At 38.0% G+C, this 43,931-nt stretch carries 33 protein-coding genes (1 of these 33 only partly in view); 11 read left to right on the top strand and 22 right to left on the bottom strand.

Annotation, left to right across the window (positions count from 1 at the left end; translation table 11 throughout):
- Nucleotides 1-491 precede the first annotated feature (491 nt).
- The 3 genes from H6G74_RS17190 to H6G74_RS17180 all read right to left on the bottom strand — a co-directional run bounded on the left by H6G74_RS17190 (nucleotide 492) and on the right by H6G74_RS17180 (nucleotide 2,304).
- Nucleotides 492-638, bottom strand: coding sequence for a hypothetical protein (locus H6G74_RS17190; protein WP_206756991.1), 147 nt, complete (start codon nucleotides 636-638; stop codon nucleotides 492-494).
- 168 nt (nucleotides 639-806) lie between these two features.
- Nucleotides 807-1,235: a hypothetical protein gene (locus tag H6G74_RS17185; RefSeq protein WP_190968816.1), complete on the bottom strand. Its 429-nt coding sequence runs from the start codon at nucleotides 1,233-1,235 to the stop codon at nucleotides 807-809.
- Between the two features lie 823 nt (nucleotides 1,236-2,058).
- Complete coding sequence (locus tag H6G74_RS17180; RefSeq protein ID WP_190968815.1) at nucleotides 2,059-2,304, bottom strand: hypothetical protein; 246 nt, start codon at nucleotides 2,302-2,304, stop codon at nucleotides 2,059-2,061.
- Nucleotides 2,305-2,791: 487 nt separating this feature from the next.
- On the opposite strand from H6G74_RS17180, the gene H6G74_RS17175 reads away from it, so the two are divergent.
- From H6G74_RS17175 to H6G74_RS17165, 3 genes are all read left to right on the top strand, one after another.
- The gene (locus H6G74_RS17175) at nucleotides 2,792-2,956 is read left to right on the top strand and encodes a hypothetical protein (RefSeq protein WP_190968814.1); all 165 of its coding nucleotides are present in this window, start codon (nucleotides 2,792-2,794) and stop codon (nucleotides 2,954-2,956) included.
- Between the two features lie 84 nt (nucleotides 2,957-3,040).
- The gene (locus tag H6G74_RS17170) at nucleotides 3,041-3,337 is read left to right on the top strand and encodes a DUF2958 domain-containing protein (RefSeq protein WP_190968813.1); all 297 of its coding nucleotides are present in this window, start codon (nucleotides 3,041-3,043) and stop codon (nucleotides 3,335-3,337) included.
- An 85-nt stretch (nucleotides 3,338-3,422) separates the two neighbouring features.
- Nucleotides 3,423-4,163, top strand: coding sequence for an antirestriction protein ArdA (locus H6G74_RS17165; RefSeq protein WP_190968812.1), 741 nt, complete (start codon nucleotides 3,423-3,425; stop codon nucleotides 4,161-4,163).
- A gap of 47 nt (nucleotides 4,164-4,210) precedes the next feature.
- On the opposite strand, the gene H6G74_RS17160 is transcribed toward H6G74_RS17165, so the two are convergent.
- From H6G74_RS17160 to H6G74_RS17145, 4 genes are read right to left on the bottom strand one after another with little or no spacing between them, the layout of a single operon-like run.
- Entirely contained in the window at nucleotides 4,211-4,585 is a 375-nt protein-coding gene (locus tag H6G74_RS17160; RefSeq protein WP_199341037.1) for a hypothetical protein, read from the bottom strand.
- Between the two features lie 23 nt (nucleotides 4,586-4,608).
- Nucleotides 4,609-5,391 carry a hypothetical protein gene (locus tag H6G74_RS17155; protein ID WP_190968811.1) on the bottom strand — a complete coding sequence of 261 codons (783 nt, stop codon included), beginning with the start codon at nucleotides 5,389-5,391 and terminating at the stop codon, nucleotides 4,609-4,611.
- Nucleotides 5,392-5,401: 10 nt separating this feature from the next.
- The gene (locus tag H6G74_RS17150; RefSeq protein ID WP_242051263.1) at nucleotides 5,402-5,854 is read right to left on the bottom strand and encodes a hypothetical protein; all 453 of its coding nucleotides are present in this window, start codon (nucleotides 5,852-5,854) and stop codon (nucleotides 5,402-5,404) included.
- The gene (locus H6G74_RS17145) at nucleotides 5,847-6,962 is read right to left on the bottom strand and encodes a ParM/StbA family protein (protein ID WP_190968810.1); all 1,116 of its coding nucleotides are present in this window, start codon (nucleotides 6,960-6,962) and stop codon (nucleotides 5,847-5,849) included. The genes H6G74_RS17150 and H6G74_RS17145 overlap by 8 nt, the downstream gene beginning before the upstream one ends.
- A gap of 384 nt (nucleotides 6,963-7,346) precedes the next feature.
- Between H6G74_RS17145 and mobF the strand changes: the two genes are divergently transcribed.
- The gene (gene mobF, locus H6G74_RS17140) at nucleotides 7,347-12,467 is read left to right on the top strand and encodes a MobF family relaxase (protein ID WP_190968809.1); all 5,121 of its coding nucleotides are present in this window, start codon (nucleotides 7,347-7,349) and stop codon (nucleotides 12,465-12,467) included.
- A 593-nt stretch (nucleotides 12,468-13,060) separates the two neighbouring features.
- Here mobF and H6G74_RS17135 read toward each other — a convergent pair.
- The 14 genes from H6G74_RS17135 to H6G74_RS17070 all read right to left on the bottom strand — a co-directional run bounded on the left by H6G74_RS17135 (nucleotide 13,061) and on the right by H6G74_RS17070 (nucleotide 29,072).
- Nucleotides 13,061-14,425, bottom strand: a complete 1,365-nt coding sequence (locus tag H6G74_RS17135) for a hypothetical protein (RefSeq protein ID WP_190968808.1) — start codon at nucleotides 14,423-14,425, stop codon at nucleotides 13,061-13,063.
- The gene (locus tag H6G74_RS17130; RefSeq protein ID WP_190968807.1) at nucleotides 14,413-14,826 is read right to left on the bottom strand and encodes a hypothetical protein; all 414 of its coding nucleotides are present in this window, start codon (nucleotides 14,824-14,826) and stop codon (nucleotides 14,413-14,415) included. Before H6G74_RS17130 ends, H6G74_RS17135 begins: the two co-directional genes overlap by 13 nt.
- A gap of 11 nt (nucleotides 14,827-14,837) precedes the next feature.
- Nucleotides 14,838-16,607, bottom strand: coding sequence for a type IV secretory system conjugative DNA transfer family protein (locus H6G74_RS17125; RefSeq protein ID WP_190968806.1), 1,770 nt, complete (start codon nucleotides 16,605-16,607; stop codon nucleotides 14,838-14,840).
- Nucleotides 16,607-17,866, bottom strand: a complete 1,260-nt coding sequence (locus tag H6G74_RS17120; RefSeq protein WP_242051262.1) for a hypothetical protein — start codon at nucleotides 17,864-17,866, stop codon at nucleotides 16,607-16,609. The genes H6G74_RS17125 and H6G74_RS17120 overlap by 1 nt, the downstream gene beginning before the upstream one ends.
- On the bottom strand, nucleotides 17,867-18,802 hold the full coding sequence (locus tag H6G74_RS17115) for a hypothetical protein (RefSeq protein WP_190968805.1): 936 nt from the start codon (nucleotides 18,800-18,802) through the stop codon (nucleotides 17,867-17,869).
- On the bottom strand, nucleotides 18,799-20,307 hold the full coding sequence (locus H6G74_RS17110) for a TrbI/VirB10 family protein (protein WP_242051261.1): 1,509 nt from the start codon (nucleotides 20,305-20,307) through the stop codon (nucleotides 18,799-18,801). Before H6G74_RS17110 ends, H6G74_RS17115 begins: the two co-directional genes overlap by 4 nt.
- Before the next feature lie 4 nt (nucleotides 20,308-20,311).
- Nucleotides 20,312-21,025 carry a hypothetical protein gene (locus H6G74_RS17105; protein ID WP_242051260.1) on the bottom strand — a complete coding sequence of 238 codons (714 nt, stop codon included), beginning with the start codon at nucleotides 21,023-21,025 and terminating at the stop codon, nucleotides 20,312-20,314.
- Nucleotides 21,022-22,071: a hypothetical protein gene (locus H6G74_RS17100; RefSeq protein ID WP_190968804.1), complete on the bottom strand. Its 1,050-nt coding sequence runs from the start codon at nucleotides 22,069-22,071 to the stop codon at nucleotides 21,022-21,024. Before H6G74_RS17100 ends, H6G74_RS17105 begins: the two co-directional genes overlap by 4 nt.
- Complete coding sequence (locus H6G74_RS31225) at nucleotides 22,058-22,846, bottom strand: hypothetical protein (protein WP_242051259.1); 789 nt, start codon at nucleotides 22,844-22,846, stop codon at nucleotides 22,058-22,060. The genes H6G74_RS17100 and H6G74_RS31225 overlap by 14 nt, the downstream gene beginning before the upstream one ends.
- A complete protein-coding gene (locus H6G74_RS17090; RefSeq protein ID WP_190968803.1) occupies nucleotides 22,788-23,345 on the bottom strand; it encodes a hypothetical protein in 558 nt (185 codons plus the stop codon). The genes H6G74_RS31225 and H6G74_RS17090 overlap by 59 nt, the downstream gene beginning before the upstream one ends.
- Nucleotides 23,342-26,170 carry a helicase HerA domain-containing protein gene (locus H6G74_RS17085; protein WP_242051258.1) on the bottom strand — a complete coding sequence of 943 codons (2,829 nt, stop codon included), beginning with the start codon at nucleotides 26,168-26,170 and terminating at the stop codon, nucleotides 23,342-23,344. Before H6G74_RS17085 ends, H6G74_RS17090 begins: the two co-directional genes overlap by 4 nt.
- Before the next feature lie 324 nt (nucleotides 26,171-26,494).
- Nucleotides 26,495-26,902, bottom strand: coding sequence for a hypothetical protein (locus H6G74_RS17080; protein ID WP_190968801.1), 408 nt, complete (start codon nucleotides 26,900-26,902; stop codon nucleotides 26,495-26,497).
- A gap of 583 nt (nucleotides 26,903-27,485) precedes the next feature.
- Nucleotides 27,486-28,169, bottom strand: coding sequence for a DUF1822 family protein (locus H6G74_RS17075; protein ID WP_190968800.1), 684 nt, complete (start codon nucleotides 28,167-28,169; stop codon nucleotides 27,486-27,488).
- A 504-nt stretch (nucleotides 28,170-28,673) separates the two neighbouring features.
- On the bottom strand, nucleotides 28,674-29,072 hold the full coding sequence (locus tag H6G74_RS17070; RefSeq protein WP_190968799.1) for a hypothetical protein: 399 nt from the start codon (nucleotides 29,070-29,072) through the stop codon (nucleotides 28,674-28,676).
- Between the two features lie 192 nt (nucleotides 29,073-29,264).
- Between H6G74_RS17070 and parA the strand changes: the two genes are divergently transcribed.
- Nucleotides 29,265-29,930: a ParA family partition ATPase gene (parA, locus tag H6G74_RS17065; protein WP_190968798.1), complete on the top strand. Its 666-nt coding sequence runs from the start codon at nucleotides 29,265-29,267 to the stop codon at nucleotides 29,928-29,930.
- 132 nt (nucleotides 29,931-30,062) lie between these two features.
- Nucleotides 30,063-32,276 (top strand): argonaute PAZ domain-containing protein, encoded by a 2,214-nt coding sequence (locus H6G74_RS17060; protein ID WP_190968797.1) that lies wholly within the window; start codon nucleotides 30,063-30,065, stop codon nucleotides 32,274-32,276.
- Nucleotides 32,277-33,465: 1,189 nt separating this feature from the next.
- Here H6G74_RS17060 and H6G74_RS17055 read toward each other — a convergent pair.
- The gene (locus H6G74_RS17055; protein ID WP_190968796.1) at nucleotides 33,466-33,702 is read right to left on the bottom strand and encodes a hypothetical protein; all 237 of its coding nucleotides are present in this window, start codon (nucleotides 33,700-33,702) and stop codon (nucleotides 33,466-33,468) included.
- Between the two features lie 511 nt (nucleotides 33,703-34,213).
- Here H6G74_RS17055 and H6G74_RS17050 point away from each other — a divergent pair.
- The 5 genes from H6G74_RS17050 to H6G74_RS17030 form a co-directional block, all read left to right on the top strand.
- On the top strand, nucleotides 34,214-34,462 hold the full coding sequence (locus H6G74_RS17050) for a helix-turn-helix domain-containing protein (protein ID WP_190968795.1): 249 nt from the start codon (nucleotides 34,214-34,216) through the stop codon (nucleotides 34,460-34,462).
- Between the two features lie 128 nt (nucleotides 34,463-34,590).
- Nucleotides 34,591-37,497, top strand: coding sequence for an ATP-dependent helicase (locus tag H6G74_RS17045; RefSeq protein ID WP_190968794.1), 2,907 nt, complete (start codon nucleotides 34,591-34,593; stop codon nucleotides 37,495-37,497).
- Between the two features lie 2 nt (nucleotides 37,498-37,499).
- Complete coding sequence (locus tag H6G74_RS17040) at nucleotides 37,500-39,458, top strand: site-specific DNA-methyltransferase (RefSeq protein WP_190968793.1); 1,959 nt, start codon at nucleotides 37,500-37,502, stop codon at nucleotides 39,456-39,458.
- Nucleotides 39,451-42,084 carry a TnsA endonuclease N-terminal domain-containing protein gene (locus H6G74_RS17035; protein ID WP_190968792.1) on the top strand — a complete coding sequence of 878 codons (2,634 nt, stop codon included), beginning with the start codon at nucleotides 39,451-39,453 and terminating at the stop codon, nucleotides 42,082-42,084. Before H6G74_RS17040 ends, H6G74_RS17035 begins: the two co-directional genes overlap by 8 nt.
- 66 nt (nucleotides 42,085-42,150) lie before the next feature.
- On the top strand, nucleotides 42,151-43,931 hold the 5' portion of the coding sequence (locus H6G74_RS17030; RefSeq protein WP_190968791.1) for an ATP-binding protein. 247 nt of this gene lie beyond the right edge of the window; 1,781 of the gene's 2,028 nt are visible here — the first part of the coding sequence; the start codon lies at nucleotides 42,151-42,153; its stop codon lies off the right edge, out of view.

Here is a 43,931-nt window from a genome sequence, read left to right as displayed (position 1 = left end):
TCCCTTGTTCTCTAGAGAACAAGGGATGTTAGTAAGGACTGTTCAATTGCTCTTGTATATGGATACTGCTGACTATTCTCTCGTGGACTCCCATATCCTCTTGTATAGGGATGATGATGTGCGTTGCCTCAAGTGATCGTCTACTTATCTCTTCATACCCTCTTGTATAGTGATGCAGTGGGCTGTATACAGGATATAATAGAGGAAATAGCAGGCTTGTCGTGCCTACATACCCTCTTGTACATAGATAAAAGTGGGCGGGAATAGGCTATTCCTTTCTCTCTGGGAACAAGGAATGCTAGTAAGGACTATTCAATTGTTCTTGTACATGGATGCTATTCTCTTGTGCCTTCCTTTAACCTCTTGTATAGGGATATCTATGCTTATACCCTGTTGTACACCTATACTCTATCCCTCTTGTCTAGGCATATCCCCATACTTACCCTAATATATAGGCATAGCTTCACCGTCTTGTACAGAGATATCTGCATTCATACCCTCTTGTATTGGCATCTTGACAGGCGATCGCTGTCTTTCCTTACTTTTACTAAGCCTCTTGTACAGGTATAGCTTGGCAGGCGATCGCTACTACCACCACAGGCATCGTGTCCATTTTTCTTACCCTCTTGTATACCCATGCGAAGGTTAACTTTTAACATCTATGCACATTTCTATTAATACAGTCATAACAATACAGGCGATCGCTAACATTAACTCTACTCTTTTATTTACCCATAACAAAGGCTAACACTTATTATCTATATACAAGCTTGTATAGGCATATTAGCGATCGCTTGTATTTTAAGCTATGCCTCATTAGTTTCTGACGGCATAACTTTATTTAGCACCATTTCTATCTCTTGTATGGCTGTATCAATTGCTTCTAAACGCTTACGATTATTCCATTCTTGATATGCTTCTATGACCACTTCGTCAGTCGGTAAACCTGTACTACTTCCTACTCTACCTATGTGTTGATGACAAGTGTACTCAGGATTTTTGTCTCTCTTCACAATCCCTTTCAGTCTTTTCTTTGGACGACGTTCAAAAATTGGCTCATTGGCTTGCCACTTTGCATATACATACCAGTAAAGCTGCCCATTATACTGCTTTCTGACTTCGTACTGATGTATCCATGTCCCTGGTGCTGACATTGGTTGCTCGACTGTTTCTTGCCGAATTTCCTTTAGCTTCTGAAGTTTCTCAATGATTTTGTCTATGCGATCGCTTCTCATGGCAACTGCTACACTTATGCCTTATTAGTTTACATTGGCATAACTCTCACAATTGAGCAACGGCTAGGGCGATCGCTACCTTTAATTTAACCCTCTTGTTAAGGGATGCTGGGACTTACATTTAACATCTATGTACTTTTCCATTAGTTTAGGGATAGTAAGACAGGCGATCGCGCGTCTCTTCCCTGACTTACATCAAATTTTACTTAGACAGCACAAAATAGTGCTTGCTGGCTTACTCATTTTTGACTGTTTTTATTGACAGCAAAAAATAAGCGCATTTTCAGCACTTTCTTTCACATTTATTTATTTTTCTGTTAGCCATTACCCCAGTGATTTTCTTAGAGGAAAATTACTTCATTAATCGGCTTGGGTGTGTCATTTCTCTGATTTGCTGCTGGAATAAGCAGCCTTTCAATGTCGGGCTGAAATATTCGCCCTTTCTCAGTTAATCTCCAAAAGCCAGTTGTATAGTGACAAATTAAAGGGCAATATCACTGTTTAAATTGTTTTGTACAGTCATGACAGGGCTGGCGATCGCTTCTCTCATTTCCTCCAGATTACGGCATAGCATATTGAACTGCTAACCCAGATTAGTTTCTGACCGCATAACAAATCAAAATTCGTATTTTGCTCAAACACCACATGAATTATAAGAATCAAGCTCCGATACAAATTCTTTGCATACTTGATAGCTATCTGAGACAAAAATAACACTGTCGTCATCACGAATATGCTTTTTTATTTTGTACAAAAAGCGACCTATTCTTTGGCAATATGTTTCAACTACGCAATATTCCATAATTTGTATTTCGTCTCAGTCTTATTTATCTACTAACCACTTTTCTAGTATTGGTTTAGGCAATCCGAATTCATCGGCGTATTGTTTTTCTCTTTGGCAATCACGACTACTCCAAAAAACCATCATTTCAAAAGCAGAAAGTGCATTGTTTATCGCTTTTTGCTCGTCGTTTAGTTGCTTTACGCCTTGCTTGATCAGATCATCAATATATTCTATGTTAAGTGAGTTTGCTTTTTGGGCTGTTAATTCATGAATTTCCATAGTCATTAGTCATTAGTCCACAGTTAGCAGTTAGCACTAAAGGTTGAGTACTGTACAGTTATACTCAAGCTTCAACACTGTATCTATATACATTACTTTTAGTTTAGTGATAACACTCAGATGATCACTTCTCTTGAAAGCTGCTGCATCCATGCTTCATAGATTTGGGTAACTTAGGCTTTATATCTTAACCGTTCTTCCTGAAATAGAACTGGTTATTAATAAAATAAGTGGTTATACTAACTCATGGATAAGATTTTAGTTCAAGTTTTCATGGTATAGCCTATATCTTTAATAGTAGGACAGTGAGAGGATTTCGACAACAGGGCATCAATACGTAATTTTATCATTAATAACTAGTTCTATATTTAGAATAACGTTACATAATTAAGTTTTATAGGACTAGTTATTGACTTAAGTAACTAGTTCTTTTAATATAGAACTAGTTAAGGAAAGCGGGATTTTACCCGCCTCATATAAAAAGGATGTCTGTATGCTAACTCAAATTGATCCACAAAACCAAGCTCAAGCTCCATCTGATAGCTACTACGATGGTGAATTTGATGCCGCTATCGGCTTACCTCCTCAATCTTACTCCGGCGACTACTGGCAAGGTTATCTTCACAAAACTCTCGAAACTGGTAACACTCCTTTCTAAGTACTTAAGGGAGGTTCATTGCCTCCCTTCAAAAAACCACAGTTGAAACCTATTTGTCTCGCTTCAAACAAGAATATTTTCAAAATGCAATTATTAACACCTGAGATTATTGCTCAACTACCTGTACTGTACGCACAAGAGCAAGCTGATGATCCTATTGCGTATATCAAATTTTTCACTCCTGACTCTCAATGGACTTGGTATGTACTTGAATTTGACCGTGAAGACTTGTTTTTCGGGTTAGTACAAGGATTTGCAGAAGAACTCGGCTATTTCAGTTTTAGTGAATTATCCGAGGCTCGTGGCCCTTTAGGACTACCAATTGAACGCGATTTGTACTTTAAGCCTACACCTCTATCACAACTTCGCAAAACAAAATAAAAGCTTTAGCACTCAAAAGAAAAAGCACTTACCAAAACTAAAAGTGCTTTTTCTAAAGGCAAATCTTAAGGAAGATTTACAATATATGCAGCCAACAAATTTTGTAGTCTTTAGTTCAGAATTAGAAGCACAATTAGTAGCTGAACAACTTTACAACTGCCAAGTTGAAGGCAATATTTTAAAATTTCCTAAACAAGAAAAACTAGCTGTTGATTTAGCAATCAGTCTAGCTAATATTTTAATTATTGGCGCACAATGCCAATTACCTTTTCCAAGACACGAGCGCGAATGTAAAGATGATGACGCTCCACAAATTTATGTAGCTTGTTTATCTGCCTACAATTCTGGGATGCTACACGGAATTTGGATCGACTGTACCCAAGATGTAGAGGCTGTTAGAGAAGACATTGAGTGGATGTTGTCTTGGTCGCCTTGCCGTGATGATGAACCTTGCGAAGAATACACAATTCATGATTATCAAAATTGGCACGGTATTTACATCAATGAGTATGAAGACATAGAGAAATTAGCTGAACTTGCTCAGATGCTTTCTGAACATGGAAAAGCTTACGCCGCTTATTATAACTACGATAGTACCTCAGCTAGTATAGAAGACTTTCAAGAACGTTATTACGGTGAATATGAAAGCGAGGAAGATTTTGTTTATACACAACTTGAAGAACAAGGAGTGTTAAAAAAATTAGAAGAAATGGGAATTCCTAGTTCCTACCTCAACCTAGAAGCAATAGCCCGTGATTGGTTCATTGATTCTTACTATTCAGTAGAAGAAAGTTATAACAAAGTTTATATATTCAGCCGCTTTTAAGAAAAAAATGAAACCAGAGGGATAAATCCTCTGGTTTCAATATATTTTTAGTTTTTTTGAGGTTTTTGTTGTTGAGGTTTAGGACTGGGAAAAACTACTGTTTCCTTATTTAGTCTTAGCAGGTAGCAGTAACTTTTAGTATTAGGGCAAGCGATCGCAGAAGGTGAATTAATCCCCACTGCATAACCAATGCACAGAGTAGTAACAAAAGAACCCAGATAAATTAGCCAGCCTGACCAACCCGAACCAACCCAACGGGCAAAGTGAATCAGGTTTATTCTAAATTGCTGCGATCGCTGGCGGCGAAGTTCGGAGCGTTTTTGTTCAGCCTCAATCCATTGCTGTGATTCATTGAGTTTGTTTAAAGCTATTTGGGTGGCTCGAAGCCTGGTCTTTTCCTCAATAACTTGATGGGCTTTCACCTCAATAGTATGCTTTTCTTCTGCTATTCGGATACTAACCCATTGTCCGATGTCGGTGGCAAGGTCATCAAAGGCTGCGGCTGCGGGAATATCGGGGAAGTTGGCTTTTTTCCCATAATTTTGTCTTTAAAAGCATTTCTTAACTGCTGCCATTCATTTTGAAATTCGGGCGATCGCATTTCTTCTAGTAGGGATTGCAAATACAGTTTAGGTAGGCCAGCCATATCACCTTTAGCTTTCTGCTTGACCATTTCTCTAATTAACTCTCGTTCCTCCTGGCCTAATAAAGCTGTAGTTTCGCCTAACTGCTCCAAAAGCGTATCCGTATCTGCATCTAAATTAGATGGGGAAGCATTGGTATCAGTAGTTAATCCAAAATGTTGTGCTACTTCCTGAACAGATTTACCTTGATTTTTAATTAAATCACCAGCTTCAAGGAAGCGATCGCACTCTGCCGAAGAGTATTCATCTTTTTCCTCTAGACCACAGGCTTGTAATAATTGCATCGCTTCCATGAGAGTCAGCTTAAATCCTTTATTACGAGCTTTACCCAACAACTCGGTAATATCTAATGGTTTAGCCTTCCTTCTCTTCTTAACTTCTGTAATATCATTTTCTGGGGTAGCAGAGGCTTGAGAATGCTGTTGTTTTACTAGTTCCACTGCTTGCTGAAAGTCAACTGCTGTAATCTCTTCATCGCTATATTCTTCCTGATCTGTAGATAGTTCACAGATTTCCAAAGCTGCTTTTACATCCTCTGGGGATAAAGAATACATATTTTGCAATGCTTCTTTTGTATATGGCATATTAACTCCATTAACTAAATAATCCTTCAAAAGTGCTGTCGTCTTCGTGATGTATCAAATCATCCAAAGGCTGAGAACCAGTGCTTATGACTTCTGTAGCAGTTGATGGTTGCAAGTTAATATCATTAAGCTTTGGTAGTTTAGTCACAGGTGGAAATGCTTTTGTAGTGGCGACTGGTTGTGATACAACATCATCGTCTAGTTCCAAACCAAAGCTTTCAGCTAAATAGCTAATATGCAATTTCAAACGATAAATAGCATTCTTAGCACATTGTCTTAACTCCTCATCAGAGTAACCTGCCTCTTTCATTGCAAATGGTAGCCAATAAGCATTTAGGGCAGAAAATAACTTGTCACGCTCGGTAAAAAGTGGGTCTTTCGCTTTAAGGAAATTGACCAGGGCAGTATTCAAGTCTTGAGATTCCAAAGCAATACGGAATCGATATTCTATTTGTTTAGCCATTGGCAGTACCTACTTGCACTTTAGTCTTCAAAGTGCTGCCGCACAGGTAGAAAAATAAACCATAAACATCAGTTAGTCGGTATTGTAATGACTTGGCCGCAACTTGGGAAAAATTATCGGTAATTTGTAACTCCAAATGATCGCACCAATTAACTTTTGTTGTAGAAAATAGGTTGTTCAATTGAGAACGAAAATAATGAGCCGTACCACCACCCATAATTACCTCGTCAACATCACGAGGTACTTGCAACTTCAACCAATTGGATAACATCATCCAATACTCTTTCCTGCCATTAGTGATTGCATTTCTAATTGTGGTTATTTCATGCTCTTTGTAAGCTGCATCTACCATTGCCAATTCTTCTAAGGCTTTATTATTAATGTTCCGTCCCGCTTTACAAATTGCTGCCGTTAGTTGATGAGGATTTAAACCAGATGTTTGGGACATCACAGACTCAATCATTTTGGAAAATCCCAACGGCTCTGTTTTACCTTTGCTCATTTCTCCACGTTCAATCACTAGGATAGAAGTGTCTCTGTACCCTAACATAATCACAGCAATTGTCTGATCTCTGATGCTAGAGCCTGGGGCGCGGCCTCTTGTGAGAATACCTCCCCCTTCTGGAAGACAGACAAAAGCATCCAATTTAAAAGACTTAGCTTGTCCCTTGAACTTATAGTCAGCTAATGCTTTAGTGATTAATTCTCCAAATAAAGCTCTATCTTGGTACTCTCCCCACGGCAGCAGTATACCTAATTGGATAGCTGAGTTATTGGGTAAATCGTGTTTCGTAGCGATCGCGCCAACCATAGCCAGAACTTTCGGCAAAGCTAATTCAAATTTGCGGCGTTGCAGTTGTAAATCTGCATTGAATCGCTTTCGAGCCAAAAACCCTACAGCTTGAAAGCTGTTCTGATATTCAATCCAAGCACTATTCTCAGGTGAAGAATTACCGATTTTACTCTGTTCATAAGCTTGTAAGCTTTCTAAAGGAACTGTTGCAACTTCCGGCTCCATCAAAAGCAATTCCGGTTTAAAGCTCTCCAAAGTATAGAAACATTTGAGAAATGAACCACCCGGATCTACTGCAAGTTTTAGTGGACTCATAAAATTTAATGACTTACTTGAAGACTCAGTACACCAAAAATTAGTAGCAAAACGTATCAGTATATAAGGGAAGTTTTATGGTAAAACTATGGTATTTACATGGCAATATCATGGCACTTTTATGTTAAAACCATGTCAGTTTTATGGTAACTCTAATTTTATAAAAATTAAGCTATGGAAAACTTATGGTAAACCTCTGGTATTTTTATGGCTTTTTTCTGGCATTTTTATGGTAAATTTATGACACTTTTAAAAACCCCTTTTTCGCACATTATGCCTAAAAAATTTGGCAAGAAATACGGGTTAGTTTTAGAATTAAAATAAGCAAAAAAATTTTTATTGGTATTTGAATTGTCAAATACTACAAAAGTAACATTTAGCTGAATGCTAACGGGCAAAAATACTAAACCACAGCAAGCAGTAAACTACTTCATGGAAGAATATAGCCATGAAGTCAAAAACTCTCGCTGGTTTGGCAAAGGTGCTGAAAAGCTTGGACTGTCAGGAGCAATTAACAATAAAGAAATTTTTACCAATATCGTGAATGGGCGATCGCCAGATGGTAGCCAAACCCTCTACGCTAAAAAGACAAGCTCCGAAAGATTAGCGGCTACTGATTTCACCTTCTCTGCACCAAAGAGTGTAAGCCTACAAGCGTTAGTAGGTGGAGATGAAAGGCTAATTAAAGCTCACTCTTTGGCAGTGCAGAAAACATTGGAGTTGATTGAATCTCGCTATAGCTTTACCAGAATTACAACAGATACAGGACGAGAACCTACCAGAACAGGGAATTTAGTAATCGCTGAATTTGACCACATTGAAAGCAGAGAGCTAGATCCCCATTTACATACTCATACGCTGATCATGAATATGACTCAGCTTGATGATGGTAAATGGCAAAGCCTCTCAAACAGAGAAATTTTCAAAAACAAGAAATTCCTCGGTATGGTCTATCAGCATCACTTAGCATCTGAAGTTCAGAGACTAGGTTATAAAGTAGAACCAAGGAAACACGGACAGTTTGAGATTAAGGGTTTCCGCGAAGAAGACTTAGAGGAATTTTCTAAACGCAGACAGCAGATATTAAAGGTAGTAGGAAAAAATTCAACCTGGGCAGAGCGAGAGGGGGCTTGGTCTATTACTCGTGCAGCCAAGCAGAAGATTGCCCCAGATGAACTAAAAGCCAAGTGGCAAGAAGAAGCACTTTTCTTTGGCATTCAATTTGTACACTGGGAAGCTCCACAGCCTGATTTCCAGCCGATGTCTATCACTCAAGAGGATTTAGAAGCCGCGATCGCTCACTGCTCAGAACGAAATGTCTCCTTTACCCAGGAGGATTTAGAGAAATTCATCCTTGAGCAAGGGCTGGCTACAGACATAACTCAGATTGAACCACTAATTCAGGTTAATACTGAATTACTCAGCTTGTCCGAACAAAGACGCGATTTTACTACATTGTCGGCAGTCAACAGAGAAATAGCAACTATTAAGTTGATGCAATCTGGGCAAGGAAAAGTTAACCCACTAGTACACCCAGAAATAGCCGAAAGTTATTTAGAAAAAACTGCTCTAAACCGGGATCAGCGTCGCGCTGTCTTAGACGCAGCAACTACAACTGACCAATTTACAGCATGGCAGGGAGTCGCCGGGGCTGGTAAGACTTTCGCACTCAAGGAACTGAAAGCGATCGCTGCCATCAGTGGCTACACTATTAAAAGTTTTGCTCCCAGTTCAATGGCGGCTAAGGTTTTGGGGCAAGAATTAGATATTCAAGCTGAAACTGTTGCCAGATTGTTAGTCTCCGAACCACCAGAACAAATTGAACCTTATCAAATCTGGGTGGTGGATGAGGCAGGTTTACTCAGTGCTAAAGATGCCCTTACTCTTTTAGAACGGGCAGAAAAAGAGCAAGCCAGGGTTTTGTTAGTAGGCGATACAAAGCAATTGTCAGCTGTAGAAGCTGGCAATCCCTTCAAATCGCTGCAACAGGCGGGGATTAAGACCAGTTACTTAAACGAATCTAATAGGCAACGTGCGCCAAAACTGAAACTGGCTGTAGATTTGATTGCCTCTGGCTCTATTGAGGAAGGTTTTAAACGTCTGGATGAGAACGGCTGCATTGAGACTGTAACACCAGAATCAAAAATTGCAGCGATCGCAAATGAATATATAGCAGCCACACCCGAACAACGGGCGAAAACCTTAGTATTAGCTGGTACGAATAAAGAGCGATTGGCCATCACCCAAGCCATCCGAGAACATCTCAAAACTGAGGGCAGTTTAGGAACTACAACTCTCATCACCCAACTGCAAGCCAAAGATTTAACCGGAGTACAAAAACGCTATACCCACAACTTTGAACAAGGTGATATGGTCATGCCCACCCGCAATTACAAACGCCGGGGGCTAGAGAAAGGTAAGTTCTATAAGGTTGTGGGCAAGGACAATGACAGCCTCACTCTCAGAGATAGTGATGGTAAGCATTTTCAAGTAGATACAGGATTTGATAAAGCAGTTTACCAATCTCTTGAGATTGAAATCGCTGTGGGCGATCGCCTACGCTGGACAAAAAACGACCGTCAATTAGGACGGCGCAACGGTCAGGAGTTTGTCGTTAAAGCAATTGCTGATTCTAACGCTCAAATCGAGTATTTAGATAGTGGTCAAATTGAATTTATTGATTTAAAACAAGCACAACATTTAGATTATGCCCTCGTCAGTACAACCTATAGTAGTCAAGGGAAAACGGCTGATAGAGTTCTCATCGCAGCAGATCACACTATTGGACAAGAAAGCTTTTATGTTGCTGTTAGCCGTGCTAGGTATTCCTTGAAGCTCTACACCGAAGATAAACAAGATTTACTCTCCTTAGCACAATCGAGCAAAGCCAAAGAAAACGCACTGTCTTTACTACGCCAGAAACAATTAGAGAAGCAGCAAGCATCACAGCAGATAGCAGACGCTTCATCACCAGTCACAATATTGATAAATCAGCCAGCTAAAACTGAGCCTAAACCTAATTTCACTCCCCCAGTTCCTAAGCAATCGCCGCTTAAAACACTACCACAGATAGCATTTTGGACTCCTAGCAGTTGTAATGAACCTCCAGAAACACTTGACGCTCAACACTGGCGGGAACTGGTAGAAGGTAGTGCTATTCACCCAGTGATCGCCGCTTTAAATTTCAAGTCTCTGCATCAGGGTTTTGAATGGGAACATGAAGCATGGGAACATTTAATGTACAGTCAGCAGCTACCACGCACCAATACAGGTAGGCTTTCTACAGGTATGATTAGCAAATACTCTCATATCGAGGACGGTGGTTGGTGGTGCGATGCTGGCGTTAATCCCAAATCTTTCACTAATTTGCAACCAGGGGATCAACCCGATAGAACATTGTGGGGATGCTACAAGCCGAATAATCCCAGAGAAAAACCTGATAAACCAGGCAAATTCATTAAATATGAGCATCCACCTAAAACTGATTTAAGTATCTTCCTGTTAGATGTGCCTGATGATTTAGCAGACCGCATCTATAAAAAATATGGAGTCGAGCCAACCCAAGCAGATCGCACTAGTGGCTTTTGGTATTGTGTCTGGAAACATAACCTCCCAACCACAATTACTGAAGGGGCTAAGAAAGCTGCCAGTTTATTAAGTCAAGGTCATCCGGCTATCGGTTTGCCTGGGATTTATGCTGGTTATCGTAGTAAAGACGAGTTCGGGGAAAAGGTGAAAGCTAAACTCATGGATGAGTTAGCTGTTTTCGCCACTCCAGAACGCGAAATCACTTTCTGCTTTGATTATGAAACTCGACCAGAAACTAAACAAAATATAGAGATTGCCATCTCTCGCACTGGGCGACTGTTGGAGAAACAAGGAGCCTTTGTCAGTGTGGTAACTCTGCCAGGGCCAGATAAAGGTGTTGATGATTTGATAGTAGCCCAAGGGCCACTGGCTTATGAAAAGGTCAACCATGAGGCCATAAGTCTGCGTGATTGGCAGCAGCGCAATCAACAGCAACGAAAACCACCTTATCAACCACCTCGTAAACTCACACTGCAAGAACGTCAGCAAAGGTTAGCTACATCACAAAACCATATCAAGGAGCAAAATCATGACCTCAACCATCAGCAATCCCAGCACTCAGCCACCATCCGAGATCGCATTATTAATTCAAAAAATGGATCAACTGTTGATAAACCAAGCGCAGATGAAAGCCAAAATCGAACAGTTAGAGTCTCAGAACCACGAATTGAGACAGGAAATCCACAACGTAGAACAAGCACAAGCCCAAAATTTGAGCGCGTTCTTGGAGCAATTAGCCGACACCTTGAACTCGAAGAAGTCGAGCAACTTGAAGGACACCTTAAAGAACTTAACAGAAGCCTTGCATCAGATGAGTTTCGAGGTCAAAGAACAGCGCAGCACCCAGATGACACTCAACAACTCAATACAGCAAGTCTTAACAACCCAAAAACTGATGTCAGCTTTAAATCAAGTGGATACGCTATAAATGCTATCTCTGAATTTTTAGACAACGCCGCTATTGAATCAGCTATCAATATTGAACGGTTGCAATCTCTCATTCGTGATTTGCAGCCCTCAAAGCCAGCACACATCGACCAAGCAACTCAACACAGGGCGATAACGGCGATCGCGCAACACATTGACTTGGCAGTAGTTGAATCACCTGCTCTAGTTCAAAAACTTGAGGAAGTTATTGAGCAATTGAAACAGTTGCCTCCGCCAATGCCTCTCACACAAACAGCGATCGCTCCACCATCAACAAAGAAGGTTTTAAATGCGATCGCAGATTTTGTGGAGGAACAAACATTATCATCAGCCCTAGTTGAAACTTTACCGCCTGTCATCGAGGCAGTTAAAGATAAAAAAAGGCAAATCCAAACAATCAAGGCTATTCCTGAAAATTCTCAATTGCCAGAATTTGAAGCATTTCAAAAATCTATCGATTCACTCACTAATCAAGAGCTACTGTATTTAGAGCAAGCTGTTAAAGAATATTTCTCACAACCAGTGGCTCAAAAGCCTCTGCCAATCGACAGGCAAGCCATTGAGAATCAAATTAACCAGTTACAGCAACAAATTAATAGTTTGTGGGAAGAACACGCTCAACAAGAAAAAATTATTAAATCTCTGGAGCGTTTACCATTCCACCAATTAAGCAATAAATATAATTTAGTGGTTAACCAACAATTGCAAACTATTAACACTATCAAAGAGTTATTTACTCAAAAACAACAATTAGAAGCCTCTATAAAAGACTGGGAAATCCAGACTCAAAACTATCAATTTTGGGATAGAAAACAAGAAACAATTGATATGAAAGTTCTTACTCTTGTTTTACAATCAGCACCATTGCAAGAGCGATTATCTACTATTAAAAATGAATTATTGCGACAAAAACAGCAGCAACAATCTCAATCAACAATTAGATATCAAAACAGCCAAAACACAAATCAATTTAGGTGCTTAAGGCGATAAAATGCTTTTTCACTTCCCTAGAAAAAGAGTATTACTAGTAGGATTCAATCTCAATAATATATTATCATAATATTCTGTTACCATAAATACAATAAAGCTCGTTACTCCAATTCCAATTGTTCTTGTCCAGCCAATATTATTAGGCAATATAAATAATTGTATTAGCCCCATAATAAAGACTAGCATCAAAAAAAACCCGATTAGTTTTCCAATTCGGATAAAAATAGGACGTATCCAAAGCATTAAGTAAAAAATTAAGTAGATAAAAACTCTTTTGATTGTCAAGCGTTTTATCATAACAAACATCTTTGTATATATATGAATTTAGAAGCCAGGAGTCAGAAGCGATACCCTGAGCTTATCAAAGGTTCAGAATTTAGAAGTAAGTAGGTGGACACGAAAATTTATAACTACGTCATTGCAAACGAAAAAAAGTGGAGTCAAGCAATCGCAAGGATTTTGAAAAATTTATGTTATGTTACATAGTTGGGTTTATTCGTACCCGCCTGCTTATTTAGTTAATTAGTAAATTGATTCATCAAATATTTCTTCTAATTCTTTAACCCTTCTGAATCCTGAATTCTTAAAAAACGTTATCTTCTAGGGTTGATTGATTGTGATTGTGATTGAGTGTGATTACTTTTTAGATAATCAGAAACTACCTGTCCTACTTCCTCCAAAGATTCAACATCTTTCTCTGTAGCTTGAGTAGTCAAACTATTATCTACCATGACTGCCCGACCATCTTTAGCGGTAACAGTAATGCTATCTCCTTTTTGGTAAAAATTGTAATTTTTACTTTCATAACTTCGGGAACCATCAGAGTTTTGATTTCCAAACAGACGCAGCATAGAATCTATACTTTTAGAAAAAGCTTTACCTTTAATTTCCATCACACTGTTAGTTACTTTTTCTACGTTCTCTTTGACAGTATGATTGACTTTTGAGTGTATATCACCAACTGCTTTAGTTACTTGCTTATGAACTGTATTTACTTCCTCAGAAATTTTACTTTGAATAGCACTTGTAGCAGCTTGATGACGTTCTATGCCATACTGAACTTCATTACTGGCTAATTGCTTAACTTCAGCAATCCCATCTTTTACTACACCTACTTGTGATTCAAACTCACTTTTAATAGCAGCTATTTGTGATTTCATCTCTGCCTTAACAGATTCCATTTGTTGATTAATCTGCTCTTTTAAAGCAGTGATTTGAGTCTCTAATTGAGCTTTGACTTTATCAACTTTTGGTGTCAGCGCAGTTTTTACTTGTTCATAAAGATTTTTAGCAGTATTCTTAGCCTTACTCTCAATTGAGTTAAGCCACTTACTTAGACTTTCATTTTTAACGACAGGAAGATTCTGTTTATTTATTGCCTCCAATCCTTTTTGTAATTGCTCAATGGTTTTTTGCTGTGTATCAAATGCTTGCTTAAGATTAGCTAAATCTGTTGATAGCTTTTGAGTAGATTCAACACTTGAGTTCTCTTGCTGAACAAACCTATCAATCAAAGCTTGCTGCTCTTGAACTTTTTGTTGTAAAGATTCTACTTGCTTTTGAAGACTTTCAATACTTGATGATTCCTCTACAGATTCAGCTTGCCGAGACTGTAGTTGAGTTTGATTTAATCCAAGTTTATCAGTTAAAATTTTTCCATCTTTAGCATGATAAACTTTCTGATTGCCTACCATTATCCGCACAGAACCTTTTAGATTTTGTGGGTCATTGATAGCAGTTTTAATTGTCTCAACCACTTCTGGGGTCATCAAATTTACAGAAATTTCACCATCAGAACCAATTTTATACTTTGCTTTACTACCAACATAAATTGATAAATTTTTACTGGTATCTAAGGATTGAAATTTACCCTTCTCTGATAACTTGTTTAAAATGTCATTAAGGATTTCTAGATAATCATGTTGCACTTGTTTAGCTTCAGACTTTATTTCATCCATGATTTTCTTACTCCTATAAGTGAATCAACAAGACTTGATGGACTTACTAATATATCTGGTAAAATAGCTCCTCCTAATCGATTAAGAATTACTTTCCCTTCAATTTCTATGTATGTCCATTGGTCATCAACTAAAACTGAAATTGTTTTACTCGTATCAGGTAAATTGGCTACGTCATAATCTTGTAGTTCCCCATTTACTATAAAAATATGAGGACTATCAGCATCTCCGTAGTAAACTTCAATAAATTCGGGAATATGATTTTCAGGAAATGGTGGTTCATCCCAATAATCAGCCGCATTCATTAGACTATTGCGATAAAGCTCGTTATTGGCTAAAACCGCAATATCGAAAGGTAACTTACTTAATGCTTTTAATTCATAATCAGAAAATTCAATCATGTATTTTTCTCCTAAATATTCTTCATTCTGTCATTAGCTGCCACATAGTTATCAACTATTGGTAGTAATCTTTCTGCTTCTAAACGCCGTCTTTCTAACTCTTCTCCAGATGGTTCGCGTAAAGTAGAACGTAAAATAATTTTTTGCTGCACTTCGTACCATTTCTTAATACTTTTAGCTACGCAGTTAACTGGTAAAATATTTTCAGGAATTTGCTCTAATAAAGGCAAGCCTACATCTTTACCAGAGCGAAAACCAGGACTGATAATTACTGCTCTACCAGGAGGTAAAGAATTAAATTGGCTAATTTCAAATAGTTTTCGGGTAGTATTTTGCTCAGAAATTGAAGTGCTTGCACCACCTTTACCGCCAAAGCTACGAGAGCGTTCTTTATGTCTAATTTGCTCATCACCTAAAAAGTTACTAAATCGTTCTGCTGCCACATCATCTTGTGGATTAAAGATTATTTTTGTAGCACAACCCCCAAATATTGCATTAGTAGTTTCTTTAGAATAAGCTTTCTCAAGTTGCGATAAATTTTGCAATCCTAATATAGAAATTAAGCCATCTTCACGGTTTTGATTGAGCCAATCTACTAAAGCAGGAAGATACAATGTTGGTAATTCATCCAATGCTAAAACTAAAGGATCTGTCCGTTTACCAGCTAAATTACGGGTACATAGAAGGTGCAGAATAGACACTAATAAAGGAGCAATTACATCTCTTTTCTCCTTATCCATACCAAACACCACCATTTTTCGTCCTTTTAAATCCAAGGGTATGTTTGTTTGTCCACAAAATGCAGAAAGCGTTGATGGAGTCATGAAGCGAGTAAAAAGACCACTTGCTGTACCCACAATACTCGCTGCTGTTTCTGGGCTACCTGCTACAGATAAGAATTGCTCAAAAGCCACTCTGACCCAAGGGTTTAAATCAGCTTGTTGAATGCGTTCAATCAACTTAGGTAAACTCAGAATCGCATGGCACATCATAATATCCGGGAAGTTTGTACCCTTTGCCAGCATGAAGATTGCTTGTGCTAACTGATCCCCTGCATTCACAAAAAATCCACTTTCGGAAGAGTCACCACCTGATGAGAGTTTAAAGTTTTTATTCAGGACGATCGCCAATTGCCGGGCCATCTCTGCATCAGTTTCGCTCCGCAGAAAATCTAGTGGATTAGCTACACATGACTCTTGAAATCCAGGGGCAAGAATCGACACCTCATATCCACGCATCGCAGCGTAACCTGCTATTTGAGGGGCTTGTCCTTTGGCCTCTTCTGTTGCTGATTTTTGTCGATCAAACTTAAAATCATAAAGAATGATTGGTATTCCTTGATCAATCGCAGACCAAAGCAAAGGATTAATCATTGATTTCGTCTTCCCCCCACCAGGGCCGCCACAAACAAAGATGCCTCGTTGGGCTTCCGGCAGATACAAAATTGAGCTATCTTCTGGAAGATTAATAATGCGTTTGTTACCTACCTCCTCAAAAGTAGCTCCTTTTGGAGTACCAACATAAAGAGCTACTCGGTTATGTTTGCGTTTTTGAATTAACTTCATGGCTAACTTCCGGGCTGCTGTTCTTTCTCTAGCTCCTGCCCACCTTGCCCTTGCTAGTTTGCTGGATCTACCCCTGCCGTCTAAAGATTTAGCTACTACTAATGCAACTATAGATATCAGCAATGCTAAACCCATTGGCGAATAGAAAGTAGAGACAAAGTTGCTCGGAAGAATCTGGTTACTAATATCCTGTTGGGTCTGGGTTGTTGCACTCATTACCTTGTCCCCACAACCACTAACTCATTTTCTCTCACAGGTATCCAAGGTACTGGCCCAATAAAGTATGGGGTACAGGTCTTGCCTACAAACGGAATATTGGCGCAAATCCTGAAAAACAAGCCAAAGTCTGCTGTTCCTTGTGATTCATTCACTCCTGTCAGTACAACCTTAAAGGCAGATCCGTAAACAAGTCTACCTGTAGGTTCTTTGCTACCATTCACCCGACCCAGTAGCCCAAATCCACCCTTAACCATTTGAGAACCAAAGGCCCAACGTTTCCCGTAAAGTTCCCCTTGTTGCCCAGCTAAATCGCCTAACTCCATATACGCACATTCTTGACGACTTTCGCAAGCGACAGGAATGGTTACACTACTACGGTTAACACTGCCAGATATAAAGTAGTCTGAGCCGACTTTTGTATCTCCTTGTTCCGCTTTTCCCAAAACTAACGATGCAATACCAACTACATTAAACTCTGCATCAATCGGTTGAGGCATTTTATCAAATGGGACTTTATTTAGCCCTGGTACTTGATTAATAAAACTCTGTTGCCAACCTGGAAATTTGGCTAATTGTGTTTTACTTAGCCCTGGTACTGAATTAATTGGGTAACGGCTCAAATCCAGCTTACCTAATGGTGTATTAGCTGCTTGAGGGTTAGACTGTAAGACTCGTAATAAATTACCACTTACAGCAATTTTTAAAGGCTTTTTATTTTTGATTTTTGACTTTGTATTATCTGCAACTGTTAAATTAATAATTCTTTTTTGAGCAGCAACTTGATTAAATAAATCATAAATCGGTGGTACTTGGCTGATATCAAGGTTCCCTAGTGCTGGAATTGCTTTAACTAAAGTGTTCGGGGTTTGCCATTGTAGCAATCCTAAGTCTTTCAGCGTCAATTGAGAAAAATCAATTGGTGCTATTGCTGATATACTTTCTAAACTGAAAGCACTCATCTTGAAAGCATCTTCTACATCTCCTAACATGACTATCGAATCTATTTTTTGTCCCGCCGACCAAGAACGCGAAGGATTATAACCGATTTTACTCACTAACTCTGGTGCAATATTTAGATATCCAGGCTGCCCAACTGGTGCTAAATTATCCCAGGTTATCTTTGACCAATCAGGTATTTTTGCTTCATATTGATGTAACGTGCGAGTTTCGATTGGTATTTGGGCTTGGGTTTGTATTGGCGTAGTAGCCATTAATATTGTTGAAATTCCTAATAATATTTTTGGAAAATTCAGCATTTATCTTCCTCTATTTATTAAGCTTTCAAATAATGCTGCTGGGACACCAGATAAAGAAATCGCTTCTTGTTGACTCTTGCCTCTACGTAATAATCGAATAGCATCTTGCAGTTTTCGCCAAGTCCTTGAATAAGGCTTAATTTCTTTATTAGTAACAGCTTGTGTTAGTCCATAAGCTAAAGCATTAGCATCATTTCTAGGAATTGAATTTCTCTCAGTTACTAACTTAGGTAAGGCTGGGTTAGTCGTTGAATTATTTGCAATATTTGTAGAACTAGGAGGCAAGCTGTTACTTCTCGTTTCTGTTCTTTGATGGGTAACTGGCTTGGCTATTATTACAGGTTTTTTGACGGTTACAGGTTTTTTTGGCTGTTGAACAGGTGGATTTGTTGTTACTAACTGAGGTGTTTTTCTACTTGTATTTAATATTGGTTGTCGCCTAAGTGGTGACGGTTTTTCAGATTCAGGGTGAATGATTAGACTTGTATAAGATGGTTTACCACTAGCTGGAGTTAGCTGAAATTGATAATGTTTATCTCCTTCTGCACTGGCCGTAATAATTGTAATTATTGTACTCCCATCTAGAGAGGTTGTTAATGAAGGAAAATTAATTGGCTTTATTTGTCTTATAAATAAGACTGTAGCTCCTCCTGTTCCGCAGCTTTCATCATTATTTGATGTACTGCGTTGACATAAATTCCCATTGGAAGTTAACGCAAATCTTGATGGATCTCCTAGCCAGACTTGCTTGATTTTTTCTCCTGTAGGTATGAAGTTAATCGTTAGTCCGTATCCTTTCCAAACTTTTAAATCAATTCCTCTACTACTGCTTGCTTGAGCATCTTGTGAATAGACGTTTCTCGCTGCTGGTAATGCTACAGATATACCAGCATTACAAACTAAAGTAGTCGCCAGTAGCACAGCTAAAGTTTTCATATTGAAATAGATTTATTAACAAAAATTTGTACTTGCTTACCAGCTTCAATTACAAAAACTTGTTGTTGCTGTTCTAGCCCTCGTAATTGCTGCTCGTTGGCAGTTTTCATTCTCTCTAAAACTTCATTAATACTCCCTTGAGCAAAGCCAGCCACTAAGTCTTTATCTGGGTTATCAATTGTCGTTGTTGTACCTAATGAGCTAATTGTTGTTTGTGTATTAGCTCGATTTTGTATCTCTGCTGCTTTCGATAATCCAGATAATAAGGATGCCATCAGTGACGCACCTAAATTATTTCCACCTTTACGAGATTTGGCTTTTAATAAATTGCCATCTTTACCTAATATTAAAATAGAATTTGTCGGCAATTGTTTTTCTAGGGTTCCTCCATTACTATTGATTAGTGCCGATGTCGCTTTCATTTGTACAACTTCCGAATTAGTCGTGCTAATAGTTGCTACAACATAACTACCCTTGGGTAAAACTTCAGAACCATCAAATCCTTTTAATGGTTGAGTTAATCGAATCAAGCTATTTTGTTGTTCCTGATTACTATTACTACTTACCCATGCGATCGGCGTTTCCATCACTCCGGTGGCACGAGTTCCTACTAATACTTGCTTGCCTCCATGATTAGCTGGTATTGAAAAAGACACATTTTGATTCTGATTTGGGTAAGAGCCATTGACTGGTTTTACTCCTATACCTCCTTCTACCTGAAGATTCTTTAAATCTGGTTGCTCATAGTTGCTTTCATCATTATTAGAAGAATAAATCCCCACATTTGAAGCTGCTATCCATTCCTGCATCGGGTCTTTCGCAGTAGGAGTAGACTTTACTGGTAATGGTCGAGAATTGTTCACTGCCGCTTGAGGTTGGGGAGTAGAAGGGGCAGGAGAAAATACCCTTCTAGGTGACACATTATCCGCAGTCTGATAACTTTTACTAGGTGCTTGGTAAACTTGGGGCTGTCTTGGGGTTACTGGCTGCGCTCTTACTGTTACAGATGCCGTAGTTGTTGGCTTTGCTATTGGTAATGGGGTTGCTGCTACCGCATTATCTTTTTTCACGATCGCCTGCAATTCGCTTTTCTGGGATGTAATTGCGATCGCTGTTTTTAACTCTCCTTTTTCGTCTTCTTCACTGCTTGCTTTAGTAGGCTGAGTTTTTGCAGTCCTAGTACTAGGTTGATTACTAGGGGAATTGAGAGCGTCTGTCAGTGAGCTAATCATTGCTCCAAAAATAATCACTATTACTAACACTCCTCCAGATATGGTTAATCCTTTTAAAATCGGATGTGACGCTACAGGACGAGTAGTGACAATTTCTTCTAGCTCATTTGGTGGTACATTATTCGTTGACTCAGCTGATGTTAAATCAGTTGTTGTAGCTTCTTTAATTTCTACCCCATTCATCCGTGCAAATTCTTCGCTACGATTGCCATTGCTGTTAGTAGCTGTCATTGCTGGGTTAGATTGCTCTTGCTCTACAATTTGGTTTGGCATAAAGCTACCTTCCTAAATCTAAGTCTTGAATTCGGTAAATCTCCATCCCTGCTTTTCGTGCGTTATAAGCTGCTAACATCTGGGCTGAAGGATTATTTGGTAATGGTGGAGTATCAATAGCTCTCACAAACACAGTTTTATTAAATGAAATTGCCTTGCCTGCTTGGTCTTTACCTTTGAAAATTACTAAATTAGCTACCATATCTGTTCGCCATTGACCTTCTGATATTTTTTCTGGTGGAGAGATATAACGAACTAACAAAGCCGATTGTGTTTCTCCAGTAAATACATCAGATGGTGTTAGTCCTGCTATTTCTCGTAAAAAACTAGCGCGAAAATCTTCTGATAATGTGAATCCTGCACCCCATGTATTTGTAGTTAGTTTTTTATCTCCTATTTGCACTCCAGAGTCTAGTTTTAAATTTCTTGGGTCTAAGTTTTCATCTGATTTTGGTACAGCATTCCAACTCATCAAATTCATCATAGTGCGACCAACAAAATTCATAATTGCTTGGTCGGTACGCTCTTTTGCTCCAATTGGAATAGCTCTAATCGGTGTTCCATCTTGTAGTTCTACTAAAGTTGGTTTATTATTAGCAATTTGTCCTAGCCTATTTGAAATAGTTAGGCAGATAAAAAACACAAATATTAAAATTACTGTTTGCCCTAGAGATAGTAAAGGCGTAAAGTTTATTTCTTTTTTATCAAGTAATCTCATCTGAATACTCTCCCTGAGATTAACCTGCCACTGCTAGAAAAACCGGAAAAGGTCGCCATACCTGCTCCCGCACCCATCGCTACAGCCAAAATTGGCGAGAGAATTGCTTGTACTAACTGCAAAAATAGAGGATTACTATTACTAGCATTGACAATGGAACTAGCAGCAATTCCACAAACTATAGAGTACGATATCAATACTAAAGTTAATGCCAACCATCCTGACATCCACGCATAAATAGGTTTAGCTCCCAAAGGTAAAAGTGAAAGCACTAGAAATATAGGCGCTATGTAGGCATTCATCAAAAATGATACTTGCACAACATATTGAAACCCTGCTTGCAAACCACTAAATATTATCCATACCAAAGTTTGAACGGCTGAGTTAATAAACTGTCCAGCGATATCCTTTGGATTCCAACTATTTGAATATGATGATAAGCCATATTTTTCTTTATACTTTTGAGCATTTTCTTTAGCTTGATTGATCTTTTCTTCTTTACATATCTCTCTAGGGTTAATTGCTTCCCCTTGGTCATTTACTCCGGTCTCCGGTCGTTTTTCACATTCTTGCAATTGCGCTTGAACTGAAAGTGCAAATGCCTGATCCATATTTGTTGTACGGATAGCATCTCTTAAAGTTACTCCATTTCTGGTTATACTTAGTACCCTATCGTTTAAGCTAACTGCTATATTGCGAAACATTAAAGATGTATTAGCTAATAACTGCCCATTATTAAGTGTCAACATTAAACAAACTATCAATGGGTAAATCATCTCAGTAAGAATTTCATTATTTAATCCTTCCTGAGTTAACCGAGAATACCAACTAACAGACCAGAAAGAAACCAAAATTACACCAAATAAAGCAGAAACTTTTACCACTGCTTCATAAACTGCACTTTGGCCATTAGCTAAATCTAACCAGTCTTGGTTAAAGGCAGAGACAACAATACGAGAGCCATTAATAGCTCCATCTACAATATCTTCTGCATTCGTATCTCCAGTTACTTGCAGCCAGTACAAAGTTAATTTAGTGATTAGCATTGTTCAATTCCCAAAAAGCATCAGCAAATGCGGCTGTATTTAAGATTTGTTTGGCACTGGAATTAGCTTCAGTTTGTTCTTTTCTAGAATTCTCGTCTAGCCTACTGGAGATATCACTCAAATTAATATTTGCTGCTGATAAAGCTCTCGTTTGTTTTTGTTCTTCACTATGAATCGATTTCGTCATAATGGCTGTTTGTAAATTTTGCATAGCCATTTTTTTCAAAATATCTTGAGTAATCACATCATTTTGTGATTCATCTGATAATGCCGATGAAGTTTCTACAGCGTAATTACTCATTTCAGCTTCTTGTGCTTGAGTTAGTTGTCCATCTTTACCTAAAACAGATCCAGATAGCCCATAAGTATAGGCTTGATGCCATCTTCTCTGAGCATTTTCACCTTCGCTCTGAGAATCAGTTTGAACTAAATCAGTATCTTTTTTTTGAATTACAGCCTTAATGTTTTTACCTGCTGCCAATGGATCTGGTATGCCCATTACTCCATTCGTAGAAGTGATGGCTATATCTAAATCGTCATCTTCATTTCCTTCTTTATCTTGATCATTAGAGTCTTCTGGTTTATTAGCAAATTCTTGTTTATATAAATCAATGTACGATTGCAAACTTATCATTACTTGCTGTAATTGTTGCAAGAATGAAGATTTCGCTGCAACTGGTACAGCAGAACAAACAATAAATACAGCTACAAAAAGGCTAAAAACTGCTATACGGTGGGAGATACGGGCTAACTTCAATTGGTTGAGTAGTTTCATATAAGTTCTCCAAAGAAACAGTAAAAGGTTGGGGAGAGCAAGCTGATATTACCTCTACTTTATTTCCTAAAAGCTTTTTACTAGTTACTATTAGTGGCTCTGGCGGATATTTTTCAGGCTGCTTTGCTAACCTTTCAAAAAATCTGCCTTCATATCTAGGTTTATCAGGTACCAAAGACACTGGTTTATCATATATCAATATATATTCTTTATTAGATTTAAATTGGGTTGTTATTCCCGGTTTATCTAATTTAATATTTAATTTACCTTGAGTTTTACTTGCATAATAAGCGGCTTTTAAAAGTCGATCACTTTGTACATATTGCTCGGCTAAATTCAACCGTTGCTGACAAGCTTGCTCCTTTTCGACAATATAGTTTTGATGTTGTTCTTTATTCCATTTCCAAACTGTAAAAGACAAACATGATGCTACAACTCCCACAATAGCTAACAAGACTTTATAGTTAGCAAATCTAGTTACTATTTCTATTTTTTTCATAATGGTTTACCTTGCTTAATACATTCCACATAGTAATTAGCAAACTCGGCTACCCATTTAAATTTATCCGGGTACATTGCTTTAAATTTGTCACGGGCTGCTTGTTCTTCTCGACTATTGGCTACTAATGCCAACATTGGATAAGAAGGATAGTAACGACAGCGCACATATTTTTCTTTATAATCCAATAACCACAACGTATATAGTTGTTTGAAGTTGGAAGAAAAACTTTCATTTTTACTAATAATCTCTTTTGGTATTCCTAAATATTCTGTGAAACTTCTAGCCGCCCCTGGAACTATACGTCCAATTAAACGGCAAGGCATATTCTGTAATATTTGCTCTCCTGCTTCTGAATTAGCAATCGACAGAATATCTTGAGCTGCTAACATGACACGACAGCCTCCTTTACGAGCAGTAGCGCACTTACGCCCTACTAGCCGTGATAATGCCGAAAAGCGTAGTAGTACGCTGGCTTCATCCATAAAGAAAACGCTATTGGGTGCTGATAGAGATTGGCGAGAAGCAGCGATATACGCGCTCATCCCTAAAACTTCCGCATCTTTGCTTAACTGCAAGTTAGTCAATGCAAAGGTAATCAGCTTGGCCTCTGTATCAAATGTAGAGGGGCGACAGATTGCTTTCCCAATACTGCTATTTTTCCAATATTGGAACCGTAAACGGATGTAATTCAATGCTCGGTCAACATTTTCATCTTCATAGCCCAATTTAATATGCTCTTTCGTAAAAAAGTATTCCATGTCTGCAAGTGTTGGGGTGTTATCCCAGGCCGCAGAACCCAATCCTGCTTTCTTTGCTTCAGCAAAGCGTCTTTGAATATCGAGATCATCGTAAAAGGCTTTTGTTCCCAATGGGATAAGTGACTCGATTGTCTGTGATAAAAATCCATCAAAATCTTGAGTTCCCAGAACTAATTGAAGCACAATTAAGTTCACATCATTTCTGTGAGCTTGAAGTCTATCTTTCCATTCTTTAACCGGGACTTTTGATAAGTCCAATGGTTGCACTAGATTATTAGATTCTTTGGAGATATCAAAATAAAAGCCATTGTGATACGGTGTATAGTCCCCAAATGTCCCTGTTCCGTCATCGTTCGGCAGATCAATCATTAGCACACTCATATCTTGAGCTTGACATTCGGCAATGATTGACGATACTAAAACTGACTTGCCTGAACCTGTTGTACCTAGTATTAATATATTTTTGGTTGTTGATAGGTCGATTTTGACTGGCGAATCACTTTCATCAGCAATTAACTCAAATCCTTTCTCATCTGCTTGGCTATTTTGAACTATATTAGTTAGTCCTAAAATTTCACTGGCGAAAAAAGCTAATCTTCTATTATATGGTCGCAACAATATCGGCTCTAATCTCACTAATAAGGTTTGCAACCATATTAGCCAAGCATATTCAACTTCACGGGTTAGCTCTGTCGGTTGTGTGACATACCCTGAAATCAATCGGCAAGCATCATCAATTTCTTCTGGTGTATCTCGATAAACCAGAACTATTAAGCTTAAATTTAATGGTACATCTCCCGTATATAACTGTCTTTGGGCTTCTACCGAGCGTTCCACATTTATTTGAGCAGAAACATCAATTGATTTTCTCTGCTGTACATTTATATCCAACGCTCTAGAGCGTTTTGTTATCATCTGCTGAGTAGCGCGTGTTATGCCTTTATCAGCCGGAGAAAATTCCGTGATTACTTCCACATCAAAAATATTGTTCCGCGAGAATATATCCCACAAAAAACGAATTTGATGTCTCGTAGAAGCAAAAATTTCCGGTTTTCGAGTCAGTACCATTACGCCTACATACTTATTACTTTCTCCTTTTGGTAAACATACCCATCGTTTATCAGCAAACGGTACACCTTTATTTAAAACTGTTGAGGTTAAGTGCGGCTGATTGATAATTTCAATGGGCTTGTCAAATCCAGCATTTTCATCAATTTCTTCTCTTAACCCTTGTTCATCAAATACCAATGTATGCGGGATGATTACCTCTTTAGCTCCGATATTCTGGCATAGTTCTTTCCATAAATCTTTGTCTGTTTTAGGCTGTGGTTTCAAGCCCATTTGAATTAAAATCTGCTGATATCTTAGTGAAGCTTCTAAGCCCTTAGTTAAAATTTGGGTTAGCCGTTTTTTCGTTAATTGATTTACTCCTGAATCTGTAAATCTTCTTTGTAAAAAATTTGCAAGTTTGACTAAAAATTTATCTACTGGGTCGGCGGTTTCTAATGCTTCTGAAGTTACAGTAAACGACCAATAAACATTTAATTTAATATTCTTTCTAGCTTTAGACTTTGTAAGCTGTTGAGTTCTTGCCAATCTTCCCCAATCTAAAAATTCGCACTCTAGAGAAGATGGATTCTCAATTCGCTGCATTAAATACTGTTCAGCATCGCTATCATCACAAAAAGAACTCCACCTAAAAGTAAGTTTTTCGCCTTGAGGAATTTCTTTACAACTACTTTCAAAGGCTTTGGCTAATGCCTCTATTTCTTGTTCTGAGTTGAATATGGGATGAATCCCAGTGCATGAAAAACCAAATATTAACTGTAAAGTATTGCTACTTTCAGCCAGATTTTTTTTACTTAATAAATAAGCCCCAATCAGATACGAATCTTTTTTTAGTCTGACTATTGTTGTTAAATCTAGCCAATCTTCAAAAGGATTGAGAACTTTTGGTTTAGATGAACGTGTTAGTTTTACTCTTTTCGTGCCTACTTTCTTTTTTAACTGCGGCGATGTATAGGTTGCATATCCTCTTGTCCATCTTGGGACAACTGGATACATCTTTGACCAGTAAATGTGTGGTCTATCACCTGATAGTAATGCAACTGATAAGCTCACCCATATAGAGCAGCCAAGTCCCCAAAAAATATTTATCCCAATAATTAAATATAGTAGTCCGAAGACCACACAGAATGTACCAGCAAAAATTACAAACTGTCGGCCCGTAAATGGGCCAAACTTTGGGCTTTCGCCTAAGCTCTGATTGACTGTCCTAATTTCTTCTCTCATAGAGCTTTCAGCAGTTATTCAAAATGCACATATATCCATATCCCCTGATCAATAAGGGAATTATGCAAAACTTATCTCAGGCTTAACTATTTCCAATTAGTTACAAATGCCGTTACCAAACAATAAAGATTGGAATAATACGATGAGTACCACAGCTATGAAAGTAAATATCGGCTGCTGTATGACATTGCTTACTTCTTCTCCTCGTCCATAAGCTGCTACTCCTTGGAAAACCGAGAAGCAGAAGTAACCAAACAAAACTATTGTTAATCCTGTAAATAAAATCATTGGCAAGTTATTCAGCACTACGCTATTAATTCCACCACCAACTGAAGCACCACGAATCATACACTCCATCGCTGTTCGGGCATTAGTAAACAATTGGGCTTTTGCGGGTTTTGATTCCAATGCTATTAGAATTGTTGTTGCAACTGATACTAATTGCCAACGTACTTTAAACAACCACTGAACTATACTTTTTGAAGCTCTGTTTTTATTCAGCATAGATTCTCCAACCAGAGTGGTATTTACTGGAAAGTGCTTTCTTTGCTAAGTGAAAATTTTGACAGGCTTTTGCACTATTAGCTAATGTGCAAGCAATAAAACAACTTTAATATGAATATTATAAATTGAAGTATACAGCAGAAACATTGCAAATTGCTATTTATTAAATTATCAGGTCTTATTCAGATATCTAACTTTTGATAGTTGAGAGTTAAATATTAATTATGAATTTGTTAGCTAATAAAATAATTGCATAGATAGAAATCAATAGTTGTTATTTATAAAGTTTAAAAACTTGTTCCTACTGCATATATATTGATTGTTAGATAATTCCTTTCTCTCAAAATGTCTTTTTTGTTACTCCATTTCGACCCAAAATCTCTAGCCTGAGTCAAGGATCACCTCAGACTCAGGCTAATCTTACTGCGATCGCTTGCCCCAAATGTACTTGCGATCAATTTAAAGTTTTTTTGATTCAGCAAAATGAAAAAGATGAAGCCCGACCGCAGTTGCAGTGTACTTTTTGTGATCACATCTTTTTCGCTTAATCAAATTAGGGGTTATATTTACAATTTTTCTCTCATCAGTCAATCTGACAACTGCGCGAATAGAGCAAGCGTTTTCTCCACTCCTCCTTTTCCAGTAACGCCCCCCACAAATTAAACTCAACTGCACGTTTAGCGAAAAACAAACACGAATGACTTAACTGTTCGAGCAGTTCATTTGCTTGTGCTACTGATAAAGTTGGTAGAGGTTCAACTGTGGTTTTCGTTGCTGCATCTGGACAAAACTGACGTATTACCCACAACACACTCATATCTTGTGTTAGGTTTCCATCTAAAGAATAAGTGCGATCGCTCTGGTCATAATTGCCTTGTTGTTTGATTTCTCTATGGGTTGCATATCCCCACACTCTGACTATTCCATCCTCAGCATTCACTTGTACTGCTAAATAATAATCGCCTGCCCAAGAAGGAATATCTATCCATTCCTGGGGGATGCGAAGTTCGGTTTGCTCAATTGCTTCGCTAGGAATCAATACTACTCTTGTAGATTCAAAATCTATAGCCGTACCATTCACGAATTCCCAGCAGCTATTGATCCATGAGGCTTTCATTCCCCATCTCTCTTCTAGCTCTGGTAGAACTGCTAATAAAGATAGCTGATTGGTATAAGCACTAAAACGAGTAGCGGCTGTGCCTAAACACTGAACTTGATCCCAAACCTTATCTTGTTGCCCTGGTGGAACTTCTAACACTAAATCCATCGAACACCTCTGAGTAAGTTTCTAAAAAGGCGAAAGAAACAAACAAGACGTAAGATAATTCCAGCAACTTCGATGTAGTCATCCGCCATTATCTAATCCTTGCTAATGGCTTTGCAACGAATAATTCTTTTTGTACCACTACTGGATTCAACTGTAAATTTCTTCTTGGATCTAATATTTAAAGTGGTATTAGTAATCGCGTGGCTATTCGTTCTCTCACTCCTAAAACTGTTTGTACTGTTTGTACTGTTTGTACAATTTTAACTGTTTATACTGTTTATACTTTTTACCACCTTTCCAGATAGTCTACCTGTTTTTACCTCTTCTAGACTATTGATTGCTTCACCTAATTTTAGGGACTTCCAGAGAATAAATTATCCAATTTATCTACTTCAGAACAACTGTTTTTCCCCCTGCTCCCTTGCCATTAAAGTGATTGTATGTTTTTTTAATTGGAAGTCCCTTACGTAAAATTATTTGTACAGTTTATACTATATAAACAGTTTATACTTTTTGTTGCTTTGCAGAGGGTCTACCTGTTTTTACCTTTTCTAGACTATTGATTGCTTGTACTAATTCTTCGTCAGATAAAGATTGTAAGATATGGAGTCCTGCGCGAACGACTTCACTTTTTGTGACATTGACTGCCGAGTTTAAACATCGCTGCCTAATTGTTGTGATTAATTCATAATCTCCAGACGGTAGCGTGAAACTATCACGAATTACTTTTTGTAGTTGGGCTGGTTCTACTATGTCCTGTGGCTGAGATGTCGTCAGTTGGCTAGAATTCGACTCTGTTTTCTCTTCTAGCAATCTCTCTGCTTTTTCAAAACGGCTTCTCACGGCTTCATCTTCAGCTTTTAATGAATTTGTCAAAGCTGATTTCATACTCTTCTTTGTCATAACTCCTCTGCAATCAAAAAATTTAGGTTAGCCAAAAACTAAGTAAACTATTTTAACAATATAAATTATTAAAACTGTATATACTTTTTACCAATTCTCTCTTGTATGTCACAATATCAATATTAAACCCTATAAAAACTATAAACAGTAAAAACTATTTATATAGTTTAAATCATTAATACGGTTAATTCTATGACAGCTAAAATCATTGCCGTTGTCAATCAAAAGGGCGGCTCAGGAAAGACAACTGTTACTATGCAGGTTGCGGGTGCGATCGCTCGACGCAGCAACAAAGTTCTTGTCGTTGATGCCGATCCGCAAGGGACAGCTACACGTTGGGCTGCCTCAGCAGAAGACGAAACCCCCTTTCCTGCTGGCGTAATTGGATTGAGTGCTGCCAATAACAAAGTCCACCGCGAAGTCAAGAAATTTATTGATGATTACAACTACATCATTATTGACTGCCCTCCTGCTGCTGATTCCCCTGTGCCGCAAAGTGCGTTGCTGATTGCAGACCTGGCTCTTGTGCCAATCATCCCTTCACCATTGGATATGTGGGCAGCAGTTGGTATTCGACAGGTTATCCAGAATGTAGGTGATTTTAATGATGCCTTACAGTCCCGGCTTGTCTTGAACCAGTGCCAACCAAAAACAACCTTGGCCCAAGAAACTTTGGCAGTTTTACCTGAGTTTGGGATTCCCTTAGCCAAGACGCAGATACAGCATCGGCAAGTCTATCGTCAATCTGCTGTGTTTGGTCAGACAGTGCATAATTTCGGCAATAAGTCCTCAGCCGCCATCAAAGAAATAGAGCAACTGACGGACGAGGTTTTAAGAATACTGGATACTAAGCATTAAAATAGTTAAAACTATTTATATAGTTTATTTCGTTTATATAGTTTATTTCGTTAAAAACCAACTTGAACGCGCGTAATTCTGGTATTTTGCAGAATACTGATAAAATACTGCAAAATTAATGTCAATCATCTTATGATATCTCCCCTAAACTTTAAAGAAGTTTCTATCGTATTGAATCGTTTTTTTGTCAAGCAACTTACTAAGTCAGATATTACAGTTTATGAATATAATTGCAGCTTCAATCAAAACCCCGAAGCTGGAGAAGAGCAGAAAGCGATCGCTAGAATTTGCTACAAGCTTGGGACTCCTGCAATTCGATTAGGTAATAAAATTATTACCAAAACCCCCATCTATTCAGATTACTCGCAAGGAGATGGTTGGAAAGTAGAGTTGATTGGCGAAAGAATTTTGGATTGCACCAATCCTGCTGAACGGAAGGGAATTGAGCAGTTAGAAAGAAAAATACTAGAGAATGGACTAAAAAAATGGAGAAACAAAACTTCAATTGAAAAAGCTCCTGAAGGTGGGTTAATTTGGTGGGTTACGGGGGAAGAAGGAACAGAAAAATGTGGTCAAGGCTGGGAAATACACAAAGGGAGAAGAATAGATGTCAGTATTGCCATCGATTCTACACTTTACTTAGAAGTAGACTTACATCATCACTTTTATACGCCTTGGACACTCCATGAATGGCAAGATGAATACCCTGATGCACCTATTAATTATGTACGCAACACATACAAGGACAAAAATCAACAATATATCAGTTGGCAATATGAAGATGTTTCCGACCAAGAGCCAGAGAAATTTATTCTAAAAGATTTAGGAATAACGCTTGCGGATTATCATCGCCGAATAGGAGCTACTGAAGAAGAAATTCAAAACTCTCGTGTTGTCTATGTAAAACGAGCTAATGATTGGAAACCACAATTAACTGCTCACCTATCTCGTCGGCTTTCACCTTGTTTGACGATGGAGATGTTAGCTAGTGTTGCAGAAATATCTGACCTTAAAGAAAAGCAAAATGTACAAGAAGTATTTGATTATGTTAAAAAGTCTTTAGATGTTCGCCTGAAAGAATCAGAGAAAACAGCCAATTTAATTATTGAAAAAGTTTATCAAATTTCTACAATCTCTCCAGCGTCGGTTGTAACTGGATACATTCTACCTTCAGGAAAACTCTCTGGTAAAAATGGAGAAGTCGATAAAGCTGGTCAGGTTCGCTATAAAGGTTGTGTAAAAGTTGGAGAAACTAAGTTTGGCTGTCTTAATCTCCATAATGATTTGCCAAAATATCCCGATGAGGTTGAAAAGTGTCTCAAGGAAATAGCGAAAAATAGTGGTGCTGCAATTGAATATGAATCTTATAAAACATTAAAACAACTGCCGCAAGATGATTTAGATCGACAAATGTTTTGGCAAGAATGGGCGCAAACTGGTGTACAAACAATTCTGGTTGTTGCTCCTTGGCTGCCCAATACTCGTAAGAAGCAAATAAGAGTTGAGGCATTACAACATGGCATTGCTACCCAATTCATGTTGCCTTTGCCAAAGGCTAATGCTTATAAGGCTATAAATGTAGTTTTGGGATTGCTATGCAAAGCCGGATGGCAAACTGTACGCTTAGAACCATTGGATCATCCTCAAGCAGCAGATTTGATTATTGGTTTTGATACCGGAACAAACCGTGAGCTTTATTATGGCACATCAGCTTTCGCGGTACTGGCTGATGGGCAAAGCTTAGGATGGGAACTACCTGATGTGCAGAGAGGAGAGCGTCTTTCAGGACAAGCAGTTTGGCAAACAGTCTCTAAGCTCATTCTCAAATTTCATAAGATGTACAATCGCTATCCCAAACGGTTGTTGTTGATGAGAGATGGATTAGTTCAAGAAGGAGAATTTCAACCATCCATAAAAGGACTACAGCAGAAAGATATTGCTGTTGACCTTGTGGGTGTTCGCAAAAGTGGTGCAGGAAGAATGGGGTGTGAAGTTTATCATGTGTCAGAAACACTATATCGTGATGCCCAAATTGGTAGTGTTGTGTTTATGCAAGAAGAGCGTTCTTTTCTCTTAGTAACAAGCAAACCAATAGAAACAAAGACAAAACAAATTATTGGTAGTGCCAGACCTCTACGGGTTGTTCATGAGTATGGTAATAGCCCTCTAGAATTATTAGCCTTGCAAACATACCACTTAACTCAATTACATCCTGCTAGTGCTTTTAGTTCTTCCAGGTTGCCTTGGGTTCTGCATTTGGCAGATAAAAGTAGTAAAGAATTTCAGCGTATTGGTCAAATTGGTATACTCCAAAGTCTTAATCGAGAGAAACTAATTGCTGTCTAAATTTTGATTGCGTTTTTTGGCTTTCGGTGTATTTCGTTTATCCTGTTTGGCTTTGAGGCTTGTTCTGCACCTAAAAATGTTTAAGTGCCATTATTTGAATTTTGTTGAGAAGTATGCTTTGAATCATAATGTGAGAAAAATTTTGATCCATAAATTAGAAAAGAGTTAACGAAATTTCAGGCTTTTGCGCCAATCACAAAATTTAATTTTGCATTCACACATGAGAGAGAGTTGAAATTCTGAAGCATAAATAAAGAATGAGTTTAAAAAACACAATTGGACAAAACTTGCACAAAAAATCTCTCTTAAAATTGCTCTAACTTAAACTTTCAATTCAAAATATGGTTCAAATGCCCATGTTATGGTTCAAAACTTTTGTTTTAGTAGATATCTGAGTAAAAATCAAATATTTCATTGTCTAAGCGATCGCTCTGTTGCTGGGCGATCGCTAACCTCAAATCGTAGCTGAATAATAATGATAATCAAGCCAAATAATTGATACAAACGTCGCTCGTATCAATCTTTGTATCCCTTACACGATAATCATTATTAGTAAAAAAACTCGAATATTAAAAGTGAACTATAAACTGGATACTTATTTCTGAAGCATATCATGAGTTAAAATCTCAATTTTTAGTTCAAATCACAAGAAGCAGCATAGATATTTTTAAAAGGCGATCGCATCTTGTACGCTACCCGGTACTGTGCGATCGCACTTAGTATCTTGGGGCTGCTTTCTGTTTTGCTCCATCCAATATCGGCATAATTCCCATCGGGAAGTTTACTGTCAATCTGCTGTGTTTGGTCAGACAGTACATAATTTTGGCAACAAGTCCTCAGCCGGCTTTTCAGAATTGGAGGGACTGATGAGGTTTTAGGAATACTAAATATTAAATAGTAAAATAGTTAAAACTGTTTATATAGTTTATTTTGTTTATATAGTATTTATGATTTATATAGTTTATTTCGTTGAAATTCAACCCAGACTGTAGCACTTATAACTGAAAAAAGAGCAATCGCACATGAGAGTGAATGCTCTTTTACAGGGATAATAAAGTTCTACAGCATTCAAAAACTTAGTAATTAATTTCTTACCAAAGGTTATCACAAGTCAAGATATAACAAAGTTTTTGAGAGCCAGTATTGAGCAAGCATATTATTCACTATGAACTAGAGTATATCTCCTAAATCAATCAGATTTTAGGGGATATTGCCTAATAATTTCGTCGATCCAAGCTCGATACTCCGGCAGCGACCCCTTAACAGTATCGTAAAAGTCGCATTCAGCTTGAATTTCTGCAAGCCAAGCTTCATCATTTTTGGGTTTTAATCCAAATTCCAATGCCAAAACCTCGAAATACTCAAGGTCTTTTATCCTAGAGTCATGTTCTAACAAAAGGGGATTGGACAATATTAAATCTTCCATTTCCGAATACCAAAGCGAACTAATCTCCAATCCTCATAAGGGTTTAAGATGCAGGAGATTTGCTAAAAAATACTATATAAGGATTGGTTCAACTCCTGCAAATCCAAGCGTACCTCTAAGTATGTGCGTTGCTATTGGTACTCAAGTACCCAAGGCAGTACTCGGATTTGGTCTGGTTGAGGAATTGTAGAGTGAAAGCGATCACTAACAAGCATTTTCGTTCAAGGAAAAAACCCATACAATCGCTTTAGTGGGCTGCACCACACACAACAACTGTGTATGATCCAAATGTGGGACAAGGGGCAAGTGATCGCTGATCATCAACATTCAAACAAGAGTTGTCACGGCTTTCAGAAATATAATACACAATTTAACAGTGAAATCACTTACAAGCTTAATGACTTAAGTAAAAATTTCTAGGAAATTTACCGGATTACAACAAGCTTTAGCGCGAGTAAGATGTAGCAAATTACATATTACTTGCTACATAGGGTGGTGAGTTTTGAGCTAGATGACCATCAAAAAGGGGTTAATAATTAATCAACCAGATGTTGGTAAGCTCATCCGTGAAATTCGCAACCTGATGGGTCTTACGCAGGAGCAGTTTGCTGCATCTTTAGGTGTTACATATTCAACAACTAATCGTTGGGAAAACGGACGATCTAAACCATCGCCATTGGCTATGCAAAAGATTGAACAGATGTTGAATGAAATGGGCGAACAAGGACAAAAACTTTTGCTGAAGTATTCGTCTAACTAATTAAGCATTAAGCATTAAGCAATTAGTTAGACGAAAAATTAAACCATACTTGCTCGGTTTTGTTGTGGGCGATCGCTGTAATAAGACGATTGCTGATTTGATGTATTGTTTTTAAAGTTATCAGGAAAATGCAAAGCACTTTTAGCAGTAAAGCTAATCCTCAACAATTACAGGCTATTCAGGCTACTGAAGGTGCTTTGTTAATAATTGCCGGCCCAGGGTCAGGTAAAACTTTTACTCTAGTTGAGCGGATTGTCTACTTAATTACACAGAAACAGATAGCACCTGAAAATTTACTTGTCGTCACTTTTACAGACAAAGCATCTCAGGAATTGACAACCCGGATTTCTAATCGTCTGCTTGAACTAGGTATACGTTTCAACCTCAATGAGATGTACTTAGGAACTTTTCACTCCATCTGTTTGCGCTGGCTAGAAGAACATAGGGATTTCACCCGCCTCAAGCGCAATTTCATGATGATGGATCAGTTCGACCAGCAGTATTTTATCTACTATCGCCTTTCAAAATTCCTAAACATTCCTAATATTGAGCTTGTTATCGGTGGTCATAAGCAGTCTACCTGGGATAAGTCAGAGAAGTTGATGAAATGGATTAATAGAGTCAGTGAAGAGGCATTAAATCCTAAAACACTTATCAATGCTAGTGAAACAGAGGTAGCTGTATTAGGTCATTGCTACGCTCTTTACCAAAAATATCTGGAGGAAGAGAACGCAATCGATTTTTCTACGATCCAATCTGAAGCACTGAAGCTTTTACAGAAAAATCCAAAAATTTTGGCTGAACTGCAAGCCAAAATCAAATATTTGATGGTGGATGAGTACCAAGATACTAACACCATTCAAGAATTACTTTTGAATTGTCTTGCAGGCGATCGCCCAAATCTTTGTGTGGTTGGTGATGATGACCAGGGCTTATACCGCTTCCGAGGAGCCAGCATCCGCAACATCTTACAATTCAAAAACCAGTTTCCTAATAGAGACTGCGAACAAATATATTTAACTACTAACTATCGCTCCCATCCAGATATCATCGACTTTTACAATCGTTGGATGAAGGAGCAAGAGTGGGAAGATAACGGTAAGGAATTTCGGTTTCAAAAGGTAATTAAGGCCAGGGAAGACAAGTTATTTCCTGAAGTTCCATGTGTGGTAAAAGTATCGGGTAAAACCCAACAGGCATGGCATCAGGAAGTTTTAGCATTTTTGCACACTCTCAAAGACAAAGGGCATTTAACAGACTGGAACCAAGTGGCTTTTTTGTTTCGCTCTGTTAAGAGTGACAAAGCCGTTGCTCTGTCACAGTTCCTAGAGAAAAATGGCATTAACGTTTACTCCCCCCGCTCCAACCAGTTTTTTGAGCGGGAAGAAATTCGCTTGATGATTGGGGCGTTAATCTTCCTTTTTCCCCAGTACCCTAACATTCGTAAGTGGAACGATGATGCTCACCTTGAAATTTGGGATTATTACGATAATCAATGCTTCCAGTCGTTTGCTTATGAAATTCGCCAGCCTGAGAATGCAGATTTGTGGAAATGGGCAAGAGCGATCGCTAAAACGCATTTGAACCTTAGCCATAATACTGACTATGCTTTTTCAGGGTTGTTTTACCGTCTGCTACAGTTTCCTTTATTTAGCTGTTACTTAGATGAAAGCTTACTGCAACAAAAGGGTATTCAAAACAGCCGCTCTATGCGGAACTTAGCAATTTTCTCTCAGCTGCTTGATAAATTTGAGTATCTCTACAATATTGATGTATTAACCACTGCTCACTTAGAGAAGAACCTCAAGGATTTGTTCAACCAGTTTTTTAAGTTCTTAGAGGATGGGGGTATTGATGAGTATGAGGACAAGTCAGAGTATGCCCCTAGCGGCTGTGTGTCATTTCTGACGATTCACCAATCAAAGGGGCTGGAGTTCCCTGTGGTAATAACAGGTTCACTGGAGGCTGTACCCCGTAAACAGTACACCCAACTGGATGAGTTATTAGAGAATAACTACCTGCTCCGCCAACCATTTGAACCACTGGAGTTAATCAAGTTTTTTGACTTCCGCCGTTTATTTTACACAGCATTTTCTCGCGCTCAAAACATACTCGTCCTGAGTTGTTTGGAGAAAGATGGTAAGGGGCAAACTCCATCGAAGTATTTTACAGATTTTTACAACAGCTTACCTTCATGGAGAAATCCCAACTTTCAACCAGAAGCACTTCTATTGGAGAAAGTTAAGGATGTGAATTTAAAGCGGGAATATTCATTCACATCTCACCTAACGCTGTATGAAAACTGTGCAGAACAGTATCGCTTTTTCAAAGAATTAGAATTTGCTCCTAGTGAAACTAACTCAATTTTGTTTGGTACGGTAGTACATCAAACTATTGAAGATATTCATAAAACTGTTCTAAGAGGCGAAGAATACAAGCTTTCAGAGGAACAAGTTATTCGTTGGTTTGATACTAATTATGCGTATTTGACCAAGCGCGAAAGAGCATATCTAGCACCGAATGTAAAGCGTGCTGCTCTTGAACAAGTGGTGCGTTATTACCAAAAGAATCACGGTAATTGGGAACGAGTAAAGGAGGCTGAAGTAGATGTTTCTCTAGTCAAAGATGATTACATTTTGAAAGGCAGTATTGACCTGATTCAAGGGGAGAATGACACAGTTGAAATCGTAGATTTTAAGTCAGAGAAGAAACTGGATGTTAATAATCCCAAAGACCGGGAGAAGTTAGACCGTTATCGTAGGCAGCTTGAGGTATATGCCCATATTGTTGAGAACCGCACTGGTTTAACAGTGAGTAAAACGCATCTTTACTATACAAGTGAGGAATCAGGAAATCCGTATATCACATTTTCAAAAAATAGTCGTTCAATTGATAAGACTATTGCAACTTTTGATGAGGTTGTAAAGCGGATTGAAGTGAAAGATTTTAGAATTGCAGAGCGACCAAATAAGCTCTGCAAAGGCTGTGATATGAGATTTTATTGTGATACAAAAAATTGGATTTTTAGGAAGTAACTATGAGTCAACAGCAGATATTAATTGATGTGCCTAATAATCAGAAAATTCAGAATATTGAAGATTATAAATTTGAGCCGATTAAAGGATATCCAATGCTGCATTGGAAAGGCAAACGTCCTTTTAATTCTACGCAGTATTATCCTGCTCAATCAAGAGAAAGACATGGGGATAAAGTTAATAGCTGGATAAATAGAATTTTTTGGGGTGATAATCTTCAGGTTATGAGTCATTTATTGAAAGAATTTAGAGGTAAAGTTAATTTAATATATATTGATCCGCCGTTTGATTCCAAGGCTGATTATAAGAAAAAGATCAGTTTAAAAGGCAAACAATTTACAAATGACCAGACGGCTTTTGAAGAAAAGCAATACACAGATATTTGGACTAAAGATGAGTATCTACAGTTCATGTATGAAAGATTAATATTAATTAGAGAACTGTTAGCCGATAATGGCATAATCTGTTTACATATTGATTATAGAAAAAGCCATTATTTACGATGTTTGTTAGACGAAATATTTGGGCAGATTAATATAATTAATGAAATTGTCTGGAAACGTCGCACTGGTATTTTAAATCAATCAAAAAAGCTTGGAGCATCTACAGATAGCATATTTGTATATGCAAAAAATAGTGAAAATTATAGTTTTAACCAAGAATACATACCTTATGAGGTAGATAATCCTTATATAAAATCTAAATTTGTTTATGAAGAAAATGGAAGAAAATACAGACTTCATGCAATTACAAGCCCCTCATATAGCCCAAGCCTCATTTATGAATATAAAGGATACAAACCTCCAGAAAATGGCTGGTCTTTTTCAAGAGAAAAAATGGAAGAATGGGATAAGCAAGGAAAACTTTATTTTCCAAGAGATAAAAATCAAAGAATTCAAAGAAAACAATTTCTTGATGAGACAGAAGGAAAACCAGTACAAAGTTTATGGGATGACATAAGACCCCTAAACTCACAAGCTCTAGAAGACACTAAATATCCAACTCAAAAACCTATTGAATTGCTAGAAAGAATTATAAAAATATTTTCAAATGAAGATGATATAGTTTTTGACTGCTTCATGGGAAGTGGAACAACCCAAGCTGTAGCTATGAAACTCGGCCGCCGCTTTATTGGTGCAGATATTAACTTAGGTGCTGTACAAATTACTACCAAACGCCTATTAGCGATCGCATCCGAACTCAATCAACAAAATCAACAGCAAGAGTTAGAAGTTAGCGAAGAAGAACCCACTACTTACTACACAGGTTTTGAGGTCTACAATGTCAATCACTACGATGTATTCCGCAATCCCGTTCAAGCTAAGGAATTATTACTAGAAGCATTAGAAGTCAACCCCCTAGAGAAAGGTAACTTATTTGATGGCGAAAAAGATGGGCGGATGATAAAAATTATGCCCGTCAACCGTATTGCTACTCGCGCTGATCTCAATGAATTAATTGCTGGGTTTGACTATAAAGCCTTTGAAAAACGTCAAGCAGAACATCCTAACAAACCTGTTGAAAAAATCACCCTTATTTGCATGGGTCATGAACCTGACCTTAAAGGTCAGCTTGAGAAAGAGACTCGTCCCTTCAAGATTGATGTTGAAGTAGTAGACGTTCTGCGGGACAAATCTAACCTGGAGTTTAAACGAGACTCAGACGCAAAACTTACTATCCAAAAACAATACCTTGTAATTGAGAAGTTCTACCCTATGAACTTGCTACAAAAACTCAGCCTTCAGCAAGAAAATGTAGAAGATTGGCGAGAACTTGTAGAATCCATCATGATTGATTGGAACTATGACGGGGCAGTTTTAGAACCCAAAGAAGTAGACATTCCTGATAGGAATGAATTGGTGCAAGGCAGATATAAAATTCCTGATGACGCTGGAACAATCGCTGTGAAAATTACTGATTTACTTTCCGAATCTCTTATTAAGGAGGTGCAACATGGCTAAACCTAAAAAAACCTCCAAAAATGTTAACCTGGATTTTGCTTTCTTTACCCATCTGCATAACTTTTATAAAGCAAATCGAGGGAGTATCCGTAACCACTACCGAAGCTTAACCAAAAGATTTTTAGACTATAACGACCCTGAAAATAACCCTAAAGCTTTTCTGCGTCAACCCCAGTTTGAAGCCTTAGAAATCTACGTCTTCTTGAAAGAGTATTTAGACAATGCAGCTGTGCATGAAATCTTTAAGGAGTGGGCGGATAATACAGGTAAGTTTGAGGGACGTACAATTGCAGAGCGTTCTGGACAAATTCAGTTAGATATACTCAAGGAAGCTTCCAAAGAAAAGTACGAAGCGGTATTTGAGAGAATGCGTTCTTATGCCCGTACTTATTCCAACTACATCTTTGCTTTGACGATGGGAACAGGTAAAACTATCCTCATGGCAACTTGCATTTTCTATGAGTTTATTCTCGCTAATAAATGGCCTAAAGACAAAAAATATTGCCACAATGCCCTTGTTTTCGCTCCAGATAAAACTGTTCTCCAGTCATTACGAGAAATTCAAACCTTTGACATGACAAAGGTAGTACCACCAGAATATGTCAATTTCCTTGTTAGTCATCTTCAATTCCACTTTCTTGATGAAGCTGGGGCAACGCTTACTGTTTTAGATAAGTCTCGTTTTAACGTCATTATCTCCAATACGCAAAAAATTATTCTCAAACGTCAGCACAAGGAAAAAACACCCATAGAGAAGCTAATGGGCAGTGGTAAGCCTGACTATCAGGCAGATAGTGTTTATGCCCAAAATGCTGACCTTTACGGTTTTGACCAACCGGATGATGAAGATTCCCTGACAAGTAACCAACGCTTTGAGAAGCTAAGACGCATTGAGCAGCTGGGAATTTACATTGATGAAGCGCACCATGCTTTTGGTAATCAGTTAGCCAATGATATGGGAATTAAGCAAACTGCCACAAGTCTACGGTTAACAGTTGATGAGCTGGCGGCCAGCCTAGAACGAGCAGGAACTCATGTAGTAGCGTGTTACAACTACACGGGTACACCCTACGTTGGTAAAGAAGTATTACCTGAAGTGGTTTATGCTTATGGTTTGAGGGAAGCAATTGATAAGGGCTTTCTCAAAAAAGTCAGAATCAACAGCTATACAAATAGCCGCAGCAATGAATTTATCGAAATTGCGATCGCAGACTTCCTTAAACACAATTCTAATCAACGGTATGAAGGTATGCTGCCCAAAATAGCATTCTTTGCTGCCACTATTGAAGAACTTCAGAAAGAACTACGCCCCTCAGTTGAACAAGCTTTAGCCAAGCACAATATTCCTAGTAGTTCTATTCTCGTCAACGTCGGAGATGAAAAACTTACAACCAACGATGATATTCGTGAGTTTAATCGCCTAGATACACCTGAATCAGAGAAACAGTTCATTTTGCTAGTTAACAAAGGTCGTGAAGGTTGGAACTGTCGTTCACTGTTTGGTGTTGCCTTATTCCGTCAGCCCAAATCAAAAATATTTGTGCTACAGGCTACTATGCGCTGTCTGCGTGCAATTGGCGAAGGTCAACAAACAGGACAAGTGTATTTAAGCGAAGATAACAAAGTAATTCTAGAAAACGAGTTACAACAAAACTTCCGTATCAGCATTCAAGAAATAGGAGACATTGGTAAAGATAAGGAAACTGTAAAAGTTCATCCAGTCCCACCACCTGTAAAAATCAAGCTGCGAAGAGTTCGTAGACAATTTGAAATTAAGGAGAAAAATCTTGTTAGTGGGATTAACCTTAAACTAGATAATATCCCTGAAGACCTACTTAAAGGTTACAAAATAATTCACACTGAACAAGAAGGCATTTCTCTCAAAGATGCTTCTAGAAGTAAAGTTAAAACAGCAGATTTAACTGTTGTAAGACAGAAGAGAAAATTCAGCGAATTAACTTTAGTTGCAGAAATTTCTCGTTATCTCAATAAGTCGTGCATATTCATTGAGAATGTTCTAGCTACAACTCAAGAAGGAATAGAAAAAATTCTGGAGTCAGTCAATGAATATAATGAACTACTCTACGACTGGGTTATTCCTCATTTATTTAAAGAATTTTATGAAATTGACCAGGAAGAATCAACTGAAGAATACGAAGTAGAACTAGTAAAACTTTCAAGTGAAGGATATACATTCAGTGCCAATAAAGACTTAATAGTAAAGCGAGAAGAAGTTGGTAGTTATGCAGCCAAAAGCTTTCACCTTGATACTTATTGTTTTGATTCAAGCCCAGAACGTACACTGTTCTGGAGTTTGTTAAGAGAAGGTAGAGTAAAAACAATTTACTTTACTGGAATGCTTACACATGGTCAATCTGATTTTTATATCGAGTACATTGATCCAGACTCACATTCTGTTAGAAAGTATTATCCTGATTTCCTTTTCCAAAAAGAAGATGATTCTTATGTAATTGTTGAAGTCAAAGGTGATAACAAAATTGAAGACCCTGTAGTACAAGCTAAGAAACAGTTTGCTGAACAAATGGCTACTGCAAGTCAGATGACATACAAAATTATCGCAGGTAGTGAAGCAGATAGTGGACATTACATCTCGTTATTTACTTAATAACAGAAGGGCGACCCTTGATCCAATTTGGATTTTCCACTCAAACACTCAAATAGCAAAAGCATTATGAGCATTAGTAGACAACTTACACAAGTCAACCTTTTTAAACGTAGTAAAGATGGAGAGTGGGAGACAGGTCTTTTTGTTGGTCGCCCTTTTCGTTTAAGTTACAGCAAGGCAGAAATTCTCGTGGCTGATGCGTGGAAACAAAGAGCTAATGGTATTCCACAAGGATGTTTCTTACTAGCTTATTATGACAATGACTTGGATGATCCTACGAATGCTGAAGCAATTTTACTTCGCGTAATCCAGCCGACAAAACTACCGACGGATCAGGAAGTCATCAGTAGTATGGTTGAATACTACAAAGACAACATACGTACAGGTACTAATCAACGATCTCAGTTAGATACGTTCACTCGCTATGAATTTTCTTTTAGCGGACTCGAATGTAGCGTACTTGGGTCTTTTTATACTGACAATGCAGGTAAAACCCGTTTCGGTGCAGATTTAGAAAACTTTTATAGCGCACACAATTATTCAGTTGTTAAGCCATCTATAGATGTCTTGAAATACATCGTTAACTATAGAGAAAATGGCTCTCCTGGTGGAGTGGGCGATATAAAAATTGGCAAAGTTCGCTACAGTTCTAGTCGCCGATTCCAGCAAGATGAAGCGGACGTTCCTGTATACGTTCAAGCTCCTGATTTCGCAGGTAAAAGAACTGCTTTATTTGGGATGACCAGAACGGGTAAATCAAATACAGTTAAGAAGATAATTCAAGCTTGCGTTGAAATGAGTAGCAACGCAACTTTTCAACTAGATAAAAATCAAGAAAATCCTGATGAAATCCTAAAACCTTTTACAGAAGATAACAATCCTAAATATCCTATTGGTCAAATAATATTTGATATTAATGGAGAGTATGCTAACCCTAACTTACAAGACCAAGGTACAGCTATTTTTGATTTATATCGGGAGCAAACTGTTAGATACTCAACTGTACCAAAGCCTGATTTTTTAGAAATGAAAGTTAATTTCTATAATGAAATTGAAAATGGATTTGATCTAATAAGAAGTTATCCAACAATTACTGATGATAATACTCGGTTCGTAACAAATTTTAAAGCAGTAGATTTGACCCGACCAGAAGATTACGATACAAATGGATCAGCTTCTACTCGCCATGACCGCAGAATTGCTGTTTATCTTTGTTGTCTGCATCGAGCAGGTTTTCAAGCACCACCTAATTTTCAAGTAAAATTTAGTGCAAATTTGGAAGTTCGTAATGCTGTTAGTTCTGGCGTTGATCCTAGTAAGGGTATTTCACTTGAGGATGCGGCTAATTGGTGGGAATCACTATGGGAGATTTATGATAGTGATTCTGCTTTTAGTAACTACAGACAAAAAAACCAGCGCGAATGGGCTGATGAAGATTTAAAAGCCCTGTTAGTGATGCTTACTCGTAAAAGTAAATCTGGTGGAGGAGCTAATTGCTCAGGGTTCAGAATTTTTAAACCAGTAATTGAACAACACACCAGCACACTTCAGGAACCTTTTGATCAAGATATATTAAATAACTTGAGACAAGGCAAGATTGTAATTGTTGACTTGTCACTGGGAAATCCTGAAATTCAACGGATGTTTAGTGAAAGAATTTGCAGACGCATTTTTGCAGATGCAATTAGTCGTTTTACCAGTACTCGTCCTAATAATTTTATTCAATTTTACTTTGAAGAAGCTCATAACCTTTTTCCTAAAAAAGAGGACAAAGATTTATCTCAAATTTATAACCGTTTGGCAAAGGAAGGAGCAAAACTTAATTTAGGACTTATCTATGCAACTCA

The organism is Nostoc spongiaeforme FACHB-130, from assembly GCF_014698475.1.
GTDB classification, from domain to species: domain Bacteria; phylum Cyanobacteriota; class Cyanobacteriia; order Cyanobacteriales; family Nostocaceae; genus Nostoc_B; species Nostoc_B spongiaeforme.
Note: the sequence above shows the minus strand (reverse complement) of the source record. Positions and strands in the feature narration are given on the sequence as shown.

Coding starts and splice junctions, on each gene's coding strand:
- parA (WP_190968798.1), top strand. CDS start 29,265: ATGACAGCTAAAATCATTGCCGTTGTCAATCAAAAGGGCGGCTCAGGA.
- H6G74_RS17060 (WP_190968797.1), top strand. CDS start 30,063: ATGATATCTCCCCTAAACTTTAAAGAAGTTTCTATCGTATTGAATCGT.
- H6G74_RS17165 (WP_190968812.1), top strand. CDS start 3,423: ATGCAGCCAACAAATTTTGTAGTCTTTAGTTCAGAATTAGAAGCACAA.
- H6G74_RS17175 (WP_190968814.1), top strand. CDS start 2,792: ATGCTAACTCAAATTGATCCACAAAACCAAGCTCAAGCTCCATCTGAT.
- H6G74_RS17110 (WP_242051261.1), bottom strand. CDS start 20,307: ATGCCAAACCAAATTGTAGAGCAAGAGCAATCTAACCCAGCAATGACA.
- H6G74_RS17170 (WP_190968813.1), top strand. CDS start 3,041: ATGCAATTATTAACACCTGAGATTATTGCTCAACTACCTGTACTGTAC.
- H6G74_RS17120 (WP_242051262.1), bottom strand. CDS start 17,866: ATGCTGAATTTTCCAAAAATATTATTAGGAATTTCAACAATATTAATG.
- H6G74_RS17085 (WP_242051258.1), bottom strand. CDS start 26,170: ATGTATCCAGTTGTCCCAAGATGGACAAGAGGATATGCAACCTATACA.
- H6G74_RS17135 (WP_190968808.1), bottom strand. CDS start 14,425: ATGGATGAAATAAAGTCTGAAGCTAAACAAGTGCAACATGATTATCTA.
- H6G74_RS17155 (WP_190968811.1), bottom strand. CDS start 5,391: ATGCCATATACAAAAGAAGCATTGCAAAATATGTATTCTTTATCCCCA.
- H6G74_RS17145 (WP_190968810.1), bottom strand. CDS start 6,962: ATGAGTCCACTAAAACTTGCAGTAGATCCGGGTGGTTCATTTCTCAAA.
- H6G74_RS17100 (WP_190968804.1), bottom strand. CDS start 22,071: ATGCTAATCACTAAATTAACTTTGTACTGGCTGCAAGTAACTGGAGAT.
- H6G74_RS17050 (WP_190968795.1), top strand. CDS start 34,214: ATGACCATCAAAAAGGGGTTAATAATTAATCAACCAGATGTTGGTAAG.
- H6G74_RS17090 (WP_190968803.1), bottom strand. CDS start 23,345: ATGAAAAAAATAGAAATAGTAACTAGATTTGCTAACTATAAAGTCTTG.
- H6G74_RS17125 (WP_190968806.1), bottom strand. CDS start 16,607: ATGAGTGCAACAACCCAGACCCAACAGGATATTAGTAACCAGATTCTT.
- H6G74_RS17190 (WP_206756991.1), bottom strand. CDS start 638: ATGGGTATACAAGAGGGTAAGAAAAATGGACACGATGCCTGTGGTGGT.
- H6G74_RS17075 (WP_190968800.1), bottom strand. CDS start 28,169: ATGGATTTAGTGTTAGAAGTTCCACCAGGGCAACAAGATAAGGTTTGG.
- H6G74_RS17045 (WP_190968794.1), top strand. CDS start 34,591: ATGCAAAGCACTTTTAGCAGTAAAGCTAATCCTCAACAATTACAGGCT.
- H6G74_RS31225 (WP_242051259.1), bottom strand. CDS start 22,846: ATGAAACTACTCAACCAATTGAAGTTAGCCCGTATCTCCCACCGTATA.
- H6G74_RS17150 (WP_242051263.1), bottom strand. CDS start 5,854: ATGGCTAAACAAATAGAATATCGATTCCGTATTGCTTTGGAATCTCAA.
- H6G74_RS17185 (WP_190968816.1), bottom strand. CDS start 1,235: ATGAGAAGCGATCGCATAGACAAAATCATTGAGAAACTTCAGAAGCTA.
- H6G74_RS17180 (WP_190968815.1), bottom strand. CDS start 2,304: ATGACTATGGAAATTCATGAATTAACAGCCCAAAAAGCAAACTCACTT.
- H6G74_RS17035 (WP_190968792.1), top strand. CDS start 39,451: ATGGCTAAACCTAAAAAAACCTCCAAAAATGTTAACCTGGATTTTGCT.
- H6G74_RS17130 (WP_190968807.1), bottom strand. CDS start 14,826: ATGATTGAATTTTCTGATTATGAATTAAAAGCATTAAGTAAGTTACCT.
- H6G74_RS17070 (WP_190968799.1), bottom strand. CDS start 29,072: ATGACAAAGAAGAGTATGAAATCAGCTTTGACAAATTCATTAAAAGCT.
- H6G74_RS17115 (WP_190968805.1), bottom strand. CDS start 18,802: ATGAAAACTTTAGCTGTGCTACTGGCGACTACTTTAGTTTGTAATGCT.
- H6G74_RS17105 (WP_242051260.1), bottom strand. CDS start 21,025: ATGAGATTACTTGATAAAAAAGAAATAAACTTTACGCCTTTACTATCT.
- H6G74_RS17040 (WP_190968793.1), top strand. CDS start 37,500: ATGAGTCAACAGCAGATATTAATTGATGTGCCTAATAATCAGAAAATT.
- H6G74_RS17080 (WP_190968801.1), bottom strand. CDS start 26,902: ATGCTGAATAAAAACAGAGCTTCAAAAAGTATAGTTCAGTGGTTGTTT.
- mobF (WP_190968809.1), top strand. CDS start 7,347: ATGCTAACGGGCAAAAATACTAAACCACAGCAAGCAGTAAACTACTTC.
- H6G74_RS17055 (WP_190968796.1), bottom strand. CDS start 33,702: ATGGAAGATTTAATATTGTCCAATCCCCTTTTGTTAGAACATGACTCT.